Genomic DNA, 56,951 nt, shown 5'->3' with positions numbered 1-56,951 from the left:
CGGTCGTGCTTAGTGTGCTGCGGTGTCAGCTGGGGCAGCGGCGGCTGCTTCAGCCAGCGCCTGACGGCGCTGCTGGTAGAACACTTCGAAATTGATCTCGGCCAGATGCACAGGCGGGAAGCCGGCACGGGTGATCACGTCGGCGATATTGCCGCGCAGGTAAGGGTAAACGATGTTCGGGCAACCGATTCCCAGCAGGGGATCCATCTGGTCCGCAGGGATGTTGCGCGCTTCAAAGATACCGGCTTGCTTGCCTTCGACCAGGAACGCAACCTTGTCCTTGACCTTGGCGGTCACGGTGATGGTGACGGTCGACTCGTAGATGCCATCGGCGATGGCTTCGGCGCCAACGTCGAGCGACACTTCGATCGAGGGTGCTTCTTGTTCGAGGAAGATAGCTGGGGAATTCGGCTGTTCCAGCGACATGTCTTTCAGGTAGACGCGTTGGATTTGGAATACGGGTTGCAGATTTTCGTCAGACATGGAACGCTTTCGTTGAGAAATTAACAGAACGGCGACACGCCGTCCCCTCTGTGCTTGGACTTCAAACGCGACGGCAATTGTAGCAAAATCATACGGCTTGAAATAGTTTTGCGCAATCAATCGACTTGCATTCGGGTCTATATGCCGCTCAAACCCCTTTTAACAAGGGATCGAGGCGTCCTTGTTGATCCAGCGCATACAAATCGTCGAAACCGCCGACATGGGTATCGCCCACGTAAATCTGGGGCACGGTGCGGCGTCCGGTCTTGTTCATCATGACGACTTTCTGGTCCGGGTCGAGGTCGACACGGATCTTTTCGATGTCGGTCACGCCCTTCGCTTCGAGCAAGCGTTCGGCGCGCACGCAGTACGGGCAGGAGGCGGTATGGTAGAGCACTACATGGGCTGTCATGGTGTTTCCTTTCTTACTTAGCGGTCGGCAAGCCAGCGGCTTGCCATGCGGTCAGGCCGCCATCGAGGCTGAACACGTCGGCAAAACCGGCCGCTTCGAGGATCTTGGTAGCCTTGTCGGCACGCGCGCCGGTCTGGCACATGACGACGATGGTCTTGTTTTTTGCTTTGTCGAGTTCGGCAATGCGGGACCCCAAGTCTGCCAGCGGAATGTTTTTCGCGTCGCGCAAATGCCCTTTGGCAAATTCCTCGGCATCGCGCACGTCCACCAGCACGGTCTTGCCGCGGTTCATGAGCTGGGTCACCTGCAAGGTGGAAGCGCGTTTGCCGCGCGGAAGCAGCGCCGGCCAGAGCAGGGCGCCACCCGACAGCACGACGATGCTGACGATAAAAATATTGTCAATAATGAATTTCACGGGGTTCCAATGGTTTAGGACAATCCGCGCATTATAAAATAGAAGCCGGATCTGTTTACACTTACCCTTTACACTGACGCCTTGCATCTTGCATTCACCAATGTCGCTTCAAGTTTTTCTTCTTCCACCTTCTTGAAAATTGCTTATGTACAAAATTGTCTTCATGCGCCACGGCGAATCCACCTGGAACCTTGAGAACCGCTTCACCGGCTGGACCGACGTCGACCTCACCGAAAAAGGCGTGCGCGAAGCGCGCAGCGCCGGCCAGGTACTCAAGCAGGCCGGCTTCACCTTCGACGTGGCCTACACGTCGGTGCTCAAGCGCGCCATCCGCACCTTGTGGCTGGCGCTGGACGACATGGACATGATGTGGCTGCCGGTCAAGAATGACTGGCGCTTGAACGAGCGTCACTACGGCGCCCTGCAAGGCCTGGACAAGGGCGAAACCGCCGCCAGGTACGGCGACGCCCAGGTGCTGGTCTGGCGCCGCAGCTACGACACCCCGCCGCCGGCGCTGGAAGCGTCCGACCAGCGCACTTCCTTCAACGATCCGCGCTACGCCGGCGTGCCGAAGGACAGCATTCCCCTGACCGAATGCCTGAAAGACACCGTGGCGCGCGTGATGCCGGTATGGGATGAAGAAATCGCCCCGGCCATCCGGGCCGGCAAGAACATCCTGATCTCGGCCCACGGCAACAGCTTGCGCGCCCTGATCAAAATGCTCGATGGCATCAGCGATGAAGACATCGTTGGCCTCAACATTCCCAACGGCCAGCCGCTGGTGTACGAGCTCGACGCCGACCTGAAACCGATCCGCCATTACTACCTGGGCGACCAGGACGCCATCGCCGCCGCCGTCGCGGCCGTGGCCAACCAAGGGAAGGCCAAGTAAGTTTTGTATCGTCATGTGAAGCAGTTAGCGGCCGGGGCGCTGTTGTGCGCGCTCCTGGCCGTGTTGACAGGCAGTGCCGCCGCCGCGCCTGCTCCCCGCCAAACCGAACGCAGCAAGCAGAAAGTGCTGGCGGAGAAGACGCGCGCCGGCATCCAGCAAAAGCTGGCCGAACTCAAGCGCGAAGTCAGCAAGACTGAAAGCGAACGCGAGGACGCGGCCGATACCCTGGCCGAGTCCGAGGAAGCCATTTCCAACGCCAACCGCCAGCTGCGCGAGCTGGCCGGCGAACAGAGCGAGACCAATGCCACCGTGGCCGCACTGGCCGCCTCGCAACAGCAACTGGCCGACACCATCGCCAGCCAGAAACAGCAACTGGCGCGCCTCTTGCGCGAGCAATACGTGGCCGGCAATGAAGACCGCATCAAGCTGCTGCTGTCGGGCGACAATCCGAACCGCATCAACCGCGACCTGCAATTGATGGCCTATGTCTCCAAGGCCCAGGCCAAGCTGCTCGGTTCGCTGCATGGCAACCTGGCTGCCGTCGCCAGCAACCGCGACAAGGCTGAAAATGCGCGCGAGGAACTCAATGAAATCGCCCAGGAAGAGCGCGAGCAGAAAGCCGTGCTGGAAAAGGAAAAGGCGCGCCGCGCCGCCTTGCTCGGCACCCTGTCGAACCGCCTGGCCGAACAGCGCAAGGAAATCGGCGGCCTGGAGCGCGACGAACAGCGCATGGCCGGGCTGGTCGACAAGCTTTCCAAACTGATCAAGGAACAGGCCGAAGCGGCAGCCGCCGAGCAGCGCCGCCAGGAAGCGCTGGCCGCCGCGCGCGCCAAGGCCGCCGAACAGGCCCGTCTGCTGGCAGAGGCGAAAAAGGCCGAACGCAAGGCCGAACGCAAGGCCGAGCGCGAACGTGAACGCGAACGCGAGCGCGAACGCCTGGCGCGCGAAGCGGCCAAAAAGCCGCCCAAGCTCGACCCGCGCACCGGCGCCAAGATTGCACCGGTACCGGTTCCGGTGCCGATGGACCCGATCGACGATGACGAGCCGCCCGTGGTCGCACAGACGCCCGAGCCGAAAGCGGAACCGGCCGCGCCGCGTAAGCCCGACATCGCGCTCGCTCCGGCCATGCCGGAAGGCGCTTTTGCCAGCCTGCGCGGCAAGCTGCGCACGCCGGTGTCGGGCAAGCTGGCGGCCCGTTTCGGCGCCAAGCGCGGCAGCGGACCGAGCTGGAAAGGCATGTTCATCAAGGCCGCCGAAGGCAGCGAAGTGCGCGCCGTGGCAGGCGGGCGGGTGGTGTTCGCGCGCTGGATGCGCGGCTTCGGCAACCTGATCCTGGTCGACCATGGCAGCGAATACCTCTCCATCTACGGCAACAACCAGGCCTTGCTGAAACGCGAGGGCGACGCCGTCAAGGGCGGCGACTCCATCGCCAGCGCGGGAAACACCGGCGGCAACGAAGAATCGGGGCTATACTTTGAAATCAGGCACAAGGGCGCGGCGGTCGATCCGGCGGGCTGGGTGAACTTTTAGGTCAACACGTCATGCGGGTCGAACGGCCCGCGTGCGCTTCGCTGTTGCTTCCGACGGTATTCAGAATGGGTGTAAGAATGAAAGTCAAAAGTATCGGCCTGATCGGCTTTGGCATGGTGGCCGGCGTCGCCGCATCCTTCCAGTTTTCCGCCATGGCGCAAAAAACCGGCAGCGCGCCCCTGCCGCTCGACGAGCTGCGCCAGCTCACCGATGTCTTCGGCCTGATCAAGACCGATTACGTCGAGCCGGTCGAAGACCGCAAGCTGCTGTCCGAAGCGATCACCGGCATGGTGGCCTCGCTCGACCCGCACTCGGTCTACCTCGATAAAAAAGCCTTGCGTGAAATGCAGGAAAGCATGCAGGGCCGCTTCGTCGGCCTTGGCATCGAAGTGGCCATGGAAGAAGGCTACGTCAAGATCGTCACCCCGATCGAAGATTCGCCGGCATTTCGCGCCGGTATCAAGGCGGGCGACCTGATCACCCGCATCGACAGCACCCCGATCAAGGGCATGTCGCTGGACGAAGCGATCAAGAAAATGCGCGGCGAGCCGAAAAGCCGTGTGGTGCTGACCATCGCGCGCAAGGGCGACGACATGCCCTGGATCGTGCCGCTGGTGCGCGAGGAAATCCGGGTCCAGAGCGTCAAGGCCAGGATGGTCGAGCCGGGCTACGGCTGGCTGCGCATCAGCCAGTTCCAGGAACAGACCGTGGACGACATGGTGAAAAAGGTCAACGCCCTGTACGCCCAGGATCCCAAGCTCAAGGGCCTGGTGCTGGACTTGCGCAACGATCCGGGCGGATTGCTGCCGGGCGCGATCGGCGTGTCGGCCGCGTTCCTGCCGCATGACAAGCCGATCGTCTCGACCGCCGGCCAGCGCCGCGACTCGAACGAAGTGTTCTACGGCCGGCGCGAGTTCTACGCCGCCCGCAGCGGCGCCGATCCGCTGGCCAAGCTGCCGGCCGCGCTCAAGAACGTGCCGGTGATCGTGCTGGTCAACACCGGTTCGGCCTCGGCCTCGGAAATCGTCGCCGGCGCCCTGCAGGATTACAAGCGCGCCATCATCATGGGCACCCAGACCTTCGGCAAGGGCTCGGTGCAAACCCTGCGCCCGCTCACCAAGGATACCGCCGTCAAGCTCACCACCGCGCGCTACTTCACCCCGAACGGCCGTTCGATCCAGGCCAAGGGCATCGTGCCCGACGTGATGGTCGACGAAACCGCCGAGGGCGATGGCTTGAACCGCCTGCGCGTGCGCGAAGCCGACCTGGAAAAACACTTGTCCGACGGCAGCGGCAAGGATAGCATCGACCCGGCCAAAGCGCGCCGCGACGAACTCGAAGAAGACCAGCATGCCCAGGCGCTCGCGCGCACCCGCAAGCCGCTCGAATTCGGCAGCAAGGATGACTTCCAGCTGGCCCAGGCCCTGAACCATTTCAAGGGCTTGCCGGTCAAACTGTCGAAAGTCGAGCCGGTGCACGGCAAGGAAGCCGAAAAATCGAAGGACAAGGCGGCCGTCAAGCCGGTGCCGGACGTGAAGCCGCCGGAACTGAACAAAGGCGTCAAGAAATAATGCGCCACAGCGGAACCGGCACGCGATGAACGACGACCAGCTGCTGCGCTATTCGCGCCACATCTTGCTCGATGACATAGGCATCGAAGGCCAGCAGCGGGCGCTGGCGGCGAGCGCGCTCGTGATCGGCGCCGGCGGGCTCGGTTCGCCGGCGGCCCTGTACCTGGCCTCGGCCGGGATCGGGCGCATCGTGCTGGTCGACGACGATGTGGTCGACCTGACCAACCTGCAGCGCCAGATTTTGCACACCAGCGAGCGCATCGGCCAGCCCAAGGCCGAGTCCGGGCGTGCATCGCTGCTGGCGCTCAATCCCGAGATCGAGGTGGTGGCGCTGCGCGAGCGGGCCGGCGATGTCCGTTTGGCCGAGCTGGTGGGGCAGGCCTCGGTGGTGCTCGATTGCAGCGACAATTTTGCTACCCGCCACGCCGTCAACCGCGCCTGCGTGGCGCGCCGCGTGCCGCTGGTATCGGGCGCGGTGATCCGTTTTGACGGGCAAATCAGCGTGTTCGACCCGCGCCGCGCCGATTCGCCGTGCTACAGCTGCCTGTTCCCGCAAGACCAGCGCTTCGAGGATGCCGCCTGCAGCAGCATGGGCGTGTTCGCGCCGCTGGTGGGCGTGATCGGCGCGATGCAGGCGGCCGAAGCGCTCAAGCTGGTGATGCAGGTCGGCCAATCGCTGGCCGGGCGCCTGCTGCTGCTCGACGGACGCGGCATGGAATGGACCAGCATCGGCGTGGCGCGCAATCCCGGCTGTCCGGTGTGCGCTTGAGCCGGGCGCGGCTATATATTTTTTCGCGCCAGGTATGCCGTTTTCACGCGCCCGCCCTGCCTCCCTCAAGCCAGACATGGTCATTTGTTCATTTGTCTTTATGACATTGCTCTAGACCGTACGTCGCCGTGCTATTCTTGCGTCCCAACATAATAACTAACGTTCCGTCCAGGGAGATGCATCACATGAAACGTCCGCTCGTCCTCGCTGTCGCCGCCGCCCTGAGCTGGTCGGCGCACGCCGCCACCCAGACCATCCGCTACGAGATGCATGCCGAAAACGGCAAGCGCATCGGGGAACAGGTGGTCGAGCGTGACGACGATGGCCTCACCCGCGTGCGCTTCATCTACAAGGACAATGGCCGCGGCCCCGAGCTGAGCGAACAGTTCCGCCTGGGCCCCGACGGCACCATGAGCGAGTACACGGTCAAGGGCAACTCGACCTACGGCGCGGTGGTGGACGACCGCTTCGAGCGCAAGGGCGACCTGGCCAGCTGGAAATCGACCTCCGAAAAAGGTGAAAAATCGATCGCCGGCCCGGCCATGTACGTGCCCCTGAACGGGTCGGCCGAAATGGCCTCGATCGCCATCGCCGCCCTGGCCGCCAGCCCGACCGGCAGCCTGCCGTTGCTGCCTTCCGGCACCCTGACCCAGCGCAAACTCGACGAAGTCGATGTCACCAGCAATGGCAAGACGCGCAAGGTGCAACTGTTCGCCCAGACCGGCCTGGGCATGTCGCCGCAATTCTACTGGGCCACCACCGACGCCAAGCCGCGCCTGTTCGCCGTGGTCATCCCCGGTTTCATGACCGCCGCCGAAGAAGGCTGGATCGGCGTCGCCAAGGTCCTGGCCGAACGCCAGAAAGTGGCCGAAAGCAAAATGCTGACCGACCTCGCCAGCCAGCTGCAGCACAAGCTGACCGGTTTGACGGTGGTCAAGAACACCCGCATCTTCGACAGCGACAAAGCCACCGTGGGCGCGCCGTCCGACGTCTACGTGCTGCGCGGTCGCATCAGCGCCATCTTGCCGGCCGGCTCGCCCGTGCGCGGCGCCGTCAACGAAATCGACGCCGCCGGACGCATCATGCTGCCCGGCCTGTTCGACATGCACGGCCACGTGGGCCGCTGGGACGGCGGCCTGAACCTGGCCGCGGGCGTGACCACGGTGCGCGACATGGGCAACGATAACGCCCAGATGCAGCAAATCCTCGACGAAGTGGCCGATGGCCGCCTGCTCTCGCCGCAAGTGGTGCCGACCGGCTTCCTGGAAGGCGAAAGCCCGTTTTCCTCGAACGGCGGCTTTGTCGTCAAGGACTTGCCGGCTGCCAAAAACGCCATCGACTGGTACGCCGAGCACGGCTATCCGCAGCTGAAAATCTACAACTCCTTCCCCAAGGCGATCCTCAAGGACACAGTGGCCTACGCCCACCTGCGCGGCCTGCGCGTGTCGGGCCACGTGCCGGTCGGCCTGCGCGCGCACGAAGCGCTGGACGCCGGCTACGATGAAATCCAGCACATCAACCAGGTCATGCTCAACTTCCTGGCCACGCCGGAAACCGAAACGCGCACCCTGGAACGCTTCATCTTGCCGTCCGAAAAAGTGGTGGACCTCGATTTCAACTCGCCCAAGGTCAAGCAATTCATCGCGCGCCTGAAAGCGCAGCAGACCGTGATCGATCCGACCCTGGCCACCTTCGCCTTCCTCAAGCAGCGCGACGGCGACCTGAACGAGCCGTTCGTGGCCGTGGCCGATCACATGCCGCCCGATGTGAAGCGCGGCTTTTACGTCGGTACCATGAAGATCGCCGATGAAGCGACCCAGAAGCGCTACGAAAAATCCTACGCCAAGATGATCGATTTCGTCGGCCGCCTGTACAAGGCTGGCGTGCCGATCGTGGCCGGCACCGATGAAATGGCCGGCTTCACCCTGCAGGCCGAACTCGAACTGCTGGTCAAGGCCGGCCTGACCCCGGCCCAGGCGATCCAGGTCGCCACCCGCAACGGCGCGCGCTATACCCGCACCAGCGCCGAGCGCGGTTCGGTCACCCAGGGCAAGCTGGCCGACCTGGTGCTGGTCGATGGCGACCCGACCAAGCAGATCGGCGACATCCGCAAGGTGGCGGCGGTCATCACGCGCGGCTACGTGGTCTATCCGCATGAAGTCGACCAGGCACTCGGCATCGTGCCTTTCGTCAAGAATGCGCCGATGGTCAAGACCCTGGCCCCGGTATCGAGCAACCTGGCCGAGGGCGGCAACGATGGCGCCCAGCATCGCCTGAGCGGCAGCAGCGCCAGGCACCACCACTGATCGGCAGCCGGCTTGCGCCAGGCGGCGCTGCCGATTCGTCCATCAGTGGAAGGCGGCGCCACCCTGGCTTACAATCAGGTGGCGCACCTCCACCGTCCTTGCCGCCGCTGGCGGACCGCGCGGCGGCCTGGCCGGGGCAACTTGAATAACGCCCCGGCAACTTAGATTCCCGCCTGCGCAAGATGACAGGAAGATGACGCAAAATAGCCCGCACTTCGTTAGCGACGGCGGGCGTTATTGGCCTTATACTCCGACTCATTGTAGAACTTATTTACTGACTGACTATGAAACTTGCTGCACACCGTCCTCTGCGCCAGCGCTTCGCGCGCGGCTTTACCCTTGTCGAAATCATGGTCGTGGTGGTCATCATCGGCATCCTCGGCGCGCTGGTCGTGCCCAAGCTGATGAACCGTACGGTCCAGGCGCGCATCACCGCCGCCAAGGTCGACATCGCCAACCTGATGCAAGCCCTCAAGCTGTACAAGCTGGATAACCAGCGCTACCCGACCACCGAACAAAGCTTGCAGGCGCTGGTCGTCAAGCCAAGCAATGGCCCGACCGCCAACGGCTGGAAAACCGGCGGCTACATCGAGAAACTGCCGAAGGATCCATGGGGCAACCCGTATCAATTCCTGTCGCCTGGCGTGCAGGGTGAAATCGATGTGTTCTCGCTCGGCGCCGACGGCTTGCCTGGTGGTACCGGTGACGACGCCGATATCGGTTCCTGGGAAAACTAGGCCCGGACCGAGGCGTCTTGAAGCTCATGCAAGCAGTGCGCACCAGCCGGGGCTTCACGCTGATCGAGGTGATGGTCGTGATGGTCATCATGGGCATCGTGCTGGGCCTGGTCTCGATCAACGCCATGCCGAGCCCGCGCCAGAATCTCGAAGACGAGGCGCGCCGCCTGGCCCTGCTGCTGCAGCTGGCGCGCGATGAAGCCATCGTGCGCAACCGGCTGGTGGCCTTCGAGGCCGATACCGAACGTTATCGCTTCCTGGTGCGCAATGAAGCGGTCTGGGAGCCGGTCACGCGCGACGACCTGCTGCGCGAGCGTCCCTTCAAGGGCGCCCCGGTGCAGTTGCTGCTCGACCCGCCGGTATCGGTGGGCGGCGGTCCGGTGCGCATTACCTTCGGGCGCGAGCCGGTCGACAAGCCCTTCGTGCTGACCCTGGCCATCGGCGACGACCGGGTCGCCATCCGGGCCGACGGTATCGGCCACTTCGTCGTCGAGTAACCCAGTGACGTATTTTGCAGAACAAGACCATGCGCCATCGCCTTAACCGCCAGTCCGGCTTTACCCTGCTCGAAGTGCTGGTGGCGCTGGTCATCATCGGCACCGCGCTGGGCGCCTCGCTGCGCGCGGTGGGCAGCCTGACCTCCAACAGTGCCGGCCTGCGTGCCGCCATGATGGCCACCTGGTCGGCCGAAAACCGGCTGGTGCAGATCCGCCTGGCCAAGGAATATCCGGCCATCGGCAAGAACAGTTACGAATGCCCGCAGGGCGACCTGAAGCTGATGTGCCAGGAAGAAGTGCTGGCCAGCCCGAATCCGCGCCTGCGCCGGGTCGAGGTCAGCGTGTTCGACAGCCTCAATCCGGAGCGCCGCATCATCAAGCTGGTCCAACTGGTGCTCAACGAATGAGGCATACCGGGCAGCGGCATCATGAGCAACGGCGGCAACAGCGTGGATTCACCCTGATTGAACTGCTGGTGGCGATCAGCATCCTGGCCATCGTGGCGGTGCTCGGCTGGCGCGGCCTGGACAGCATCGTGCGCGCGCGCGAAACGCTCACCGCGCGCCTCGAATCGGCGCGCGGCATGCAGCTCGCCTTTGCCCAGATGCAAAGCGACTGCGAGCACCTGGCCAATCCGGCCATGATGCTGGGCCGTCCCTATCTGCTCTCGGCGCCCGACAAGCTGACCCTGGTGCGCAATGTGTACGCCGAAAATGAACCGGCGCGCCTGCAAGTGGTCGCCTACCGCATCGTCGACCGCATGCTCACGCGGCGCGAATCGAACGGCACGCGCGACCTGGTCCAGCTCGACGTGATGTGGCAGGCCGCCATCAGCAACGCCGACACCAGCCCCGCCGTCACCCTGCAGTCGGGCGTGAGCGCGATGCAGGTCATGAGCTGGGAAAACAATGGCTGGCGCCAGAACAGCCAGCCGGTGGCGCAGTCGCTCAAGCAACAACAGCCGCCGCAGCAACAGCAGTTGCAGCCGGCTCCGCCCGACGCGGCGCCGAGCGGGCTCCAGGTGCAGTTGCAGGTGGATAATGTGGCCGCCGTGATGAGCAAATCCTTCCTGCTGGGAGGCATGTGATGCGCACCCCTTATCCGCGCCGCCAGCAAGGCGTGGCCATCATCACGGCCCTGCTGCTGACCATGCTCTCGGTGACCATCGTCGCCAGCCTGTTCTGGCAGCAGCAAGTCCAGGTGCGCTCGATGGAAAACCAGCGCCTGCACCTGCAAACCAAGTGGATTTTGCGCGGCGCGCTCGACTGGGCGCGGCTGGTGCTGCGCCAGGATGGCATCGACAACCGCAACCTGACCACCCTGAACGCGGTGTGGAACACGCCGCTGGCCGAAACCCGCCTCGACCAGTACATCGAGCGCGAGCGGGTCGAGGGCGAAGTCTTCGACGCCACCCTGTCGGGCCAGATTTCGGACGCCACCGCGCGCTACAACCTGTTGAATCTGTCCAACGGCAGGGTGATCGACAAGATCCAGGTGCAGGTGTACCAGCGCCTGCTGCAAAACCTGCAGCTCGACCCGGCCCTGGCCCAGCGCACCGCGCTGGCGGTGGCCTCGGGCGCCGCCCCGGCCGTGCCGGTGCCGCCCGATCCCAGCCAGCCGGCGCCGCCGCCGCCCGACCCCGATGCCGTGCCGGTTCCCGTATCGGCTGGCAGCGCGCCGATCGGCCTGACCCAGCTCGACGACTTGCTCGCCATTCCCGGCTACACCCTGCAGACCGTGAACCGCCTGCGCGAGTTCGCCATCGTGCTGCCCGAACAGACCAAGGTCAACGCCAACACCGCGCCGGCCGAAGTGCTGGCCGCCATCGTGCCGGGGTATTCGGTGTCGGAAGCGGCGGCCCTGGTGACGCGCCGCAAGCAGGCCTACTTTCTCGACGATGCCCGCTTCAAGGAACAGTTGTACGGCAAGGATCCGCTCAAGAACACGTATAGTTTTAAAAGCGAATATTTCCTGGTGACGAGCCGGATACGCCTGGACCGGGCCGCGCTCGACGCGGAAGCGCTGGTCCAGCGCAGGCTGGACGATCGTGTGACGACCACGACCGTCTGGGTACGGCAAAATTAAGAACGAAAGCGAGATGGTTTGACTACTTTATATATCCGGCATCCGGCCAGGGCGGACAGCGAAGGGGCCCTGGCCCGCTTCGCGCTGGTCGCCGACGGTGGCGCGCTGATCCAGCAGGGCGATGGCGTGCTCAAGAGCATGGGCGAGCTGATCGCCTCCAGCCGGCGCGTGGTACTGCTGCTGGCCGCGGCCGACGTTACCCTGCTGCACGTCAAGGTGCCGCCGCTGTCGGCGGCCCGCCTGCGCGCCGCGCTGCCCAACCTGGTCGAAGAGCAGGTGCTGGGCGACCCCGAGGAATGCGTGCTGGTGGCCGCTCCGGCCCCGGCCGCCGATGGCTTGCGCGCCATCGCCGTGGCCCAGCGCGCCTGGCTCGAAGCGCTGGTGCGCTCGGTGCTGGCCCAGGGCGCGCGCGCGGTGGCCGCCTTTCCCGCCCAGCTGTGCCTGCCGCTGGAGCCGGGCCACGCCGCCGCCGCCATCGATGGCGGCGGCATCACCATCCGCCACGGCCAGTATCACGGCCTGGGGCTGGCACTGGCGGGCGAACCGGCCATGGCCCTGCAAACGGTGCGCGCGCTGGCCGGCGACACCCCGCTGACCCTGTACGTGCCGCAAGAGCATCTGGGCGAGTACCAGGCCCTGGCCGCCGAGGCCGGCCCCGGCATCACGCTCGAAGCCGAACACTGGAGCCACTGGATCGCCGGCTCGAAAAGCACCAGCCTCGACCTGGTTCCCGGCCTGGGCGCGGCCGGTGCCAAGGCGCGCGACTGGCAGCGCTGGAAGTGGCCGGTGCGCCTGGCCCTGCTGGCCGTGGTGGTCAACCTGGCCGGCCTGAATTACGAATGGCTGCGCCTCAAGCGCGAAGCCGACAACACGCGCCAGGGCATGGTGCAGATTTTCCGCGCCGCCTATCCGAAGGAGACGGTCATCAGTAACAACCTCGAACGCCAGATGCAGCAGAAAATCGCCCAGGCCAGGGGCGCCTCGGGCCAGGTCGGCCCCGACGAATTCACCTTCCAGGCCGCGGCCCTGGGCGACGCCGTGCGCACTCTCGGCAAACCGCCCGAGCTCGCTTCGCTCACCTTCCGCGAGCGCAGCACCACCATCAAGCTCAAGCCCGAAGGCGCCGATCCGGCCCTGGCCGCCACCCTCAAGCCAGCCTTGGGCAAGTACAAGCTCGACGTCAGCGACCTGGGTGCCAATACCTTGCTGCTGCGCACTGCGGGAGCCAAGCCATGAGCGCCTTGACCGCCGTGAGCCGGCTCAAGGACCAGGTGGGGCTGTACTGGATGGCGCGTACCGAGCAGGAGCGCAAATTCCTCGGCATCGGCGGCGCCCTGGCGGGGCTGATGCTGGTGTACGGGCTGTTCCTGGCGCCGGCGCTGGAAGGCAGTGCCCTGCTGCGCGCTGAATTGCCGCAGCTCAAGCAACAGAAGGCCCAGCTCGAAGCCCTGGCCAAGACCGCCGCCGCCTTGTCCGGCCAGACGCCGCCGCAAGTAACGCCCATGTCGCGCGAAACGCTCTCGGCCAGCCTGACGGCGCGCGGCATCAAGCCCGAGTCGCTCAGCATGACCGGCGAGTACGCCAAGGTGCAGGTCACCGGCGTGGCCTTTTCCAATCTGTTCGCCTGGCTCGAAGCGCAGCGCCTGGAAAACCGCATCGGCGTGCTGGAAGCGGCCATCACGGCCTCGACCCCGGCCGGCCAGGTCGATGCCAGCTTCACCTTGCGCCAGACCACGGATGCGGGTTCGCGATGATGCGCGCCGTGCTATGGTTGGGCGCCATCGTGCTGGCCGTGGCCCTCACCGTGCTGGCCTTCGCGCCGGCTTCGTGGCTGGGCGACGTGGTCGAACGCCAGACCGGCGGGCGTTTGACTCTGGGGGATGCGCAGGGTACGCTTTGGCGCGGCTCGGCCTTTATCGGCGGCGCACCCGGGCCGGGCGGGGCGGTCACGCCGCTGCTGCCGGGGCGCTTCGCCTGGACCTTGTCGCCGCTGGCGCTGCTGGGCCAGGTCGACATGACCCTGGTCAATCCGCTGGCGCTGACCCAGCCGCTCACATTGACGGGCAGCTGGTCGCAGTGGCAAGTCAGTCCGTCCGCGCTGCTGCTGCCGGCGGCCGGCCTGGCCGGCCTGGGCGCGCCGCTCAACACGCTGGCGCTCTCGGGCGACATGCGCCTGTCCTGGACCACCCTGGGCCTGGCGCGCGCGCCGGCCGGACGCGGGGTGGCGGTGGATGGGGTGACGACTTTGGAATTGAATGACATGGGTTCGCGCATGGCACCGATCAAGGTGCTGGGCAGCTACAAGATGACCATGGATTGGCAGGGCCAGCAGGCAAACGTGAATTTGAAGACGGAACGCGGTGCCTTGTTGTTGGCGGGAAAGGGCAGCCTGAACCAGGGCCGCTTCCAGTTTTCCGGCACGGCACAGGCCGCCGATGGATATGAAGAAACGCTGGGCAATCTCCTGAATTTACTGGGCCAGCGCCGAATGGTTGACGGCAAGAAAACTATCGCCTTAGAGTTTAAATGATGAAAAAACAGTCACTGAGCACTTTCCCTTCCCCGGCGTTGCGCCGCATTGCCGCCGGCGTCCTGCTGTGCTGCTCGGTCGCGGGGGCGCCAAGCCCCGCGCTGGCCGCCGAGGACGTTCCGGCCGCCCTCAATTTCGTCGGCGCCGACATCGAATCGGTCATCAAGGCGGTCGGCCACTACACCGGCATGACCTTCATCATCGATCCGCGCGTCAAGGGCACCCTGACCGTGACGTCGGAAAAGCCGGTCACCAAGGCCCAGGCCTTTGGCCTGTTGACCTCGGCGCTGCGCCTGCAGGGCTACGCGGTCGTCACCGGCGATGGCTTTGCCAAGGTGGTGCCGGAAGCGGAAGCGAAGCTGCAATCGTCGCCGACCCAGGTCGGGGTGGGCGGCTCCGGCGTCAAGGGCGACCAGATCGCCACCCAGATTTTCCATCTGAGCCACGAATCGGCGGCCAACCTGACCGCCGTGCTGCGCCCGCTCATTTCGCCGAACAATTCGATCATGGCCAATCCGGGCAATAACAGCCTGGTCATCACCGATTACGCCGACAACCTGCGCCGCCTGGCCAAGATCGTCGCCGCGCTCGACGCTCCGGTGGCGGCCGACCTCGACGTGATTCCCGTGCGCCACGCGATCGCCTCGGACCTGGCGACCATGGTCAACAAGCTGATGGAACCGAGCGCCGGCGGCGATTCGGGCCGCATCTCGGTGGTGGCCGATCCGCGCACCAACGCGGTGGTGCTGCGCGCGCCGTCGGCGGCGCGCGCCAACCTGGCCAAGTCGCTCATTTCCAAGCTGGACCAGCCGACTGCCGAAGCGGGCAATGTGCACGTGGTGTACCTGAAAAACGCCGACGCCACCAAGCTGGCCCAAACCCTGCGTGCGGTGGTCTCGTCGGACTCTTCGTCCCTGGCCCAGCAGCAGCAGGGCACCAGCGGCGGCAGCGTGGCCAGCGGCGGCGGTGCTTCCAACAGCAGTATGAACAGCAATAACCAGAATAGCGGCGCCGGCAACAGCATGGCCCAGCAAAGCCAGACCAGCGGCGGCAGTGGCGGCAGCGGGGCCGGTTTCATCCAGGCCGATGCATCCACCAATACCCTGATCATCACCGCCCCGGACGCGGTCTACCGCAACCTGCGCGCCGTCATCGACCAGCTCGACGTGCGCCGCGCCCAGGTCTACATCGAGTCCCTGATCGTCGAAGTCAATGCCGACAACGCGGCCGAATTCGGCGTGCAGTGGCTCGGCCTGTCGGGCACGGAGAGCAGCAATTACCGGGTCGGTGCGATCCAGCATTCGACCATAGCCAAGGACAACAACCTGCTGGCGCTGGCCAGCAAGGGCGTTGCCGCCACGCCCGGCGCCGGGCTGACCATCGGCCTGTTCAAACAGGTCGCGGGCGAACTCGGCCTGGGCGCGCTCGCCCATGCGATGCAAAACACGGGCAACGTCAACATCCTGTCGACCCCGAACATGCTCACGCTCGACAATGAACTGTCGACCATCAAGGTCGGCCAGAACGTGCCGATCATCACCGGCAGCTTCACCACCAACACCGGCGGCGCCGCTGGCGGCAACCCGTTCCAGACCATCGAACGCAAGGATGTCGGCCTCACGCTCAAGGTGCGTCCGCAGATTTCCGAAGGCGGCACCATCAAGATGGCGATCTACCACGAGACCTCGAACGTGGCCGATAACTCGGCTGCGGGCGTTATCACCAACGTGCGCATCATCGAAAACAATGTCATCGCTGACGATGGCCAGATCATCGTGCTCGGCGGCCTGATCAAGGACGATACGAGCGAGGGCGAAGATCGCGTGCGCGGCCTGGCCGATATTCCGGTGCTCGGCAACCTGTTCAAGTACCGCAAGCGTTCGCGCAACAAGACCAACCTGATGGTGTTCCTGCGCCCGGTGATCGTGCGCAGCAAGGAGGACAGCAATGCCATCGCCAGCGACCGCTACGATTACATGCGGTCGGCCGGCCAGGCCACGGGCGGACCGAAGGACGGCATCGTGATGCCCGATTACGGCACCCCGGTGCTGCCGTCGCTGAGCAACGGCCAGCCGCCGGCCGGTGGTGCCATGGCGCCAGTGCCGCCGCGCCCGGTCCCGGCCCCCGCCACGCCGTCCCCGGCCCCGGGCAGCACGACCGAGCGTCCCTTGAGCGCACCGGCCACGATCAACCCGGCCGACGTGAATATGTACCGCCCGGCCAAGCCGGTCCCGGCGACCAAGTGATGACTGACCGATGAGCAATCTTTTACCTTACGCTTTCGCGCGCGATTTCGGCGTGCTGGCGCGCTCGCCCGACAATGGCGAGCACCCGATCGAAGTGTGGGTCTCGGGCGCCACCGCGCCGGCGGCGATCGCCGAAGTGTCGCGCCGTTTCGGACGCATCGCGCTGCGTTCGATGGACCGGGCCGACCTGGAAGCGGCGATTGCCAGCGCCTACGCCGGCGCCGGCGGCGACGCCTCGCAGGTGGCCGACGAATTCGATGCCGACCTCGACCTGACCAAGCTGCTGCAAGACGTGCCGGCCATCGAAGACTTGCTCGAATCGTCAGACGACGCGCCGGTGATCCGCATGATCAATGCGCTGCTGACCCAGTCGCTGCGCGAAGGCGCTTCCGACATCCACATCGAGCCGTTCGAGCAGACGTCCGTGGTGCGCTTTCGCATCGACGGCTCCCTGCGCGACGTGGTCCGTCCGCGCAAGGCCATCCACGCTTCGCTGATCTCGCGGATCAAGATCATGGCCCAGCTCGACATCGCCGAAAAGCGCTTGCCGCAGGATGGCCGCATCACCCTGCGCGTGGGCGGCAAACCGGTCGACGTGCGCGTCTCGACCCTGCCGACCGGCCACGGCGAGCGCGCCGTGCTGCGTCTGCTGGACAAGGAAGCCGGCCGCCTCGACCTGTCGTCGCTGGGCATGAACGCCGCCCTGCTGCCGCAGTTCGATGAACTGATCAACCAGCCGCACGGCATCGTGCTGGTCACCGGGCCGACCGGTTCCGGCAAGACCACCACCCTGTACGCGGCCTTGAGCCGCCTGAACGCGTCGACCACCAATATCCTGACCGTGGAAGACCCGATCGAGTACGACCTGATCGGGGTCGGCCAGACCCAGGTCAACGCCCGCATCGACATGAGCTTTTCCAAGGCCCTGCGCGCGATCCTGCGCCAGGATCCGGACGTGATCATGATCGGCGAGATCCGCGACCTGGAAACGGCGCAGATCGCGGTCCAGGCCTCCCTCACGGGCCACCTGGTGCTGGCCACCCTGCACACCAACGATGCCGCCGCCGCTGTTACGCGCCTGCTCGACATGGGGATCGAACCGTTCCTGCTGTCGTCCTCGCTGCTGGGCGTGATGGCGCAGCGCCTGGTGCGCAAACTCTGCGAGCACTGCAAGTTGCGCGACGAAGCCGAAACGCCGCAGGGCCGCACGGTGCAATGGAAAGCGGTCGGCTGCGACAAGTGCGGCCACACCGGCTACCACGGCCGGGTCGGCGTGTACGAGCTCTTGGAGACGAACGACAAGATCAGCGCCCAGATCCACAACCGCGCCTCGGAAGCCGAGATCCGCACGGCGGCCCAGGCCAGCGGCATGAAAACCATGCGCGAAGATGGCCAGCGCTGGCTCGATAACGGTACCACCACGCAGGCTGAATTGCTGCGCGTGACCAAGGACTAGGCCGACCACGATGCCCGCATTCCGTTATGAAGCCGTCGATGGCGACGGCGCCACCCGCAAGGGCGTGGTCAACGCCGACAGCGCCCGTTCGGCCCGTGCCGACCTGCGCCTGCAGGGCCTGACCCCGCTCACGGTCGACGCCATCGCCGCCCAGCTCGACGCCGCCGGGGTCGAGAAAAGCCGCGGCTTCGGCGAGCGCCTGTCGCAGGTCGAACTGGCGCTGTTCACGCGCCAGCTGGCCAGCCTGCTGGAAGCCGGCCTGCCGCTCGAACAAGCGTTTACCGCGCTGCTGGAACAGGCCGAGCGCCCGTACGTGCGCGACCTGGTGGCCTCGATCCGCTCGGAAGTGATGGGCGGCGCCTCGTTTTCCGACGCCCTGTCGCGCCATCCGCGCGACTTTGCCGACATCTACCGGGCGCTGGTCGCCTCGGGCGAGCAGATCGGCCACCTGGCGCGCGTGCTCTCGCGCCTGGCCGACTACATCGAACGGCGCAACGCGCTGGTGCAAAAGGTGCGCCTGGCGTTCACCTACCCGGCCATCGTGACCGTGGTGGCGTTCGCGATCGTGATCTTTTTGCTGACCTACGTGGTGCCGCAGATCGTCTCGGTGTTCGCCAACACCAAGCAAAAGCTGCCGCTGCTGACCGTCATGATGCTGGCCGTGTCGAATTTCGTGCGGGCCTGGGGCATCGTCGCCGGGATCCTGCTGGTGGCCGCATTCTGGCTGTGGCGGCGCGCGCTGCGCAATCCCGTGCTCAAGCGCCAGTGGCACACCTGGCTGCTGACGGCCCCGGTGTACGGCAAGTTCGAGCGCAGCCTGAACACGGCGCGCTTCGCCAGTACCCTGGCCATCACCACCGGCTCCGGCGTGCCGATTTTGCGCGCGCTCGACACCAGCCGCGACACCTTGTCGAACGTGGCGATGAAGGAACTGGTCGAGCAGGCCAGCGCCAGCGTGCGCGAAGGCGTCAGCCTGGCGCGCGCGCTGTCGGCCCAGAAGCACTTTCCGCCGATGCTGATCCACATGATCCGCGCCGGCGAAATCACCGGCGAACTGCCCGCCATGCTGGAACGGGCGGCCAATTCGCAGCAGCAGGACCTGGAGCGGCGCACGCTCACCATCGCCGGCCTGCTCGAACCGGTGCTGATCCTGGCCATGGGTGTGGTGGTGCTGCTGATCGTGCTCGCGGTGCTGATGCCTATTATTGAAATCAATCAGCTGGTGCGGTAAAAAGGAATGTAATGAAGCGTTTGCCAATAGTTGTTAGCCTGATTGCCGTGGTCTTCCTGTCGGCCTCGATCGCCTACTGGGCCATGCAGTTCATCCGTGGCGATCAGCGCCCGATCGTGGCCGTGGCCAGCGTGCCCGATCCGGTGCCCGCGCCGGACGCCGCCGCCACCCTGTTCGGCGGCCAGGCCGCCACCGTGGTGGTCAGCAATTACCAGCTGACCGGCGTGGTCTCGGCCGGGCGCGACAGCGTCGCCATCCTGGTGTCGGACGGCCAGCCGCCGCGCGCGCTCAAGGTGGGCAAGGAAATCGCTCCGGGCGTGACCGTCACCGCGGTCTACCCGCGCTATATCACCCTGTCCGAGGGCGGCGTCGAGAAACGCATCGAACTGGCCACCGACGCCAAGGCCGGTCCCGACATGGCAGCGCCGATAGCTATGCCACCGAGCAACAACGGCGCCCAGAACCAGCAGCCGGCGCCGCCGCCATCCGAACCGATGCCGGCCCCCGGCCTGTCGCCGGAACCGCCATCGGCGCCGCCATCGCCGCAGATGCCGGCGCCGAACCGCACCGTGGTCGGCCCCGGCAATCAGCTGCCGACCCAATAAGCCGCGCATGAAGCGTTTGCGCATCCTGGCCGCTGCCTGCGCCCTGGCTTGGCCGGCCGGCGCGGCGCTGGCCCAGGAACCTGCTGCGCTTGCGGCGGCGCCCGGCGCGGCCCGTCCGCGCGTGGCGCTGGTGCTCTCGGGCGGCGGCGCGCGCGGCTTTGCCCACATCGGCGTGCTGCGCGTGCTGCGCGAACTGCGCGTGCCGGTCGATATCGTGGTCGGCACCAGCATGGGCAGCGTGATCGGCGGCGCCTACGCGGCCGGCTCCTCGGTGTCCGATCTGGAACAGATGGCGCGCCTGACCGACTGGGACCGGGTGGTGGCCGACCGCCCGGCGCGCGAAGACCTGGAATTCCGGCGCCGCGAAGAAGACGTGCTGCTGCCGTCGCGCATCGAATTCGGCCTGCACCGCGACGGCTTGTCGCTGCCGCCTGCGGCCGCCGGCAATGCCGCGCTCGAACTTGCCCTGGCGCGCCTGCTGCCGGCCGGCACGCGCGACCGTCCGGTCAATCAGCTCAGCCTGCCGTTCCGCTCGGTCGCCTCCGACCTGGTCACCGGCGACCTGGTCGACCTGGTCGACACCCCGCTGTTCCTGACCATGCGCGCCTCGCTCGCGGTGCCGGGCGTGTTCGCGCCGGTGCGGGTGAACCAGCGCCTGGTGGTCGACGGCGGCCTGGTGCGCAACCTGCCGATCGACCTGGCGCGCAAGATGGGCGCCGACGTCGTCATCGCCGTCAACGTCGGCACCCCGCTCGCGCCCGAGAAAAACCTCGGTAGCGCGCTCGGCGTGGCGCAGCAGATGATCAATATCCTGACCGAACAGAACGTGCAGCGCTCGATCAGGGAACTCGGCCCCGGCGACGTGCTCATTTCGCCGGAACTGAGCGGCATCAGCTTTCTGGATTTCCGCCATATCGACAGCGCCATCAAGGGCGGCGAGCAGGCCACGCGCGAACTGTCGCAGCGCCTGGCGGCGCTGGCGCTGCCGGCCAGCGAGTACGCGCTGTTCGAAAACAACCGGCTGGCCACGCCGCCGCTGTCGGACACGGCGCTGCCGCTGGCCGAGGTCAAGGTCGAGAGCAGCGGGCGCATCAACCCGAAAATCCTGCAGGTGCAGTCCGGCCTGGCGCAGGGACAGACGCGCACGCGCGAGCAGGTGCGGCGCGCCGCCAACAGCCTGTACGGACGCGGCGACCTGGAACGGGTCGAAACCGATATCGAGGACGAGGGCGGCCAGCGCGCGGTCGCGATCCGCGCCACGGAAGCATCCTGGACCAACAGCCGCCTGCGCGTGGGCCTGGAACTGGGCAGCGACTTCGACGACGCCAACCGCTTCGCCCTGAAAGTGATGCACGTCCGCTCGTCGATGAACCCCTGGGGCGGCGAATTGCGCACCCGCGCCCAGATCGGCGAGGAGCGCGGCATCGGGGTGCAATTCCACCAGCCGCTCGGCGCCGGTTCGCCCTGGTACGTGGCGCCCCAGGCCGAGTACGGTTCGAGTTCGGTCGACCTGTTCAAGGCGGGACGGCGCGACAGCCGCTACGCCTTCTCGCAGCGTTCGGTGCGCTTCGTGGTGGGGCGCGAACTGGGCACCTGGGGCGATGTGCAAGGCGGCGTGGTGCGCCAGAGCCTGGGCGCGCGCGTCGTGATCCCCGAGGAGGCGAGCGGCAAGCACGTGGCCAACACTTATCATTTCATGCGCTACCGGGTCGACACGCTCGACTCGCTCGGCTTTCCCAGCCGCGGCTACCTGCTCGATGCCGAGCTGGCGGGCATGGGCAGCGGGGCCGACGGCACCGGCGCGATGGCGCAGTTTTCCCTGCAGGGCATGAGCGCCTTCCGCACGCGCGACTGGGCCGGCCACGTGTACGGCGAATACGCGCTCGCCAGCAGCGGCGTCGCGCCGCTCAACCTGGGCGGTTTTTTACGCCTGTCCGGCTCGATGGCGGAATCGGTGGAAGGCAGCCGCATCGCCTTCGCCCGGCTGGTGATGGCGCGCCGTATCGGCGCCTTGCCCGTGACCCTGGGCGGCACCGTGCGCGCCGGGTTTTCGCTGGAAGCCGGCGGCGCCTTCGACCGCCAGCAAGAACACGCGGCGCAGAGCGGCTCGCCCTTCAAGCAAGCCGTGAGCGGCTTCCTGTCGGTCGATACGCGCTTCGGGCCGGCGTATATGGGGGCCGGCAAGACCCTGCACGGCAGCGGCACCCTGTACCTGTTCCTCGGGCCGATCTGGTAGATCCAGGCCGGCCCGGCGCCCGCGGCAGCTAGCTGCGGCGCAGGGCGGTAAAGGCGCTCGACTCCCACGATTGAAAGCCGAGCAGCAGGGTGACGCCGTTGCGTTCCTCGCTGGCCAGGCGGCGGTCGGCCTGGTGCAGGCGCGCCAGTTCGGCCGCCAGCTGCTGGATTTTCACCAGCAATTCACGCGAACTGCCGAGCGACAGGCGCGCCGGCAGGCACATCAAGGTTTCGCCGGCGCCATCGAAGCGGCCGCGGAAGTAATCCTCCACCACATGCTCGCGGAAATACTGCTGCACCGGCCCGTCCGGCAGCCAGCGGAAGGTGGTCGACACGCGCATGCTGTAGCGGTTCAGGGGTTTGAGTTCGATCAGGCCCAGGCGGTCGAGTTCGACCATCAGGCCGATGCATTCCGGCTCGCTGACGTTGTAGGTTTCGACGATCTGGTCGAGCGTCCAGTTGCCCAGGCAGCAGATGGCCACCAGCAGCAGGCGCGGATTGGCCATCAGCGACTTTTCCTGGGTCGGGGTCAGGGTATCGGCCTGGGGACGGGCATCGGCGGCGCGGCGCAGCACGTCTTCGAGCGGCACCCCGGCCGCCTTGCAGATTTGCGCCAGGCGCGACAAGGCCATATCCTTCTGGCCGAACATGCGCTTGACGCTCGACTCGCTCATGTCGATGCGCCCGGCCAGCGCCTTGTAGGTGATGCCCGCCGCGCGCAACTCCGCGCGCAGCACTTGTATGACCAGCTCAGGTGAGCTCATGCGACTCCTTTAAGGCGAAATGTACAGTTATCCGATACTCAATGTACCGAATTTCAGTGCTTCGCACAAGCAGATAGGACTTTTTGAGAAAAAGCAGGACACTAGCTCCATACCAGAAACGCCTTTGACCGAAAGCGAACCGATGCCGACAACCGCGCTGCTTGCCGCCCTCCTGCTGACCGCGCTCAGCGGTGCCGCCAGCGGCGCCAGTTACGGCGACACCAGTCCGATTTACGCGGGCGGCGCCATCGGACCGATGCAGTTCAATGCCGATTGCGGCGGCGGACAGCAGTGCAAGGGACGGGACAATGGCAGCGGCAAGCTGTTGGCGGGATTTAACTTTGCCCCGTTCAGCGTGTGGCAGGGTTCAGAGCTGACCAGTTCGGTTGAACTGGTGGCTTACCGGGGCGGCAAGGCGGACCTCGGCCGGCAGCGCGGCGCGGCCTCGTTCGGTGGCGCGGGCCTGTCGTACAGGATCAGTTCGCGCGAGACCGATGCGCTGTCGGTGCATGCGCGGGCAGGGATGGCGCGGCTGTCGGGCAAGCTCGATGGCGCTTCAAGCGCATCGACTGGCGTGACGGCCGGACTGGGGATCGCGTATGCGCTCGACAAGCATCTGTCGCTGACCGGCGATGTCGATGTGCTCAGGGCCGGTTTCGGCGCACTGGCTCGCACGCATGTGTATTTATGGACGTTAGGAGCCGCCTACAAGTTCTAGGCGGCGCGCCAAGGCGGCGCACCAAGGTGGCGCACCAAGGTGGCGCACCAAGGTGGCGCACACAAGGATGGCCTGATCGCGGGCGCCCGCCAGGGCGCCCGCTGGCGGCCCTTGGCAGGTAAGTTTCTCCACTACACCCATCATCTTTATTCAACCCACACCCCCCGTCGTTTCTGCCATTGGCAGAAACGACTTCCTGCCATTGGCAGAAACGACTTCCCGCCGAGTGCCGCCTTGGCGCGGGAACGACGGCGGGGGAACGCTCAATCCGGCTCCGGTTCCAGCTTGGCCTTCTTGAGCGCGCGCTTGGCCGCCTGGCGCTCTTGCGCCGGACCCTTGGCATGCGGGCCGGCGGCGCGCAGCTTGGCTGCCACGGCCACCGGATTGCGCACCTTGGCAACCTGCTGCGTCGGCTTGACGGTGATGCGCATCTTTTGCCGCGTCGCCAGTGCCTTGTTTGCCATCGCGCGCCTCCTTACAGCACGTAGCGCGACAAGTCTTCGTTGTCGGCCAGTTTGTCCAGGCGCTCGTTGACGTAGGCGGCATCGATCGCCACCACGCTGCCGCCGGTCTCGCTGGCGCTGAACGAGACTTCCTCCAGCAGCTTTTCCATCACCGTGTACAAGCGGCGCGCGCCGATGTTCTCGGTGCGCTCGTTGACCGAAAACGCAATCTCGGCCAGCCGCGTGATGCCGCCCGGCGCGAATTCGACCTTGACGTCCTCGGTGGCCAGCAGCGCTTCGTACTGCTTGGTCAGGCAGGCATCGGTACTGGTCAGGATGCATTCAAAATCGGCAATCGACAGCGATTCGAGCTCGACCCGGATCGGGAAACGCCCTTGCAGCTCGGGAATCAGGTCCGAGGGCTTGGCCAGGTGGAACGCGCCCGAGGCGATGAACAAGATATGATCGGTGCGGATCATGCCGTACTTGGTGTTGACCGTGGTGCCCTCGACCAGCGGCAGCAGGTCGCGCTGCACGCCGGCGCGCGACACATCGGCCCCGCCCATGTCGGAGCGCGAGGCGATCTTGTCGATCTCATCCAGAAACACGATGCCGTTCTGCTCGACGTTGGTGATCGCTTTTTGCTTGAGCTCGTCATCGTTGACCAGCTTGGCCGCCTCTTCATCGATCAACAGCTTCATCGCTTCGCGGATCTTGATCTTGCGCGGCTTCTTGCGCCCCGCGCCGATGCCGGAAAACATGGACTTGATCTGCTCGGTCATTTCTTCCATGCCGGGCGGGGCCATGATTTCCATCTGCGGACCGGCCTCGGCCAGTTCCAGTTCGATTTCGCGGTCGTCCAGTTCGCCTTCGCGCAAACGCTTGCGGAAGGTCTGGCGCGTGCCTTCGCCTTCCTTGTTCTCGGCAGCCGGCGGCGTGACGTTGAAACCGAAATCGCGCGCCGGCGGCACCAGGATGTCGATGATGCGGTCTTCGGCCGCGTCCTCGGCGCGCTGGCGCACCTTTTTCATTTCGCTCGCGCGGGTCTGCTTGATGCCGATGTCGATCAGGTCGCGGATGATGGTGTCGACATCGCGTCCCACATAGCCGACCTCGGTGAACTTGGTCGCTTCGATCTTGATGAAGGGCGCGTCGGCCAGCCGGGCCAGGCGCCGCGCAATCTCGGTCTTGCCCACGCCCGTGGGGCCGATCATCAGGATGTTCTTGGGCGTGATCTCGTGGCGCAGCGGCTCGGCCACCTGCTGGCGGCGCCAGCGGTTGCGCAGGGCGATGGCAACCGCGCGCTTGGCCTTGCCCTGGCCGACCACGTGCTTGTCGAGTTCCGAAACGATCTCACGGGGCGTCATATTCATGGTGCTTGGCATGGTGCTTCCCCTTAATCCAGTGTTTCGATGATGTGCGACATATTGGTGTAGATGCACAGCTGGGCGGCGATGGTCAGCGATTTTTTGACGATCTCGGCCGGCGACAAATCGGTATTCTCTTGCAGGGCCTTGGCGGCCGACTGGGCATAGGTGCCGCCGGAACCGATGGCGCCCACCCCGTCCTCGGGTTCGAGCACGTCGCCGTTGCCGGTGATGACCAGGGTCGATTCGTGGTCGGCCACCAGCAGCATCGCTTCCAGGCGGCGCAGCACGCGGTCGGTGCGCCAATCCTTGGCCAGTTCCACCGAGGCGCGCAGCAGGTTGCCCTGGTGCTTTTCGAGCTTGCCTTCGAAGCGGTCGAGCAGCGTGAAGGCGTCGGCCGTGCCGCCGGCGAAGCCGCACAGCACCTTGCCCTGGTACAGCTTGCGTACCTTGCGGGCGGTGCCCTTCATGACGATGTTGCCGAGTGTGACCTGGCCATCGCCGCCGAGGGCGACTTGCTTGCCGCGCCGTACGCACAGGATGGTGGTGCCGTGAAATTGTTCCATTATCGTTGCCTCTCAGTGAATGAGCCGCCGCCGGGCCGGGAGTGAGCTCCCGGCCCGAGCGGCTGCTTGCACCCCAGAAATGGGGATGCTCAAGGAAATTGCAAGATAGCCGCCGGCATCCGCGCCGATGCTGGCGCGGGCCGGCAAGCGGCTTAATACTTGTGCGGGAACAGCTTGGCCACTTCCGTGAAGCCCAGTAGTTTGAACAGCGCGGCGACCAAATGGTTCAATTCGCGCAGCTCGATTTTTTTGCCGGCCGCGATCGGGCGCAAGCGGTTGAGGAGGGCGGCGGCGGCCGAATAGTCGACCCGGGCCAGGCGCGAGCAGTCGAACAGCACGGTCTCGTCGCAGGCCGCGGCGTAGGCATCGATGGCCTGGAACAGGGCCGCGCCGCTGCCTTCAATGACGGACGGCAGCATGAAGCGTTCGGTGGCCGGCGGCGCATGCAGGATGCTGACCGCGGTGGCCACCTTCGATGGCGGCTCGAACGAGGGCGGCGATACCTCGTAGGTGACGCAGTAATCCATGGCCGTTTCCTCGAAATCCTTTTCGCGGTCGAGCAGCTGGAACAGGGCCAGCAGCAGTAGCCAGGGCGCTTCGCTGGCGTCGCGCTTGCCGATTTCGATGGTCGAGTGAACCAGCTCGGCCAGTTCGGCGGCGCCGGCCACGATCAGTTCGCGTTCGCTGGCGCGCAGGCGCTTGATGGTTTCGAGCAGCAGGGCGCAGCCGTCCGGGGTCACGGTCTGGATGCGCGCAAATTCGAGGCGCAGCACCGGATTTTCGCCGGCGCGCTGGAGCAGCCGTTCCAGGCGCGGGGCGACTTCGCCGTCCAGCACGCCGGAAAACACTTCGGTCGGGGTGACGCCGGCAAAGGTGCGCTCTTCCATGCCGGGCGGCATCAGCGGCGGCGACCAGGACGGCGGCGAGGTTTCGAACTGGCTGGCGTAATCGATGGCGATATTGTCGAAGTCGTCCTGGCGTCCGCCCACCTGGTACAGGTCGAACAGCATCCACCAGATGGTGCGGTCATCCTTGCCCAGTTCGGCCAGGCTGTCGAGCAGCATGTGCTCGGTCACGGCCATCTGGTCGTTGGCGAACATGATGGCGATTTCTTCGATCACGGGCGCGGTCTGGGGCGACACCGGCGCGTCCGGCAAGTCTTCGTCGGCCAGCAACTCGGTGGTGGCCAGTTCCAGCAGCGGCAGGGTGTCGCTCGCGGCGCCGTCGGCGACGGGCGGCTTGGCCTTGCGCGGACCGCTGCCCCAGGCCGGTTCCGGCGTGTTGAAAATGTCGTTCGACATGGCCGACTCGATCGCATCGATCTTGGCGGCCGTGGCGCGCGCGATTTCGCGCTGGCGCGCGCGGTCGGCGTCGGTGTCTTGCGCCAGGCGCGACGGTTCGCCGACGCGCAGGCGCGAGTCCGGCGCCGCCTTGGCGCCCGGCTGATCAGTTTTCTTCTTGTTGAAGATGGAGAAGATACCCACGTCGTTCCCTGTCTCGTTCTAAACTGCGCACCGCGCCGGCCGCCCGAGCGCGGCAAGCGCCATGATTGAACACACTGCGGCATTGAGCCGCACTACACCGCACGGTAGCATGCCGACCCGGACGGCGTCACGCATCGCCACCCTCGCGCCGCGCCTGGCGGCCTGGACATCCAAGCATAGTGTATCCGATAGGCAAGCTTGGAGCCGGTTTGGCGGGAGCGGCAAAACAAAAAAGCATGCGGGGGCGAACCCGCATGCTTCTTCGGAGGTGGCGTGCAGCGATGATCAATCGCCGTACAGTTTTTGTTTCAGCTCGCGCCGCTGCTGCGCTTCGAGCGACAGGGTAGCGGTCGGGCGCGCGATCAGGCGTGGAATGCCGATCGGCTCGCCCGTTTCTTCGCACCAGCCGTAGTCGCCACCGTCGATGGCGGCGATCGATTGCTGCACCTTCTTGAGCAGCTTGCGCTCGCGGTCGCGCGTGCGCAGTTCGAGCGCATGTTCTTCTTCGATCGTGGCACGGTCGGCCGGGTCGGGCACGAGCACGGTTTCGCGCAGGTGCTCGGTGGTCTCGCCCGCATTCTTGAGCAAGTCCTTTTCGAGTTGCTGCAGGCGGGCCTTGAAAAACGCCAGCTGCGCCGGATTCATATAGTCCTTCTCGCCCATGGCCCGAATTTCGTCTTCGGAGATGAGATGGCCTTCTGTATTGACGGCGGGGGTCGATTTAGTTGTTTTAGTCATGACTACTTACCTTCGATACGACAGTGGTTTTCATTTTATCAGCTAACTCGGCCGAGGCACCGGTAAAGCGGCGATGCCTGCGCCCGAAGCGCCTACCTTGACGGCTTGCTGAACTGCCGCCTTGTTCGTGTCTTCCCGCACCTGGATGACTTTTACTGCCGGTGCGATAAAGCGGGCATCTTAAAACCCGGATAGTTTATACCAAACATTGTTCCAAACCGCTGACAAAGACATCTTTTGGTAAATTTTTGCCAATAAAAACCATTTTGCTGCCACGTTCTTCGTTTTCACCCCATTTTGCGCCCAGATCGCTGCCCATCATCTGGTGCACCCCCTGGAAAACCACCTTGCGCTCGGCGCCCTGCATCAGCAGCACGCCCTTGTAGCGCAGCATGCGCGGACCGAAGACGTTGACCAGGCTGGCCAGGAATTCGTCCAGCTTGGCCGGATCGAAGGCACGCGTGCTCTTGAACACGAAGGCGGCGATGTCGTCGCTGTGGTGGCCGTGGTGGTGATTATGATCGTGATCGTGGCCGTGCTCATGGCGGCAGGCGTCGGTGTGCACGTGCTCGTGGTCATGCTCATGCGCTTGCTCGGCCTTGAGGAAGTCGGGGTCGATTTCCAGCTTGTCGTTCAGGTTGAAGCCGCGGATGTCGAGCACCTCGGCCAGCGGCGCGCGCCCAAAGTCGACCTGGCTGATCGGCGCGCGCGGGTTGATGCGCATCAGGCGCGCCTTGAGCGCGTCCAGCTGGGCCGGCTCGACCAGGTCGGTCTTGGAGATCAGCAGCTTGTCGGCAAAGCCGACCTGGCGCTGGGCTTCCTCGTACTCGTCGAGCTGGGTCATGGCATGGCGCGCATCGACCACGGTCAGCACCGCATCCAACATATAGTGCACGCCGACTTCCTCGTCCATGAAAAAGGTTTGCGCCACCGGACCGGGATTGGCGAGGCCAGTGGTCTCGATGATGATGCGGTCGAAATGCAGCTCGCCGGCTTCGCGCTTCCTGGCCAGCGCGGACAGCGCCACGATCAGGTCGCCGCGCACGGTGCAGCAGATGCAGCCATTGTTCATTTCGACGATCTGCTCGCTGCTATCCTGCACCAGGATCTCGTTGTCGATGTTTTCCTGGCCGAATTCATTCTCGATGACGGCAATCTTCAGCCCGTGGTCTTCCTGCAGGATGCGGTTCAGGAGCGTGGTTTTGCCGGCGCCTAAGAAGCCGGTCAGGATCGTGCTGGGTATCAGGGCCATGTTGTCATCAGTCAGTGTGGCGCCCGGAACCGGGCGAATAATCGAGCGATTATGCCGGAATTCCCAATTTGCTTCCAACTACCGCCACATCGCTTGATGCGGATCATGCCGCAGGCGGCACGGAAACGGGGTTGGGTGTGCTTATTTGGCCTTGGCGCGCGGGTGCGCCTGGTCGTACACGGCCGCCAGGTGCTGGAAGTCGAGCGCCGTGTAGACCTGGGTCGAGGTGATGCTGGCGTGGCCCAGCATGTCTTGCACGGCGCGCAGGTCGCCCGACGATTGCAGCACGTGCGAGGCGAACGAGTGGCGCAGCATGTGCGGATGCACGTGCACCGGGGTGCCGGCCGTGATCGCGTGCTGTTTCAGGCGCAGCTGCACCACGCGCGGCGAGACGCGGGTGCCGCGTTCGGACAGGAACAGGGCGCCGCTGCCGTCGGCTGGCGGCGGGCGCACCGCCAGCCAGGCCGCCAGCGCGCTGCGCGCATGGCTGCCCACCGGCACCGTGCGCATCTTGTTGCCCTTGCCGGTGACCAGCACGTCGCCCGAGGCCAGGTCGATCCAGCCGAGCGAGGCCGCTTCGCCATCGCGGCCCTTGCTGTAGGCCACATCGAGCCCGGCCAGTTCCGACACCCGCAAGCCGCTCGAATAGAGCAGCTCGAACATGGCGCGGTTGCACAGTTCGGCGCAGGTCAGGGTGGCGCGCCCGGGCGGTGCGCTCGATACCAGTTGCACCGCGTCGTCCACCGCCAGCGCCTTCGGCAGCGGCTGCGGACGCTTGGGTGCGCGCACGCCGTCGGTGGGGTTGGCCGCCAGGGTCACCTGGTGCGAGAGCCAGCCGAAAAAGCCGCGCCAGCTCGACAGCTTGCGGGCAATCGAGCGCGGTCCGAGTTGCTGCCCGTGCAGGATCGAGGTCAGGCGGCGGATGTCGGCCTGGCGCACCTGCTGCCAGGGCATGCCCTTGGCAAGCAGGTGCAACTGTTGCAGGTCGCGGCGGTAAGCGCTGATGGTGTGCGGCGAGAGCTGGCGCTGGGTTGCGAGCTGGGCCAGGTAGCGTTCGACCCAGTCCGGCTCAATGGCGCCGCTGTCCATCTCAGGCACGCAGGGCTGCCAGGGCCGCGCTGGCGGTGTCGCCGATGTGGACCAGGAAATCGGTGCCCATGCTGGCGGTGAAGCGTTCCGGATCGGGGGAGCCGAGGATCAGGAGGCCGAAGGCGCTGCCGTTGCTGCGCAGCGGCAAGATCACGGTCGATTGGACGGCGCCGGCGTCGGCCAGCCAGCGCACCGCTTCGAAGTCGTGGTTGCTGCCGCAGTAGGGCGCCAGCAAGCTGTTGGCGAACAGGCGCGCATCTTCCGACACGCCGTTGACATACCAGCTGCCCGCATGCGCCGGCGCCAGCTGCCACAGGCGCAGGGTGGCCTGGGGCACGCCGAAATGGGTGGCCAGGCCCTCGACCAGGGCGCGCGGCATGTCGCTGTCGTGGCGCGTCTTGAGCAGGGTCTGGGTCCAGCCGTGGAACTTGTTGGCGATGGCGGCGTTCGCTTCGGCCAGGCGCACCAGGTCCGACATGCGCAGTTCGAGCGCCTTGTATTTATCGCGCATCACTTCCATCTGGCGTTCCTGCAGCGAGACGGCCTTGCCGGTCAGGGGGCTGGACAGCTTGACCTCGCCCAGCAGCTTGACGTGTTCCTGGAAAAAATGCGGATGGTCGGCCAGGTAGTCGGCGACGGCGGTGGAGTCCAGTGTGGCGGTCATTGAAGTCTTTGCTTGAAGTCTTGGTGCGGGTGAAAAAGGTCCCGCAATTCTAACCGACCGCTTGCGCGCGCCCATGAAAAAAGACGCCCGCAGGCGTCTTTTTTGCGCAGCTGCGTAGCGCGGCGTTTAGAAGCGGTGACGCACGCCGATCTGGATCGCGTGGCTGTCTTCGCCAGCGACTTTGGTGAAGCCGCCCGGCGAACCGGCCGCGCCCGGCGTGTACTGGCCGTCGTTCTGGTTCTTGATGTGCGACAGCACGCTGTAGATATCGGTACGGGCCGACAGGTTGTAGTCGTAACCGACCGCCATCAGCGTCGCATCGCTGTTCGATACGGTACGGTCGTTCTGGCGCGCTGCCGAGGCCATCAGGCGGCCCTGGCCCAGGCGGTAGTGCATGCCCAGCTGGTAGCTGCTGGCATCGACCTGGCTGTTGCGGGTGATGTTGTCGGCATAGATCTTGTTCAGGGCGGCGATGTTGGCAGCCGGAACGCCAGCGGCGCGCAAGCCCGGCGCGACCGAGCCGGTGAACACGTTCAGGTAGTCGGCCAGCAGGGCCGAATTGCGGTTGACCTGGTCGTGGTAGCCGGCGAACAACTTGAAGTCGCCGACTTTGACCGAACCGCCCACGGTGGTGGTGGTCAGGCTCTTGCGGCCTTGCAGGTCTTCACCCTGGTTGTGGCCGACGCCGATGTCGAAGATGCTGGTCTTGTAGGTGACCGCGCCGCCCATGAACTTGTTGTAGCGGCCCAGGTAACCGGAATTCTTGGCGCCGTACATCAGCGAGCCGCCGAAACCGGACGGGGTGGCGATACGGTACTGGATCGATTTCTGCGAGCGGATGTCCGCGCCCAGCGCGGTAAAGCCGGCGGTGCCGCCGGTGATGCCGCCCCAGGTGCCGCCGGTGCCGGTCTCGAAGGCGTCAGCCGCGGCGAACACTTCATAGCCCGGGGTGTACATGCGGCCGATCATGATGGCGCCCACTGGCGTGATCAGGCCGACCATCGCGGTGCGGTCGAACAGGGCTTTTTCGGAATTGACGGCAACCGCCGGCTGCAAGCCGCTGCGCAGGCTGGCCAGGGTCGAGGCCAGGGCCGGGCTCTTGAACGCATCCATGCCCTTGGTCAGGTAATAGCCTTGATTCGGGGTCACCAGGCCAGGACTCTGGGTACCGGTGTCGAGTTCGACGCGCGCTTCCAGATTGAAGATGGCCTTGTAACCACCGCCAATGTCTTCGGTACCTTTGAAACCGATGCGCGAACCGTCCGAGATGCCACTGACGAGTTTGGCCGATTCACCTTTGGTTTTCATGAAACCGGCGTCGGCGATACCGTAAATGGTCACGCTGGACTGGGCCAGGACCGGGGCTGCGAAACAGGTAGCGATTACACCAGCGATTAATTTTGTTTTCATTGTGTCTCCAGGAGATTATTTTATTTAAAAACGAACGTGCGTACTAATTCGTTTTAACCAATATGCCATCGTTTTTTAGCCTTGTACAGAAAGCCGGGAGCGCCCGCAAGTACTGGTTGCGAAAAAGACACAGACGAGGCAAAAACGTCAATATCGTCTTATCTGAAACACCACAGCTTATCGCGGATGCAACAAGGGCGCCGCTGGTTACCCAGCGCCGCCCCTTGTTTTATTCGACAGACCGATGTCCGGCGCGCTTCATGCCGCAGCCTGCATCAGAAAGCGTGATTCACGCCCAGTGCATAGATATTCATGCTCGACGGAATGGTCGGGCCTTTCTTGTTGGACGCATCGGCGTACAGATAGGTGCGTGGCGACAGGCTGTATTCGTAGCCGATCGACATTTGCTTGGTCTTCTGCATGCCCTGGTTCAGTGCGCCCTGGTTCTTCTGGCCGTAACCGGCGAGAATCTTGCTCGAACCCATCTTGTAATTGGCGCCGACCACCCACGAACGCGATTCTTCGCTGTTAAAGAAGGTGTGGCCGCGGTCTTGCTGGACGCGGGTCGCCATCAGTTTCAGTTGCGGCGTGGCCATCACGTAGCCGGCGATCGACAGCAGGCGCGATTCGACCGCATTGCGTTCGGCGGCCAGCATCAGCGAGCCGGCGGCGCCGGTGTAGGTGGCCGAGACCGAATACGGATTGGCCGACGCGTCCGAGCCAATGCGGTACTGCGGATTGGCGACGGTGCCGCGGCCGACGATGGCTGCCGAACCCGAGCTCGCTTCTTTGGTGCCGACCGTGGCATTGATCTGGAAGCCATTGATCAGGTTCGAGTTATAGAACACGGCGTTCGAGAAACGGTTGGTCGAATTGCCCACCAGGCCCAGCGGGTCCGAGGTGTAGCCGGCGACCATCAGGTCGGTCTGGAAACCGGCAGGACTCGGCACGCCGTGGAACGGTTCGAACTGGGTGCTGCTTTCCTGGAACGCGGTCAGGCCGCGTCCGATGCGCACCATACCGAAGCCGCCTTGCAGGCCGACCCGGCTCTGCCCCTGGAACAGCGGACGCTGGACGCCGCCGGCGCCCTGCTCGATGGTGCCCGAGTCCGGTTCATAGCGAATTTCCATCTGGAACACGGCTTTCAAGCCGCTGCCGAGATCCTCGACCCCTTTGAAACCGAGCGTGTTATTAGCGCGCTTGCCGATGGCCAGCGATTGGTCGGTACGTTTGATCATGCCGGCATCAACCGTGCCGTAGATGACCACAGACGATTGGGCTTGTGCAAAGCCGGCGCTTGCGCCGAGAAGTGCCAGAGCGGCCAGTGATTTTTTCATGTACACGTCCTTAAAAAATGAATCCGTCGAATCCGACAGTGCGTCGAGTTTTCAATTCCTGAACACTCGGATTAAGAAACCTTAATTGCTTGGCCATGCCTTGCCGACCATCGTGGTTGATTATGAGGGGTAGAATTGGTTGAAAGCCAATCATTCCAACGGTGTTGTTGTTTTTATGAAACGTTACAGCGTATTGATGCAGGCAAGCGGGCCTGCATTTAAATGAAATGCTTTCATGCGGTATTCCACATATTCTTACTGACAAGCTTTGTGCGAAATCAAGGAAGTGCCCATCAGCCGCCTCCGGCCCGCCTACCTGACGTAGACTTCAAAACGTCGGCTGCCCCCGCATCAGCCAGTCAAATGTTGTATATTGGCAACCCCAATCGGTGCCATGCGGGCTGCAGCAGGCTCAGCGGATTGATCTCCTCCACTCAACGTGATGGCATGAACCATGGCAAACCGTGAAGAACTAGCGCTCATCCGTGGCGCGCGCGCCGGCCGCGCCCAGGCCCAGCTCGAACTGGGCACGCTCTATCTGTTCGGCAGCGCGGGCTTGCCCAAAAGCTTGCCGACGGCTCTGCACTGGCTCGACCGCGCCGCCCAGCAGGGCTGCGCCACCGCCTGCCAGCTGATCGGCACCCATATTCCGTTCGACGTCGCGCTGCAGAGCCAGCGTCCGGTGGCGTGCTGGTTCGGGCAAGCCTTCGACGAAGGCAACCTGCGCGCCGGCCTGGTGCTGGCCCAGCTGATCCTGGGCGGGCATGGCGGCGCGGTGCCGGGTCCCGGACGGCGCGAGCAAGCGTTCGCCGCGCTGGAGGCGGGTGCGGCGGCCGGCCTGGCCGAGGCCCAGTGGCTGCTGTCGCAGCACCGGCGCCTGGCCGACACGCTGGCCGCGCCCGCAGCGGCGCCGCTGCCGCCGGCAGTGCGCGCGGCCGATCCGCGCTGGCTGCAGCGCGCCGCCGACAGCGGCATGCCGCAGGCCCAGCTCTCGCAGCTCGACCACGACTGGGACGATGGCTTGACCGATGCCTATGCCGCGCGTGCGCTGCCGCTGGCCAGGGCGCTGGTGCGCCAACTGGGCACCATTCCACGCTCGGCCGGCCAGCTCGGCCAGGCCGACGTCACCCTGCTGTCGCGCTGCGCGCGGGCGCTGGCCGCCGGCGCGGCGGCGGGCGAGGACGGGGGCGCTGCCGACGAAGCGGAAATCCGCCATTTCTTCGAACTGGCCGCCGCCGAGCACGATGCCCACGCCCAGATGGCGGTCGGACTGTGGTGCGCGCGCATGCAGGTCGACGGCAAGCGCATCGCCGTTGGCGAAGGCTCGGCCAACTTCAAGAAGGCGATCCGCTGGCTGACCCTGGCCGGCAACCAGGGGTTGGCCGAAGCCTGGTATGCGCTGTCGCGTATCTATATCAAGCCTGAATTTTCCCAGCGCAATGTGCTCGACGCCCAGCGCTATCTGGAGCGCGCCGCCGAAATGGGTTACCGCGACGCCCAGCTCGAATGCAGCAACAGCGCCTGGCGTGCGCGCCGCGAAAATGAAAACAACGATGTGCGGGCCGTGTACTGGCTGCAAAAGGCGGCGCTGCAAGGCTGTCTGCAGGCGGCCACGGCGCTGCACAAGATCGCCCCGCGCTGCGAGGGCGCCGCCTATACCGAAACCGGGGCCCTGAGCGCGTACGGGCTGGGCAGCGCGCATCCGCTGCTGGCCGCGCGCCTGGAACTGGCGGCCCTGTTCGGGCTCACGCGCGCCGAGGCCTTGCTGATCGACGTCAAGGCGGCCGACCAGGGGCATTGCCTGGTGGTCGATATTCGCGGCAGTTACGGGCGCAGCAAACGGCGCCTGGTGGTGCTCGATTCGATGCACGAGCGCCACGCGCTGGACCGCATCGTGCGCCTGTTCGATGGCGTCGATTGCGGTCCGGGCGGTCCGGAGGGCAATTACCGGCAGCGCCTGTACCGCCTCAAGACGCTGGTGCCGGAGTCCGAGCACGCGCATGCGGAGCAGGGCGAGGTGGAAGCCTACGAAATGGCCGCCTGAGCCAAAAAGGGGGGGCTGCCCGCCTGAGCCGGACGGCAAGCCGAATGGCGAGCCCGGTAGCGCTGCCTGAGCGGCGGTGCGGCCCAAGGGCGGGTTCGCCTGCCGCGGCAGGCGCTGACGCGGACGGCTACACCGTGATTTCGCCGTCGAACACCGTCACGGCCGGTCCGCTGAGCATCACCGGCTGGCCATCGCCTTCCCAGGCGATCGACAATTGGCCGCCGCGCGCGCTGACGCGCACGGGCGAATCGAGCAGGCCGCGCCGGATCCCGGCCACCACGGCCGCGCACGCACCAGTGCCGCAGGCCAGCGTTTCGCCGGCGCCACGTTCAAACACGCGCAACCGCACATGATGGCGCTCCACCACCTGCATGAAGCCCGCATTGACCTTGTTCGGAAAGCGCACATGCGCTTCGATCAGCGGCCCGGTTTCTTGCACGGGCGCCAGGTCGACATCGTCCACCACCTGCACCGCGTGCGGATTGCCCATCGACACGACCGACACAAACACCGTCTTGCCGCCCTGATACTTGATCGGCAAGGGCCACAAGGTGTCGCGCCCCTCGGCCCAGCCGCCCAGGCCGGCCGCGTCGAACGGCACCTGGGCCGTTTCCAGCACCGGCGCACCCATGTCGACCGTGATCGTGCCATCGGCTTCCAGGCGCGGGGTGATGACCCCCTTCATGGTTTCCACGCGGATACTTGTCTGGCGCGTCATGCCCTTGTCGGTCACGAACTTGACGAAGGCGCGCGCGCCATTGCCGCACTGCTCGACTTCGCCGCCATCGTTGTTAAAGATCCGATAACGGAAATCGCATTCCGCGTTCCGTGGTTTTTCCACCACAAGAATTTGGTCGGCACCGATGCCGAAACGCCGGTCCGCCAGGCGTTGCCACTGGGCGGGGCTGAAATCGACTTGCTGGCTGATCGCATCGATCACGATGAAATCGTTGCCCGCGCCATGCATCTTGGTAAATTTGAGTTTCATATTGTCAGTCTGGTCTTGGCGCGATGATTATTTCACATACGGTGAAGGCGCGCCCGGCGGACGGGTCTTGAAGCGCTTGTGCGTCCAGAAATACTCGGCCGGCGCCTCGCGCACCCGTTCCTCGATGAAGGCATTCATGCGGCGCGCCGATTCCGCCATGTCGCCGCCCGGATAATTTTCCCAGGCCGGGTAAAACGTCACCTTCCAGCCCGTGTAATCAGGCAAGAAAGTCGCCACCACCGGAATCACCTGGGCCCCGGTGGCCGCCGCAATGCGGCCGGGCGCGGTCAGGGTGGCGGCGGGGATGCCGAAAAACGGCACGAATGCGGCATCCTTGTCGCCGAAATCCATATCCGGCAGCATGAAGTAGGGCAGATGCTCGCGCATCGCGCGCAGGATCGGCTTGACCCCCTCCTTACGTGAGAACAATTGCACCGGACGAAACCGGGTGCGGCCCTTGCGCAAGACCTCGTCGAAGACGACATTTTTCTGCGGCACATACATCGAGCACAAATTCATTTCCAGCATGACCGCCACGCCGGCCACGTCCAGGCAGACGAAGTGCGGGCACAGCAAGATGGTCGGGCGGGATGCGATCTGTTCCAGCGGCACACCCGGCTCGACCCGGATCAGGCGGCGCAGGCGCGCTTTCGGCGCCCACCACAGAATGGCGCGCTCCCACACGCTGCGCGAATACGACTGGAAATGCTGGCGTGCCAGCACCACCCGCTGCGCCTCGGAGAGTTCCGGCATGCACATGCGCAGATTGGTCAGCGCGATATGGCGGCGCTTCCTGAGCACCATGAACAGCAGGCTGCCCACGCCCGTGCCGATGCGCCCCAGCAGGGGCAGGGGCAACCAGTGCATCAGCCACATCAGGCCCAGCAGGATCTTCATGGGTTCTCCTGGGCGTCGGGCGCGGCCACGCCGCCGGGCTGCTTGTAGCGGTTATAACTCCAGAAATACTGGGCCGGGCAGCGCGCGATCAACTGCTCCATGGCGCGGTTGATGGTGCTCGCCTGCGCGGCGGCGCTGCCGTCGAGTTTCTCGCCGAACGGCACGAAACGCACGATGAAACCCTGGCCGCGCGGGCGCCGCTCGGCGTACACCAGGATGATCTCGGCATTGCCCATCTGGGCCAGCTTGGCCGGCAAGGTCATGCTATAGGCCGGGCGTCCGAAAAACGGTGCCCAGACGCCTTCGCCCTCCTGCGGTACCTGGTCCGGCAGCACCCCGATCGGCTCGCCGCGCTTGAGGCACTTGGCCAGGATCCGCACGCCCGACAGATTGGCCGGCGCCAGATGCAGATTGTGGCGCGCGCGCGCGCCCTCGATCAAGGGTTTCAAGGCGGCCTGCTTGGGCGGGCGGTACATCACGGTCAGCTTGGTGCGCAGCGCGATCTGCTGGGCGGTGATCTCGAAGCAGCCCAGGTGTGGCGTGAGGAACACGATGCCGCGGCCGGCGTCGAGGACTGACTGCACATAGTCCCAGTTCTCGTCGGTCGCCAGGCGCGCCACTTTGTCGGGCGGCGCGCACCACACGAAGGCCAGTTCGATGATCGACTTGCCGGACTCGGCGATGGCGGCCGACAAGTGCTGGCCGAAGCCGGCCGCGCGCAGATTGGTACGCATCAGCCTGCGGTAGGAAGGGGAAGCGAGATACACGAACCAGCCCAGCGCGGCGCCCATGACATGCAGGACCGGCAGCGGCAGCTTCGATAAGGTACGGAAGAGGGGAACTAACATGGTTTTTGACGGTCGTTCAACAAACGGCTAGTTGCCTAGCCAAAATTTCTCAAGGGAGCGTAAAATACCACGTATGCAGGATCCGCCGAGTTAATAGACAACTTGCGAAGCGGAATATAAATGTCGCTAAAGCGTCGCAGGCAACCTGGTTACTGCGACTTCAATCCACCAGTAACAGGAGCATTGCATGTCAAACGATTACCTCTTCACATCCGAATCCGTCTCGGAAGGCCATCCCGACAAGGTAGCCGACCAAATTTCCGACGCCATCCTCGACGCCATCCTTGAGCAAGACCCGAAAGCGCGCGTTGCTGCCGAGACTTTATGCAATACGGGTCTGGTGGTGCTGGCCGGTGAAATCACCACCCACGCCAACGTCGATTATATTCAGGTCGCGCGCGAAACCATCAAGCGCATCGGCTACGACAACACCGACTACGGCATCGACTACCGCGGCTGCGCCGTGATGGTTTGCTACGACAAGCAATCGCCCGACATCGCCCAGGGCGTGGACGAAGGCGCCGGGCTCGACCTGGACCAGGGCGCTGGCGACCAGGGCTTGATGTTCGGCTACGCCTGCGACGAGACGGCCGAGCTGATGCCGGCCGCGATTCACTACGCGCACCGCCTGGTCGAGCGCCAGTCGCAGCTGCGCAAGGATGGCCGCCTGCCGTGGCTGCGTCCGGATGCCAAGTCGCAAGTGACGTTGCGCTACGTCGACGGCCGTCCGGTTGGGGTCGACACCGTGGTGCTGTCGACCCAGCACGCGCCGGAAGTGACGCACAGGCAGATCGAAGAAGCGGTGATTGAAGAGATCATCAAGAAAGTGCTGCCGGCCGAATGGCTGCATGGCACGCGCTACCTGGTCAACCCGACCGGGCGCTTCGTGATTGGCGGTCCGCAGGGCGATTGCGGCCTGACCGGGCGCAAGATCATTGTCGACACCTACGGCGGCGCCGCTCCCCACGGCGGCGGTGCGTTTTCGGGCAAGGATCCATCCAAAGTCGACCGTTCCGCGGCCTATGCGGCGCGCTACGTGGCCAAGAACGTGGTTGCGGCCGGACTGGCGCGCCAGTGCCAGGTGCAGGTCAGCTACGCGATCGGCGTGGCCAAGCCGATCAACATCACTGTCTACACGGAAGGCACTGGCGTGATTTCCGACGAAAAGATCGCCGCATTGGTGATGGAACACTTCGACCTGCGTCCGAAAGGCATCGTCCAGATGCTTGACCTGCTGCGTCCGATCTACCAGAAGAGTGCGGCGTACGGCCATTTCGGCCGTGAAGAGCCGGAATTCACCTGGGAGCGCACCGACAAAGTCGCGCTGCTGCGCGCCGAAGCCGGCCTGTCCTGATCCACATCGTGCAAACCCGCCATCCGGCGCGGTTTGCACCCTCCAACCGGGGTCTGACCTCTGATTCGAAACATTGCGAATCAGAGGTCAGACCCCGGTTTTCGTTTGTTGCCGATTTTCGCGGCGACAACGAAAACACTGGCGATTCCTGCTAAATTCGCACGAATCTCGCCAGAGATCGTCCACAGTTCCATTTCCCCCGCGTTTCGCTCTCGCATGACGCAGCATCTATACACTTCGGGGCAAGATTTATCGACCGGGGTCTGACCTCCTATCGGCCGGGGTCTGACCTCCGATTTGAAATGTTTCGAATCAGAGGTCAGACCCCGGTTAAGACATGTTGCGCTGCAGCGTTTTTGCCGCGCGGGCGAAATTTGGCTGGCGCAACTTGGCGTTAGCGGCTAAACTTCTCCGTTCCGAGGAGCGTTGCGACGAAATTCCCATTTCGCCAGGCTCGGAAATCCACCGCAACCGCGCTCACGTTACTTTTTTCTAACTGAAAGGAGGGCGTGATGAACGCCGTACTCAAATCTTCGCAAGACTTCCACATCGCCGATATTTCCCTCGCTGCCTGGGGCAACAAGGAAATCAAGATCGCTGAAACCGAAATGCCGGGCCTGATGGCTATCCGCGAGGAATTCGCCGCGGCCCAGCCTCTCAAGGGCGCGCGCATCACCGGTTCGCTGCACATGACCATCCAGACCGCCGTGCTGATCCAGACCCTGGAAGCCCTCGGCGCCAAGGTCCGTTGGGCATCGTGCAATATCTACTCGACCCAGGACCATGCCGCCGCCGCCATCGCCGCCGCCGGCACCCCTGTGTTCGCCGTCAAGGGCGAAACCCTGGATGAATACTGGGATTACACCCACCGTATCTTCGATTGGCCAAGCGAAGCCGGCCAGCCGGTGTACTCGAACATGATCCTCGACGATGGCGGCGATGCCACCCTGCTGCTGCACCTGGGCACGCGCGCCGAAACCGATCCCTCGGTGCTGGCCAAGCCGGGTTCGGAAGAGGAAATCTGCCTGTTCAACTCGATCAAGGCGCATCTGGCCAAGGATGCCACCTGGTACTCCAAGCGCCTGCCGCAAATCCTCGGCGTGACCGAGGAAACCACCACCGGCGTGCACCGCCTGTACCAGATGCACAAGGAGGGCAAGCTGGCCTTCCCGGCCATTAACGTCAACGATTCGGTCACCAAGTCGAAGTTCGACAATCTGTACGGTTGCCGCGAATCGCTGGTCGATGGCATCAAGCGCGCCACCGATGTGATGATCGCCGGCAAAGTGGCCGTCATCGCCGGCTATGGCGACGTGGGCAAGGGCTCGGCCCAGGCCATGCGCGCGCTGTCGGCGCAAGTGTGGGTCACCGAAATCGATCCGATCTGCGCACTGCAGGCGGCGATGGAAGGCTACCGCGTCGTGACCATGGATTACGCCGCCGAACACGGCGACATCTTCGTCACTTGCACCGGCAACTACCATATCCTGACCGAACAGCACATGCTGGCCATGAAAGACCAGGCCATCGTCTGCAATATCGGCCACTTCGATAACGAAATCGATGTCGCATCGATCAAGAAATACGAGTGGGATAACATCAAGCCGCAGGTCGATCACGTCATCTTCCCAAGCGGCAAGCGCATCATCTTGCTGGCGGAAGGCCGCCTGGTCAACCTCGGTTGCGGTACCGGCCACCCATCGTACGTGATGAGCTCGTCGTTCGCGAACCAGACCATCGCCCAGATCGAGCTGTTCGCCAACACCGACAAGTATCCGGTCGGCGTGTACGTGCTGCCGAAGCACCTGGACGAGAAAGTGGCGCGCCTGCAACTCAAAAAGCTCAATGCACAACTGACCGTGCTGACCGACGAGCAAGCGGCCTACATCACCGTCAGCAAGGAAGGCCCTTACAAGCCTGACCACTACCGCTATTAATCAGTAGCACCGGCGCGCCGCCCGCATGGCGGAGCGCGCGCCGGCTCATGTCGTGCCCTTATCAACCGGACTTTCGCTTCCCCTTATGCGCTTACTTTTGACGTGGTTGATTAACGCAGTGGCGCTATGCGCGCTGCCATTCCTGATGAGCTCGGTTCAAGTCACGAATCTCGGCGCGGCCCTGGTCGCCGCGCTCGTGCTCGGGCTGGTCAATACCCTGATCCGTCCGGTGCTGGTTCTGCTGACTCTGCCCGTAACCCTGCTATCCATGGGGTTGTTCATCCTCGTGATCAATGCGCTGCTGTTCTGGGCAGTCGCGAACCTGATCGATGGATTCCAAGTGTCAGGTTTCTGGTCGGCTTTCATTGCCGCCATCCTGTACAGCATCATTTCGTGGGCGCTGTCTACCTTACTCCTCAAAAAAGATGGCAAATCCTGACTTCAGCATCGAATTCTATCCGCCCAAGACCCCTGACGGGGCGGACAAGCTGCGCGTGGCGCGCGCCAAACTGGCGCTGCTGCAACCTAAATATTTCTCGGTCACCTTCGGCGCCGGCGGCAGCACCCAGCAGGGCACGCTCGACACGGTGGTCGAGATCCTCGGCGAGGGCCACCAGGCCGCACCCCACCTGTCTTGCGTGGGCGCATCGCGCGAGTCGATCCGCACGATCCTGAAACAGTTCCAGTCGCACGGCATCCGGCGCCTGGTAGCCTTGCGCGGCGATTTGCCGAGTGGCTACGGCGGCGCGGGCGAGCTGCGCTATGCCAGCGAGCTGGTCGAGTTCATCCGGGCGGAGACGGGCGACTGGTTCCACATCGAAGTGGCGGCCTATCCCGAGGTGCATCCGCAAGCCAGGTCGCCGCAGGATGATTTGCAGAACTTCGCGCGCAAGGTGCATTGCGGCGCGAATGCCGCGATCACCCAGTATTTTTACAACGCCGACGCGTATTTTGCGTTCATGGACCAGACCCGCAAGCTGGGGATCGACATTCCCGTGGTCGCTGGCATCATGCCGATTACCAATTACACGCAGTTGATGCGGTTTTCGGACATGTGCGGGGCGGAAATTCCGCGCTGGGTGCGCTTGAAGCTGGCCAGTTTCGGCGATGACAGCGCCTCGATCAAGGCCTTCGGGCTCGATGTGGTGACCCAGCTGTGCGAGCGCTTGCTGGCCGGCGGCGCGCCGGGCTTGCATTTCTACAGCATGAACCAGGCGGTGGCGACGACGGCCTTGTGGGAGCGCTTGAAGGCTGCTTAAGGGCTGCTTGAGGGCTGTATGGTGATGCATGCCAGCGGCTCACTTGTTCCTGCATTGACCTGAAAACCGTCGTCCTCGCGCCAAGACGGCACTCGGCGGGGACCCAAGTTCGAAGCGCCCTCTGTGGCTTGAGAGCGCACTTGTTCCTGCCGAGTGCCGCCTTGGCGCAGGGGCGACGCAGCGCGTGCTGGTGGTGAAAGATAGCAATCACCCTTCCGTTATCAGCAGATCGAGCGCCACATCATGCTGCGCGCCGGCAAACGCCACCTGATCGCCCGCATACGCAATCCCCACCGTGTACGGCCGCGGCAGCGCCTCCAGCGTGCGGTCGTAATAGCCCCCGCCATACCCCAGCCGATAGCGCTCGGCGGTAAACCCCAGGCACGGCACCAGCAGCACGGGCGGGCGCTCCAGCACCCGCCGCACGGCCGGCACCGCCACCCCCATCCGGTCGCTCAGCATGTCCTCGCCCGGCACCCACTCCACGAACGCCAGCGCTGTATCGGGCGCTACCACCAGCGGCAGTGCCAGCCGCACCCCGGACCGCGCCAGTTCGGCGTAGAGCGGATGCAAATCGGGCTCGCCCCGCAGCGGCCAGTACACCCCCAGCAGCGCGGCCTCGCCAGCCGCGCGGCCCCGCCACCACGCCAGCACGCGCGCGCCGATCGCGGCATCGCGCTGCGCCTTTTGCACGGGATCGAGCGCGCGCCGGGCCGCCTTCAGCATCGTGCGCAACGCGGCCTTGTCGGTCCCATGTGCGAATGCAGCATGCGAGTTCGCCGATGCTGGCAGGGCAGCACTTGCGCATGGTATTCTAGGTTCGCCGGTCATGTGTTAAATGAAGTATCCATGGAGAGTTGCATACTGATGTTTTTGCCAAAATTGTTTGCCGTCGCGACTGTCGCCGGAGCCTGCCTGATTCCCGCCTACGCCCAGGCGCCAGTGCCCCCGTACGACCCGCGTGCCGACGACGACACCTTCCTGCTGCTGCGCGAGGCCTCGCGCCAGGATGACGCGGCCAAGGCCAACGCGTATGCCTCGCGCCTGCAGAACTATCCGATTCCGTCGTATGTCGATTATTATCGGCTCAAAACCCGCATGCGGGTCGCCTCGGGCGATGAATTCCGCGATTTCCTCACCCGCTACAAAGGCCTGGCCATCGCCGATCGCCTGCGCAACGATTGGCTGCTGGAACTGGGCCGCGCGCGCGACTGGGCCAATTTTGACCAGCAACTGCCCCTGTTCGTGCTTAACGACGACACCCAGGTCAAGTGCTACGCCCTGATGTCGCGCGTGGCGCGCGGCGACAAGGTGGCCGACGACGCCCGTGCGCTGCTGGCCAATCCGCCCGGCTACGGCGACGCTTGCGGCGCCCTCATTTCCACCCTTGCCCAGTCCGGCCAGTTCGACGCCAATGACTTGCTGGCCCAGCTGCGCCTGGCCGGCGAAACCCGCGCCACCGGCCCGGCGCGCCGCATCGCCGCGCTGCTCGGCGTATCCGAACTGCACGCCTCGCAAGCGGTCGACCTGCCGGCGCTGGCCATGGCGCGCGGGATCGGCGACACCCGCGCCGACCACGAAGTCTATCTGATGGCGGTGGCCCGCATGGCGCGCACCAGCCAGAAGCTGGCCGTGGTCGCCCTGGAAAAGAACGCGCCGCGCCTGTCGCCGCAGGAACAAGCCATCGGCTGGGCCGGCATTGCGCACGCCGCTTCCCTGACGCTCGCCCCCGAAGCCTACGATTACTGGCGCAAGAGCGCCGGCGCGCCGCTCACGGCCGAACAGGTCCAGTGGAAAACCCGGATCGCCCTGCGCCGCGCCGACTGGAAAACCGTCAAGGCCAGCATCGAATCGATGCCGGCCCCGCTGCGCGCCCAACCCGGCTGGACTTACTGGCTGGGCCGCGCGCAGCAGGCCGAACACGGCGCCCACGAGGCGGCCGTGGCCCTGTACCAGCGTATCGCCGACCAGAACAGTTTTTATGGCCAGCTGGCGCTGGAAGAACTGGGCCAGCTCATTTCGATTCCGCCGCCCGGTCCCGCCCTCACGCCCGAGGAAATGGCGCCCATGGCCAGCAACCCTGGCCTGCGCCGGGCGCTCAAGTTCTTCAGCCTGCGCCTGCGCCCCGAGGGCACGCGCGAGTGGAACTGGGAACTGCGCAAATTCAGCGAACGCGAACTGCTGGCCGCAGCCGAATTCGCGCGCATGAACCAGATCCTCGACCGCATGGTCAATACCTCGGACCGCACCCGCACCCAGTTCGACTACACCCAGCGCTTCCCGACGCCGCACAACGACATCCTGCACCCGACCGCGCAGCAGCTCGGCCTGGACCGGGCCTGGGTATATGGCCTGATCCGCCAGGAATCGCGCTTCATCATGGACGCGCGGTCGACCGTGGGCGCCTCCGGCCTGATGCAGGTCATGCCCTCCACCGGCACCTATGTGGCGCGCAAGATCGGCCTGGGCGACTATGTCAAGAACAAGCTGACCGACGTGCGCACCAATATCCTGCTCGGGGCTAACTACATGAGCATGGTGCTGGCCAACGCCGACGGTTCCCAGACCCTGGCCACGGCCGCCTACAACGCCGGACCGGGACGCATGCGCAACTGGCGCTCCAAGCTCGACGAGCCGATGGAAGGGGCCATCTTCGCCGAGTCGATCCCGTACATGGAAACCCGGATCTACGTCAAGAATGTGATGTCCAACGCGACCAACTACGCGGCCATGTTCGAGAACAAGCCGCAGTCGCTCAAGGCGCGTCTTGGCAAAGTGTTGCCACGAGTCCAGGGCAACGAGCTGCCCTGATGCGCTAGCGCGGCGCCATCATTGAGGAGCGAGCACGATGAAAGACATGACGGTAGTGGTGTTCGGCGGCTCCGGCTTCATCGGCAGCCATCTGGTGGCGCGCCTGTCACAAGAGGGCGCGCGCGTGATCGTGCCGACCCGCCGCGCCGAACGCGCCAGGCACCTGATCTTCCTGCCGCGCGTGGAGGTGGTGGGGGCCGACATCGGCGACGACGCCACCCTGCGCCGCCTGCTGGCCGGGGCCGATGCCGCCATCAACCTGGTGGGGGTGCTGCATTCGCGCCGCGGCCAGCCGTACGGGCCTGACTTCAAGCGCGCCCACGTCGAACTGCCGCGCCGTATCGTCGCCGCCTGCGCCGCCACCGGCGTTGCGCGCTACCTGCATATGAGCGCCCTGGGCGCGGCCGCCGACGGCCCGTCGATGTACCAGCGCTCCAAGGCCGACGGCGAAGTGGCCGCGCGCGCCGAACCCTCGGTGGCGGCCACGATCTTCCGTCCGTCGGTGGTGTTCGGCCCGGGCGACAGTTTTCTCACCACCTTCGCGCGCATGCAGAAGTGGCTGCCGTGTATTCCGCTGGCCGGCGCCGCCACCGACTTCCAGCCGATCTGCGTGGCCGACGTGGCCGACGCCTTCACCCACGCGCTGGGCGACCTGAAAACGCGCCATCAGGTGTATGGTCTGGGTGGCCCGCAGATCTATTCGCTGGCCGAACTGGTGCGCCTGGCCGGACGCTACGCGGGCCACCGGCGGCCGGTGTTCGGCATTCCCGACCCCTTGGCGCGCCTCCAGGCCATGCTGTTCGAGCTGCTGCCGGGCGCCCCCATCATCAGCCGCGACAACCTCGATTCGATGAAGGTCGATAACGTGGTCGATCCGGCCATCCAGGCCACCACCGCCGCCGCCCTCGGCCTGCACCTGCGCGCGCTGGAAGCGGTGGCGCCGCGCTACCTGGCGCCACACGAACGCTTCGACGATTACCGCGCGCGCGCGGGACGCTGACCATTCACTTTTTTTCGGAACTGTCACAATGCAAACCACAGAACTTGACCCGACCCTCTCGCAGACCCTGGACGATGCCCGCAAGGCCGGCCTGACCCTCATTATCGGCAACAAGAATTATTCGACCTGGTCGATGCGGCCGTGGGTGGCGGCCACCGCCTTCGGCATTCCGTTCAACGAAGTGCGGGTGCTGCTCGACCAGCCCGATACGTCCGCGCGCATCGCCGAGTATTCCGGCGCGGGCAGGGTGCCGGTACTGATCGCCGGCGAAATGACGATCTGGGACAGCCTGTCGATCTGCGAATACCTGGCCGAGCAATTCCCGGAAAAGCACATGTGGCCGCAGGACGTGGCGGCGCGCGCGATGGCGCGTTCGGTGACGGCCGAAATGCATAGTGGCTTTGCCGACCTGCGCAGCGCCATGGCGATGAATATCCGCATGAGCCTTCCGGGACGCGGGCGCACCCCGGGCGCCCAGGGCGACATCGGCCGCATCAGCGAGATCTGGGAAGAGTGCCTGTCGCGCTTCGGCCACCACCAGTTCCTGTTCGGCGATTTTTCGATCGCGGACGCGTTTTTCGCGCCGGTGGTGATGCGCTTCCGGATTTACGGCGTGGCGCTGGCGCCGGCCCTGCAAGCCTACTGCGAGCGGGTCCAGGCCCACCCGGCCGTGGCGCGCTGGGTGCGCGAAGCGCTGGCCGAAACCGACATCGCCGCCCAGCATGACGAAGAAATCCGCGGCAAGCCATAATAGCGGTTCAGTCAACACTATCTTCAGCATGAAAACATACATCGTAGGCGGCGCCGTGCGCGACGGCCTTCTGGGCCTGCCGGTGCAGGACCGCGACTGGATCGTGGTCGGCGCCACGCCCGAAGACATGCTGGCCGAAGGCTTTCGCCCGGTCGGCAAGGACTTCCCGGTCTTCCTGCATCCCAGGACGCAGGAAGAGTACGCGCTCGCCCGCACCGAGCGCAAGACCGCGCCCGGCTACCGCGGCTTCGTGTTCCACACCTCGCCCGACGTCACGCTCGAAGAAGACCTGGTGCGGCGCGACCTGACCATCAACGCCATCGCGCGCGACGCCGACGGGACCATCACCGATCCGTTCGGCGGCCAGCGCGACCTGGAAGCGAAAATCTTCCGCCACGTCTCCGATGCCTTTGCCGAGGACCCGGTGCGCATCCTGCGCCTGGCGCGCTTCGCGGCGCGCTTTCCCGGCTTTACGGTGGCGCCCGAAACGATGGAACTGATGCGGCGCATGGTGCTGGCGGGCGAAGTCGACGCCCTGGTGGCCGAGCGGGTCTGGCAGGAAGTGGCGCGCGCCCTGATGGAGCAAACCCCGTCGCGCATGCTGGCCGTGCTGCGCGAGTGCGGGGCGCTTGGGCGCATCATGCCGGAGCTGGATGCCTTGTGGGGCGTGCCGCAGCCGCCGCTGCACCACCCCGAAATCGATACCGGCGTGCACATGATGCTGGTGATCGACTACGCGGCCGAACGCGGTGTCGATTTGCCGGTGCGCTTCGCCGCCCTGATGCACGACCTGGGCAAGGGCGCCACGCCCGCCGAACACTGGCCGCGCCACCACGGCCACGAGCAGCTTGGCCTGGCCCTGATCGAGGCCGTCTGCGCGCGCCTCAAGGTGCCAAGCGAGTGCCGCGACCTGGCCATCATGACGGCGCGCGAGCACGGCAACGTCAGCCGCGCCCAGCAATTGCGCGCGAATACCCTGGTGACCCTGTTCGAGCGTTGCGACGCCTTCCGCAAGCCGCTCCGTTTTGAACAGATGCTGCTGGCGGCCGAATGCGACTCCCGCGGACGTGGCGGCGCGGGCGACGATTTCCGCACCCGGCCGTATCCGCAAGGGCCCTACCTGCTCGGCGCCCTGGCGGCGGCGCGCTCGGTCAACGCCGGCGAGGTGGCGTTGCGCTGCGGCGACAACAAGCAGCAAATTCCCCACGCCGTGCATACGGCGCGCGTCTCGGCCGTCAAGGCGGCCTTGCGCCTCGGCGACGAGCCCGGTCAGGCGGACGACAGGACCGGTGCGAATCCTGCTATTCTTTGATCCGATATTGGCATTGACACGGAGAAACGGGATGCTGTCCACCTTGCGCCGGTCCCTGAGTCGGGCCCTTGTGGCGCTCGCCTGCTGCTGGGCAGGCGCCGCTGCGGCCCAGGCGCTTGTCAATGAGCCAATCCGTCCGCTGCCGCTCAAGGCGGTGGCCGACCCGGCGCGCATCGCGCTCGGCGCGCGCCTGTTCCAGGACCCGCGTTTTTCGCGCGACAGCACGCACAGCTGCGCCACCTGCCACCAGTTGCGCCGTGGCGGCACCGACGGCAAGGCCCTTTCCATGGGGCCGGACGGCAAGCCGGCGCGTTTCAACACCCCGACGGTCTACAACAGCAGTTTCAATTACCGCCAGACCTGGACCGGGCGCCACAGCGGTGTCGAGCAGTTGCTCGACCACGTGATCATCAAGCCCAAGGGCTTTGCCGACAACTGGGAGCTGATGGCCGCGCGCCTGGCCCGGGACGAGGCGCTGTCGGCCCAGTTCGTGGAGGTGTACGGCGACGTCATGCGTCCGGCCTATGTGCGCGACGCGCTCGACCAGTATCTGCGTTCGCTGGCGACGCCGTCGCGCTTCGACCGCTACCTGCGCGGCGAGGCCGGCGCCATCACGGCCGAGGAAGAACGCGGCTACCTGCGCTTCAAGAGCTACGGCTGCGCGGCCTGCCACCAGGGCATCAACGTGGGCGGTAACCTGTTCCAGAAACTGGGCGCGATGCGCGAGATGCCGGGGCTGGAAACCAGCGGCGCCGACCTGGGCCGCTACCAGGTCACCGGCCGCAACCTCGACCGCAACGTGTTCCGCGTGCCCGGCCTGCGCAATGTCGCGCTGACCGCGCCGTACTTCCATGACGGCTCGGTCGGCACGCTCGACCAGGCGGTCGAGCTGATGTTCAAATACCAGCTCGGACGCACCGCCTCGCAGCAGGACAAGGAATTGATCGTGCGCTTCCTGCACACCCTGAGCGGCGAGAAGCTGGTGCCGGGCGTGCCGCCGGCAGCGCCCCCGGGAGTTCCGCCATGAGGGGCGCCTTCGGCACCTGGCGCCGCGTCGCCGGGCTGCTGCTGCTGGCCGCGCTGATGGTGGTGCTGGGCGTGCTGTTCAACCGCACCCAGGCCGTCGACATCGAAGCGCAGAACCGCATCATGCTCAACCTGCGCGAGCTGGAAAAGCTCGATTCGGAGTGGAACGTCAACATCCTGCGCTCGCACATCGGCTTGAACACCAATTACGACCCGCTCTCGGCACCGCTGGCGCGCATGCGCGAACTGCAGCTGCGCCTGGCCGCCGCGCTGCCCATCACCGGCAATGCCAAGGCCGGGGAAGCGCTGGAGCAGGTCACGCGCGCGCTGGTGAAGAAGGAAGAACTGGTCGAGCAGTTCAAGACCCAGAACGCGATTTTGCGCAATTCGCTGATCTTTTTCCCGCCCGCGATCACCGATCTGAAGACCGAGTTGAATGGCATCGAAGGCGCGATCGTGCAGGCGCGCACGGTGCTGGCGCTCGACAGCGCCCTGAATAGCCTGCTGAGCGACATCCTGCGCTACAACCTGGCGCCGTCGCCGGCGCTGGCGGCGCAGATCGAACGCACGATCGCCTCGATGCAGCCGCTGCGCGGCGATTTTTCGGACAGCGTGAGCGACACCATCGATGAACTGGGGCGCCACGCGCACGCCATCCTGCGCTACCGCCAGATGGAAAACGAACTCGAAATGCATATCGCGAACAGCCGCACCGCCGAGGCGATGGACAAGCTGGGCAGCCTGTTCGATACCTCGTTCGACCAGGTGCTGATCGAAAAGCAGCATTACCGGACTTACCTGTTTGCGTATTCGGGTTTGCTGCTGCTGCTGTTGATGTACGTGGCGCGGCGCCTGCTGCGCAGCTACAGCATCATCGGCGAGGTCAATCGCAGTTTGCAGGCGGCCAACGAGACGCTGGAGCATCGCGTGGCGGAGCGCACGGCGGAGCTGGAAGCGCAGTCGGCGCGCCTGAAGCAGCTGGCCCAGCATGACAGCCTGACCGGCTTGGTCAATTACGGCGAACTCACGCGCCTGCTGGCGCATGCGCTGGTGCGGGCCGGCCGGCGCGGCGACGTGGTGGTGGCCATGTTCATCGACCTCGATGGCTTCAAGGCGGTCAACGACACCTACGGGCACGCGACCGGGGACCTGGTGCTGTGCGAAGTGGCCAAACGGGTGCAGGAAAAGCTGCGCAAGGAAGATGCGCTGGCGCGCCTGGGCGGGGATGAATTCGTGATCCTGCTGGAAGAGGTCAGTGGCCGCGAGGGCGCCTTGCGGGTGGCGCAGCAGACGCTCGACGCGATCCGCTCGATCACCGAGGCGGGCGGCTTCCCGGTGCGCATCTCGGCCAGTATCGGCGTGGCCAGCGCCAAGGGCAAGGAAGGCTTCATGCGTGGCGCGCCGGCCTTGCTGGCCGATGCCGACCAGGCCATGTACCAGGCCAAGCAGGGCGGCAAGAACGGGATTTCATTCAGTCCGCAGGCGCAGTGGAATGAGACAGCGGTAGTGGCGATGGCGGTGGACGTCGTCATGGAGGGCACTGTCCACTTCAAAGCCGTGGTTCCCGCGCAGGGCTCGGCGCCCGCGCAGGAAACCCAGGTCCGGTCCGACGCCTCCGGCTGAGCGGACAACGCGGCGCGGACGCATGCGTTGCGCCGGGCCGAATGCGCTACAATGGGTAAATGGTGCGCTGCACAATAAATGTCACGGAAAATGGCCCAATCATGTTCACAAACCCCTTCAGCAACTGGCTCAGCGCCCGCAGCGGCAGCAAGAGCCGCCGCAAGGTGCTGGTCAAGCAGCTCCACGAACGCGACCGCCACCGCGTGCTCAAGCATTTCCTCGCGCTTGACAACAGTGACCGCTTGCTCCGCTTCGGCACCAACCTGCCCGATGAACTGGTGGCGGCCTATGTCGCGAAGATCGACTTTTCCCACGATACCGTGTACGGCGTGTATAACCTGGTCTTCAAGCTGGTCGCGGTCGGCCACCTGGCCTTCGCGCCCAGGCCAGCCTCGTCGCACGCCCTGAGCAGCACCACCAAGGATATCGTGGCCGAATTCGGCGTGTCGGTGTCGGCCTCGGCGCGCGGGCTGGGAATCGGCTCCAAATTGTTCGCGCGCGCCGCCATCCGCTGCCGCAACCTCGATGTCGACACCTTGTATATGCACTGCCTCTCGTCCAACCAGACCATGATGCACATCGCGAAAAAGGCCGGCATGGAAATCCAGCGCGACTATGGCGAAGCCGATGCCTACCTGCGCCTGCTGCCACCCGACCCGGCCAGCATGCTCAGGGAAGCCATCGACGAGCAGTTCGCCACCATCGACTACACCCTCAAGGCCAACACCCGCGCCGCCGTCAAGTTCTTCGTGCCGAAGAAGTAAGCCTCAGACCAGCGGCAGCGCGGTCGTATCCTTGATCCGCTGCAGCGCGAAGCTCGACTTCACGTCCGCCACCGCCGGGTGGCTCAGGAGCGTCTGCATCATGAAGCGCGAGAAGTGGTCCATGTCTTCCACGTGCACGCGCAGCAGGTAATCCATTTCCCCCGTCATCGCATAGCAGGCCACCACTTCCGGCCAGTGCTCGACCGACAGCGCGAAATCGGTATGCGGCGAACTGGTGGCGCGGCGCGCGCCGGCCGCGTTGCTGGAGCCCTCGCTGTGCTTTTCCAGCCGCACGTTCACATACGCCAGCAAACCGAGCCCGATCTGGGCCGGGTCGAGCAGCGCCACGTACTGGCGGATCACGCCCGCTTCTTCCAGCCGCTTGATGCGGCGCAGGCAGGGCGAGGGCGACAGGCTGACCCGGTCGGCCACGTCCTGGTTCGACAGGCGCCCGTCCGCCTGCAGAATCGCCAGAATCTTCCGATCTGTTTTATCCAGCACAATTTTTGGCATATTTCCTCCGAAAGCGGCATTTCAACGCAATATTATTGCTCAAATCGCCGTGCGTGGGGCAGTGTTTGAAATTTAATGCCGATGCCGCAGGACTATACTGTGCCCTATTAAAATAGGAGACTGTCATGCAATTTACGCCTTGGGAAAACCCGATGGGGACCGATGGATTCGAGTTCGTCGAGTATGCGGCGCCGGATCCGAAAGCGCTCGGCGCCCTGTTCGAGCAGATGGGCTTCACCGCCATCGCGCGCCACCGCCACAAGGACGTGACCTTGTACCGCCAGGGCGAGATCAACTTCATCATCAACGCCGAAAAAGACTCGTTCGCGCAGCGTTTCGCGCGCACCCACGGCCCGTCGGTGTGCGCCATCGCGATCCGCGTCGACGACGCGGCCATGGCTTACCGCCGCGCGCTCGAACTGGGCGCCTGGGGCTTCGACAACAAGACCGGCCCGATGGAGCTGAACATCCCCGCCATCAAGGGCGTGGGCGATTCGCTGCTGTACTTCGTCGACCGCTGGCGCGGCAAGGGCGCCAACGCCGGTTCGGCGCCGGGCACCATCGGCGACATCAGCATCTATGACGTCGACTTCGTCGCCATCCCGGGCGCCATCGCCAACCCGATCGGCAACGGCCTGACCTACATCGACCACCTGACCCACAATGTGCACCGTGGCCGCATGAAGGAATGGGCCGAGTTCTACGAGAACCTGTTCAACTTCCGCGAAGTGCGCTACTTCGACATCGAAGGCAAGCTGACCGGCCTCAAATCGAAGGCCATGACTTCCCCGTGCGGCAAGATCCGGATTCCGATCAATGAATCGTCGGACGACAAATCGCAGATCGCCGAATACCTCGACGCCTACCACGGCGAAGGCATCCAGCACATCGCGCTCGGCACCGACCATATCTATACCTCGGTCCAGGGCCTGCGCAATAGCGGCATCGTGTTCCAGGACACGATCGAAACCTACTATGAGCTGATCAACCGCCGCCTGCCGGGCCATGGCGAGAACCTCGAAGAACTGCGCCGCCTGCGCATCCTGATCGATGGCCACAGCAACGAAACCGAACGCGAACTGCTGCTGCAGATTTTCACCCAGACGGTGATCGGCCCGATCTTCTTCGAGATCATCCAGCGCAAGGGCGACCAGGGCTTCGGCGAAGGCAATTTCCGCGCGCTGTTCGAGTCGATTGAACTCGACCAGATCAAGCGCGGCGTGCTGCAGGACACGACTGCGGCTTGAAGCGCGGCGTACAAGAATATACGGAGACAAAGACAATGAACGCACCGCTAGACCGGGCTCAGCTCGACGCTGAGCCGTCGCACGAGATTTCGCTCGACGACAAATGGACGCTGGAGCGCGGCCGCGCCTTCATGACCGGCACCCAGGCGCTGATCCGCCTGCCGATGATGCAGCGCGAACGCGACCTCAAGGCCGGCCTGAACACCGCCGGTTACATCACCGGCTACCGTGGCTCGCCCGTGACCTCGGTCGACATGACCGCGGTCAAGGCCAAGAAGCACCTCGACGCCCACCACGTCAAGTTCCATCCCGGGATGAACGAAGACCTGGCCGCCACCGCAGTCTGGGGCACCCAGCAAACCAACCTGTTCAAGGACGCCAAGTACGACGGCGTGTTCTCGATGTGGTACGGCAAAGGCCCCGGCGTGGACCGCTGCGGCGACGTCTTCAAGCACGCCAACAATGCCGGCAGCGCCAAGCATGGCGGCGTGCTGGTACTGGCCGGCGACGATCACGCGGCCAAGTCGTCGTCCACCGCGCACCAGTCGGACCATATCCTGAACGCCTGCGGCATTCCGGTGCTGTACCCGGCCTCGGTGCAGGAATACATCGACTACGGCTTGCACGCCTGGGCCATGAGCCGCTACACCGGCTTGTGGGTATCGATGAAGTGCGTCACCGACATCATCGAGTCCGGCGCCGTGGTCGACTTCGACCCGGACCGGGTCAAGATCGAACTGCCGACCGACTTCGTGCTGCCCGAGGGCGGCCTGAATATCCGCTGGCCCGACACCGTGCTCGATATGGAAGTGCGGATGAACAGCTTCAAGTGGTACGCGGCACTGGCTTACGCGCGCGCCAACAAGCTCAATAAGATCATCTGGGACAGCCCGAAGCCGAAGATCGGCATCATCACCGCCGGCAAATCGTACCTGGACACGCGCCAGGCGCTGGCCGACCTGGGCATCGACGAGCAGGCAGCGGCCGACATCGGCATCCGCCTGTATAAAATCGGCATGACCTGGCCGCTGGAAGCGGAAGGCGTGCACGAATTCGCCAAGGGCCTCGACGAAATCCTGGTGGTCGAAGAGAAGCGCCAGATTCTGGAATACGCGCTCAAGGAAGAACTGTACAACCTGCCGGATGGCCAGCGTCCGCGCGTGGTCGGCAAATTCGACGACACCGGCGAATGGTCGAACAAGGGCGGCACCGGCCACGGCGACTGGCTGCTGCCGGCCACCTATGAGCTCAACCCGGCCCAGATCGCGCGCGCGATCGCCAGCCGCATTTCGCACTACTGCGCCGGCCATCCGGTCGAGCAGCGCGTCAAGGAACGCATCGCGTACCTGGAAGCGAAAGAGCTGGTACTGAAAAACGTCAGCACCAAGCCCAATCCGGACACCGACCGCACCCCGTATTTCTGCTCTGGCTGCCCGCACAACTCCTCGACCAAGGTGCCGGAAGGCTCGCGCGCGCTGGCCGGCATCGGCTGCCACTACATGGTGCTGTGGATGGACCGCGAAACCTCGACCTTCACCCATATGGGAGCCGAAGGCGTGACCTGGGTTGGCCAGGCGCCGTTCACCAACGAGAAGCACGTCTTCACCAACCTGGGCGACGGCACCTACTTCCACTCGGGGATCCTGGCGATCCGCGCGGCGGTGGCGGCCAAGGTCAACATCACCTACAAGATCCTGTTCAACGACGCGGTGGCGATGACCGGCGGCCAGGAATTCGACGGTCCGCTCGACCCGGGCATGATCAGCCGCCAGATCGCGGCCGAAGGCGTGGGCCCGATCATCGTCGTCACCGACGAACCGGAAAAATACCCGTCCGACTACAAGTGGGCCGAAGGCGTGACCGTGCGCCACCGCAGCGAATTGATGGATGTGCAGCGCGAACTGCGCGACAAGCCGGGCGTGTCTGCCATGATCTACGACCAGACCTGTGCGTCCGAAAAGCGGCGTCGCCGGAAACGCAACGAGTACCCGGATCCAGCCAAGCGCGCCGTCATCAACGAGGCTGTGTGCGAAGGCTGCGGCGACTGCTCGGTGCAGTCGAACTGCCTGTCGGTCGAACCGCTGGAAACGGAACTGGGCCGCAAGCGCCAGATCAACCAGTCGTCCTGCAACAAGGACTTCTCGTGCGTGACGGGTTTCTGCCCGAGTTTTGTCACGGTCGAAGGCGGTTCGCTCAAGAAGCCGAAGAAAGCCGCCGCCGGCGAAGCGGCCCCGCCGCAGCTGCCGACGCCTGTGCTGAAGGGCACGGCAGCGCCGTACGGCATCCTGATCACCGGGATCGGCGGCACCGGCGTGGTCACCGTCGGCCAGATCCTGGCGATGGCGGCCCACGTCGAAGGCAAGGGCGCCATTGTGCTCGACATGAGCGGACTGGCCCAGAAGGGCGGCCCGGTGATGTCGCACGTGCGCCTGGCCGACAAGCAGGCCGATTTGCATTCGACCCGCGTGGGCACCGGCAGCGCCGACCTGGTGATCGGCTGCGACCTGATCGTCACGGCCAGCCGCGACGCCCTGTCGCGCATGGGCGAAGGCCGCACTTACGCGGCGATCAATTCGACCGGTTCCTCGACGGCGGCATTCGTCAAGAACCCGGACTGGCAATTCCCGGGCGCGTCCTCGCAAGCGGAGATCGTCAAGGCCTGCGGCACCGAGCGCGTGGACTTTGTCGACGCCGGCCAGATCGCCACCGCGCTGATGGGCGACTCGATCGCCACCAATATGTTCA

The 56,951-nt window shown here is 65.0% G+C and carries 52 protein-coding genes and 1 riboswitch (1 of these 53 cut by a window edge); of the genes, 33 read left to right on the top strand and 19 right to left on the bottom strand.

What is annotated here, in order from left to right:
• Positions 1–9 precede the first annotated feature (9 nt).
• The 3 genes from secB to PO883_RS01890 all read right to left on the bottom strand — a co-directional run bounded on the left by secB (position 10) and on the right by PO883_RS01890 (position 1,310).
• Positions 10–483: a protein-export chaperone SecB gene (gene secB / locus PO883_RS01900; protein WP_099873667.1), complete on the bottom strand. Its 474-nt coding sequence runs from the start codon at positions 481–483 to the stop codon at positions 10–12.
• 148 nt (positions 484–631) lie between these two features.
• Positions 632–895: a glutaredoxin 3 gene (grxC, locus tag PO883_RS01895; RefSeq protein WP_167084225.1), complete on the bottom strand. Its 264-nt coding sequence runs from the start codon at positions 893–895 to the stop codon at positions 632–634.
• A gap of 13 nt (positions 896–908) precedes the next feature.
• Positions 909–1,310 (bottom strand): rhodanese-like domain-containing protein, encoded by a 402-nt coding sequence (locus PO883_RS01890; RefSeq protein WP_289308250.1) that lies wholly within the window; start codon positions 1,308–1,310, stop codon positions 909–911.
• 145 nt (positions 1,311–1,455) lie between these two features.
• Here PO883_RS01890 and gpmA point away from each other — a divergent pair, with 145 nt between their 5' ends.
• The 18 genes from gpmA to PO883_RS01800 all read left to right on the top strand — a co-directional run bounded on the left by gpmA (position 1,456) and on the right by PO883_RS01800 (position 22,001).
• A complete protein-coding gene (gene gpmA / locus PO883_RS01885; RefSeq protein ID WP_289308249.1) occupies positions 1,456–2,202 on the top strand; it encodes a 2,3-diphosphoglycerate-dependent phosphoglycerate mutase in 747 nt (248 codons plus the stop codon).
• Positions 2,203–2,217: 15 nt separating this feature from the next.
• Entirely contained in the window at positions 2,218–3,732 is a 1,515-nt protein-coding gene (locus tag PO883_RS01880; protein WP_289308248.1) for a peptidoglycan DD-metalloendopeptidase family protein, read from the top strand.
• Positions 3,733–3,809: 77 nt separating this feature from the next.
• On the top strand, positions 3,810–5,303 hold the full coding sequence (locus PO883_RS01875; protein ID WP_373890023.1) for a S41 family peptidase: 1,494 nt from the start codon (positions 3,810–3,812) through the stop codon (positions 5,301–5,303).
• 25 nt (positions 5,304–5,328) lie between these two features.
• Positions 5,329–6,072, top strand: coding sequence for a molybdopterin-synthase adenylyltransferase MoeB (locus PO883_RS01870; protein WP_289308246.1), 744 nt, complete (start codon positions 5,329–5,331; stop codon positions 6,070–6,072).
• 185 nt (positions 6,073–6,257) lie between these two features.
• The gene (locus PO883_RS01865) at positions 6,258–8,378 is read left to right on the top strand and encodes an amidohydrolase family protein (protein WP_289308245.1); all 2,121 of its coding nucleotides are present in this window, start codon (positions 6,258–6,260) and stop codon (positions 8,376–8,378) included.
• 284 nt (positions 8,379–8,662) lie between these two features.
• Positions 8,663–9,115, top strand: a complete 453-nt coding sequence (gspG, locus tag PO883_RS01860) for a type II secretion system major pseudopilin GspG (RefSeq protein ID WP_054265680.1) — start codon at positions 8,663–8,665, stop codon at positions 9,113–9,115.
• Positions 9,116–9,141: 26 nt separating this feature from the next.
• On the top strand, positions 9,142–9,612 hold the full coding sequence (locus PO883_RS01855; protein WP_289308390.1) for a GspH/FimT family pseudopilin: 471 nt from the start codon (positions 9,142–9,144) through the stop codon (positions 9,610–9,612).
• A 29-nt stretch (positions 9,613–9,641) separates the two neighbouring features.
• Positions 9,642–10,019 carry a type II secretion system minor pseudopilin GspI gene (gene gspI, locus PO883_RS01850; protein WP_289308244.1) on the top strand — a complete coding sequence of 126 codons (378 nt, stop codon included), beginning with the start codon at positions 9,642–9,644 and terminating at the stop codon, positions 10,017–10,019.
• A complete protein-coding gene (locus PO883_RS01845; protein ID WP_289308243.1) occupies positions 10,016–10,699 on the top strand; it encodes a type II secretion system protein J in 684 nt (227 codons plus the stop codon). Before gspI ends, PO883_RS01845 begins: the two co-directional genes overlap by 4 nt.
• Positions 10,699–11,697, top strand: a complete 999-nt coding sequence (gene gspK / locus PO883_RS01840; RefSeq protein ID WP_289308242.1) for a type II secretion system minor pseudopilin GspK — start codon at positions 10,699–10,701, stop codon at positions 11,695–11,697. The genes PO883_RS01845 and gspK overlap by 1 nt, the downstream gene beginning before the upstream one ends.
• Before the next feature lie 18 nt (positions 11,698–11,715).
• On the top strand, positions 11,716–12,933 hold the full coding sequence (gene gspL, locus PO883_RS01835; RefSeq protein WP_289308241.1) for a type II secretion system protein GspL: 1,218 nt from the start codon (positions 11,716–11,718) through the stop codon (positions 12,931–12,933).
• Entirely contained in the window at positions 12,930–13,451 is a 522-nt protein-coding gene (gene gspM, locus PO883_RS01830; protein ID WP_289308240.1) for a type II secretion system protein GspM, read from the top strand. Before gspL ends, gspM begins: the two co-directional genes overlap by 4 nt.
• Positions 13,448–14,227: a type II secretion system protein N gene (gene gspN, locus PO883_RS01825; protein WP_289308239.1), complete on the top strand. Its 780-nt coding sequence runs from the start codon at positions 13,448–13,450 to the stop codon at positions 14,225–14,227. The genes gspM and gspN overlap by 4 nt, the downstream gene beginning before the upstream one ends.
• The gene (gspD, locus tag PO883_RS01820; protein WP_289308389.1) at positions 14,227–16,473 is read left to right on the top strand and encodes a type II secretion system secretin GspD; all 2,247 of its coding nucleotides are present in this window, start codon (positions 14,227–14,229) and stop codon (positions 16,471–16,473) included. Before gspN ends, gspD begins: the two co-directional genes overlap by 1 nt.
• A 10-nt stretch (positions 16,474–16,483) precedes the next feature.
• Complete coding sequence (gene gspE, locus PO883_RS01815; protein WP_289308238.1) at positions 16,484–17,929, top strand: type II secretion system ATPase GspE; 1,446 nt, start codon at positions 16,484–16,486, stop codon at positions 17,927–17,929.
• Between the two features lie 10 nt (positions 17,930–17,939).
• Entirely contained in the window at positions 17,940–19,160 is a 1,221-nt protein-coding gene (gspF, locus tag PO883_RS01810; RefSeq protein ID WP_289308237.1) for a type II secretion system inner membrane protein GspF, read from the top strand.
• Between the two features lie 11 nt (positions 19,161–19,171).
• Complete coding sequence (locus tag PO883_RS01805; RefSeq protein WP_289308236.1) at positions 19,172–19,765, top strand: type II secretion system protein N; 594 nt, start codon at positions 19,172–19,174, stop codon at positions 19,763–19,765.
• A gap of 7 nt (positions 19,766–19,772) precedes the next feature.
• Positions 19,773–22,001, top strand: coding sequence for a patatin-like phospholipase family protein (locus PO883_RS01800; protein WP_289308235.1), 2,229 nt, complete (start codon positions 19,773–19,775; stop codon positions 21,999–22,001).
• A 28-nt stretch (positions 22,002–22,029) separates the two neighbouring features.
• On the opposite strand, the gene PO883_RS01795 is transcribed toward PO883_RS01800, so the two are convergent.
• Positions 22,030–22,764: a helix-turn-helix domain-containing protein gene (locus PO883_RS01795; RefSeq protein WP_289308234.1), complete on the bottom strand. Its 735-nt coding sequence runs from the start codon at positions 22,762–22,764 to the stop codon at positions 22,030–22,032.
• 142 nt (positions 22,765–22,906) lie between these two features.
• Between PO883_RS01795 and PO883_RS01790 the strand changes: the two genes are divergently transcribed.
• Entirely contained in the window at positions 22,907–23,482 is a 576-nt protein-coding gene (locus PO883_RS01790) for an outer membrane protein (protein WP_289308233.1), read from the top strand.
• 263 nt (positions 23,483–23,745) lie between these two features.
• On the opposite strand, the gene PO883_RS01785 is transcribed toward PO883_RS01790, so the two are convergent.
• From PO883_RS01785 to PO883_RS01740, 10 genes are all read right to left on the bottom strand, one after another.
• Entirely contained in the window at positions 23,746–23,946 is a 201-nt protein-coding gene (locus PO883_RS01785) for a hypothetical protein (RefSeq protein WP_054265693.1), read from the bottom strand.
• Positions 23,947–23,957: 11 nt separating this feature from the next.
• Entirely contained in the window at positions 23,958–25,298 is a 1,341-nt protein-coding gene (hslU, locus tag PO883_RS01780; RefSeq protein ID WP_289308232.1) for an ATP-dependent protease ATPase subunit HslU, read from the bottom strand.
• 23 nt (positions 25,299–25,321) lie between these two features.
• The gene (hslV, locus tag PO883_RS01775; protein WP_206091284.1) at positions 25,322–25,858 is read right to left on the bottom strand and encodes an ATP-dependent protease subunit HslV; all 537 of its coding nucleotides are present in this window, start codon (positions 25,856–25,858) and stop codon (positions 25,322–25,324) included.
• A gap of 152 nt (positions 25,859–26,010) precedes the next feature.
• A complete protein-coding gene (locus tag PO883_RS35030) occupies positions 26,011–27,342 on the bottom strand; it encodes an STAS domain-containing protein (RefSeq protein WP_289308231.1) in 1,332 nt (443 codons plus the stop codon).
• A 285-nt stretch (positions 27,343–27,627) separates the two neighbouring features.
• Positions 27,628–28,080, bottom strand: coding sequence for an RNA polymerase-binding protein DksA (gene dksA / locus PO883_RS01765; RefSeq protein ID WP_054265697.1), 453 nt, complete (start codon positions 28,078–28,080; stop codon positions 27,628–27,630).
• 196 nt (positions 28,081–28,276) lie between these two features.
• Positions 28,277–29,332, bottom strand: coding sequence for a GTP-binding protein (locus tag PO883_RS01760; protein ID WP_289308230.1), 1,056 nt, complete (start codon positions 29,330–29,332; stop codon positions 28,277–28,279).
• Between the two features lie 141 nt (positions 29,333–29,473).
• Positions 29,474–30,421, bottom strand: coding sequence for a tyrosine recombinase XerC (locus PO883_RS01755; RefSeq protein WP_289308388.1), 948 nt, complete (start codon positions 30,419–30,421; stop codon positions 29,474–29,476).
• A gap of 1 nt (position 30,422) precedes the next feature.
• Positions 30,423–31,085 (bottom strand): DUF484 family protein, encoded by a 663-nt coding sequence (locus PO883_RS01750; protein ID WP_167084181.1) that lies wholly within the window; start codon positions 31,083–31,085, stop codon positions 30,423–30,425.
• Between the two features lie 126 nt (positions 31,086–31,211).
• The gene (locus PO883_RS01745) at positions 31,212–32,495 is read right to left on the bottom strand and encodes a porin (protein ID WP_289308229.1); all 1,284 of its coding nucleotides are present in this window, start codon (positions 32,493–32,495) and stop codon (positions 31,212–31,214) included.
• A 275-nt stretch (positions 32,496–32,770) separates the two neighbouring features.
• The gene (locus PO883_RS01740; protein WP_289308228.1) at positions 32,771–33,832 is read right to left on the bottom strand and encodes a porin; all 1,062 of its coding nucleotides are present in this window, start codon (positions 33,830–33,832) and stop codon (positions 32,771–32,773) included.
• 454 nt (positions 33,833–34,286) lie between these two features.
• Here PO883_RS01740 and PO883_RS01735 point away from each other — a divergent pair, with 454 nt between their 5' ends.
• On the top strand, positions 34,287–35,876 hold the full coding sequence (locus PO883_RS01735; protein ID WP_289308227.1) for an SEL1-like repeat protein: 1,590 nt from the start codon (positions 34,287–34,289) through the stop codon (positions 35,874–35,876).
• 127 nt (positions 35,877–36,003) lie between these two features.
• On the opposite strand, the gene dapF is transcribed toward PO883_RS01735, so the two are convergent.
• Genes dapF through PO883_RS01720 form a run of 3 tightly spaced genes read right to left on the bottom strand, consistent with a single transcriptional unit; the run spans position 36,004 to position 38,609 of the window.
• Entirely contained in the window at positions 36,004–36,864 is an 861-nt protein-coding gene (gene dapF / locus PO883_RS01730; protein ID WP_289308226.1) for a diaminopimelate epimerase, read from the bottom strand.
• 27 nt (positions 36,865–36,891) lie between these two features.
• A complete protein-coding gene (locus PO883_RS01725; RefSeq protein WP_289308225.1) occupies positions 36,892–37,761 on the bottom strand; it encodes a lipid A biosynthesis acyltransferase in 870 nt (289 codons plus the stop codon).
• Positions 37,758–38,609: a lysophospholipid acyltransferase family protein gene (locus PO883_RS01720; RefSeq protein ID WP_289308224.1), complete on the bottom strand. Its 852-nt coding sequence runs from the start codon at positions 38,607–38,609 to the stop codon at positions 37,758–37,760. Before PO883_RS01720 ends, PO883_RS01725 begins: the two co-directional genes overlap by 4 nt.
• Before the next feature lie 187 nt (positions 38,610–38,796).
• On the opposite strand from PO883_RS01720, the gene metK reads away from it, so the two are divergent.
• The 4 genes from metK (at position 38,797) to metF (ending at position 43,159) form a co-directional block, all read left to right on the top strand.
• Positions 38,797–39,963 carry a methionine adenosyltransferase gene (metK, locus tag PO883_RS01715; RefSeq protein WP_289308223.1) on the top strand — a complete coding sequence of 389 codons (1,167 nt, stop codon included), beginning with the start codon at positions 38,797–38,799 and terminating at the stop codon, positions 39,961–39,963.
• Positions 39,964–40,375: 412 nt separating this feature from the next.
• Positions 40,376–40,449, top strand: a riboswitch (S-adenosyl-L-homocysteine riboswitch).
• Between the two features lie 26 nt (positions 40,450–40,475).
• Complete coding sequence (ahcY, locus tag PO883_RS01710; protein WP_167084166.1) at positions 40,476–41,900, top strand: adenosylhomocysteinase; 1,425 nt, start codon at positions 40,476–40,478, stop codon at positions 41,898–41,900.
• 85 nt (positions 41,901–41,985) lie between these two features.
• Positions 41,986–42,339 (top strand): phage holin family protein, encoded by a 354-nt coding sequence (locus PO883_RS01705; protein WP_167084637.1) that lies wholly within the window; start codon positions 41,986–41,988, stop codon positions 42,337–42,339.
• Positions 42,326–43,159: a methylenetetrahydrofolate reductase [NAD(P)H] gene (gene metF / locus PO883_RS01700; protein WP_289308222.1), complete on the top strand. Its 834-nt coding sequence runs from the start codon at positions 42,326–42,328 to the stop codon at positions 43,157–43,159. Before PO883_RS01705 ends, metF begins: the two co-directional genes overlap by 14 nt.
• A 207-nt stretch (positions 43,160–43,366) precedes the next feature.
• Here the strand turns inward: metF and PO883_RS01695 are convergent, their stop codons facing one another.
• Positions 43,367–43,990 (bottom strand): 5-formyltetrahydrofolate cyclo-ligase, encoded by a 624-nt coding sequence (locus tag PO883_RS01695; protein ID WP_289308221.1) that lies wholly within the window; start codon positions 43,988–43,990, stop codon positions 43,367–43,369.
• Positions 43,991–44,026: 36 nt separating this feature from the next.
• Here PO883_RS01695 and PO883_RS01690 point away from each other — a divergent pair, with 36 nt between their 5' ends.
• The 7 genes from PO883_RS01690 (at position 44,027) to PO883_RS01660 (ending at position 52,446) form a co-directional block, all read left to right on the top strand.
• Positions 44,027–45,970 carry a lytic transglycosylase domain-containing protein gene (locus PO883_RS01690; RefSeq protein WP_289308220.1) on the top strand — a complete coding sequence of 648 codons (1,944 nt, stop codon included), beginning with the start codon at positions 44,027–44,029 and terminating at the stop codon, positions 45,968–45,970.
• Positions 45,971–46,007: 37 nt separating this feature from the next.
• Positions 46,008–46,970 (top strand): complex I NDUFA9 subunit family protein, encoded by a 963-nt coding sequence (locus tag PO883_RS01685; RefSeq protein WP_289308219.1) that lies wholly within the window; start codon positions 46,008–46,010, stop codon positions 46,968–46,970.
• A 28-nt stretch (positions 46,971–46,998) separates the two neighbouring features.
• Positions 46,999–47,721 carry a glutathione S-transferase family protein gene (locus PO883_RS01680; RefSeq protein WP_289308218.1) on the top strand — a complete coding sequence of 241 codons (723 nt, stop codon included), beginning with the start codon at positions 46,999–47,001 and terminating at the stop codon, positions 47,719–47,721.
• Positions 47,722–47,749: 28 nt separating this feature from the next.
• A complete protein-coding gene (locus tag PO883_RS01675) occupies positions 47,750–49,033 on the top strand; it encodes a multifunctional CCA addition/repair protein (RefSeq protein ID WP_289308217.1) in 1,284 nt (427 codons plus the stop codon).
• Positions 49,034–49,064: 31 nt separating this feature from the next.
• On the top strand, positions 49,065–50,060 hold the full coding sequence (locus PO883_RS01670; RefSeq protein WP_289308216.1) for a cytochrome-c peroxidase: 996 nt from the start codon (positions 49,065–49,067) through the stop codon (positions 50,058–50,060).
• A complete protein-coding gene (locus PO883_RS01665) occupies positions 50,057–51,682 on the top strand; it encodes a DAHL domain-containing protein (RefSeq protein WP_289308215.1) in 1,626 nt (541 codons plus the stop codon). The genes PO883_RS01670 and PO883_RS01665 overlap by 4 nt, the downstream gene beginning before the upstream one ends.
• A gap of 101 nt (positions 51,683–51,783) precedes the next feature.
• Positions 51,784–52,446, top strand: a complete 663-nt coding sequence (locus PO883_RS01660; protein ID WP_289308214.1) for a GNAT family N-acetyltransferase — start codon at positions 51,784–51,786, stop codon at positions 52,444–52,446.
• Between the two features lie 3 nt (positions 52,447–52,449).
• Here the strand turns inward: PO883_RS01660 and PO883_RS01655 are convergent, their stop codons facing one another.
• Complete coding sequence (locus PO883_RS01655; protein WP_167084137.1) at positions 52,450–52,959, bottom strand: Lrp/AsnC family transcriptional regulator; 510 nt, start codon at positions 52,957–52,959, stop codon at positions 52,450–52,452.
• A gap of 125 nt (positions 52,960–53,084) precedes the next feature.
• Here PO883_RS01655 and hppD point away from each other — a divergent pair, with 125 nt between their 5' ends.
• The gene (gene hppD / locus PO883_RS01650; RefSeq protein ID WP_289308213.1) at positions 53,085–54,206 is read left to right on the top strand and encodes a 4-hydroxyphenylpyruvate dioxygenase; all 1,122 of its coding nucleotides are present in this window, start codon (positions 53,085–53,087) and stop codon (positions 54,204–54,206) included.
• A gap of 35 nt (positions 54,207–54,241) precedes the next feature.
• A protein-coding gene (locus PO883_RS01645; protein ID WP_289308212.1) for an indolepyruvate ferredoxin oxidoreductase family protein crosses the window boundary here: on the top strand, positions 54,242–56,951 show its 5' portion. Its footprint extends 863 nt past the window's final position; the window shows 2,710 of its 3,573 coding nt (coding positions 1–2,710); its start codon is at positions 54,242–54,244; its stop codon lies off the right edge, out of view.

It is taken from the genome of Massilia sp. DJPM01, from assembly GCF_030348125.1.
GTDB lineage: Bacteria > Pseudomonadota > Gammaproteobacteria > Burkholderiales > Burkholderiaceae_D > Telluria_A > Telluria_A frigida.
The sequence above is the reverse complement of the archived record's forward strand: the minus strand, read 5'-3'. Positions and strand labels throughout refer to the sequence as shown.

Bases quoted from the DNA above. Each gene is read 5' to 3' on its own strand.
- secB (WP_099873667.1), bottom strand. From the start codon at position 483: ATGTCTGACGAAAATCTGCAACCCGTATTCCAAATCCAACGCGTCTAC.
- grxC (WP_167084225.1), bottom strand. From the start codon at position 895: ATGACAGCCCATGTAGTGCTCTACCATACCGCCTCCTGCCCGTACTGC.
- gpmA (WP_289308249.1), top strand. From the start codon at position 1,456: ATGTACAAAATTGTCTTCATGCGCCACGGCGAATCCACCTGGAACCTT.
- PO883_RS01875 (WP_373890023.1), top strand. From the start codon at position 3,810: ATGAAAGTCAAAAGTATCGGCCTGATCGGCTTTGGCATGGTGGCCGGC.
- PO883_RS01870 (WP_289308246.1), top strand. From the start codon at position 5,329: ATGAACGACGACCAGCTGCTGCGCTATTCGCGCCACATCTTGCTCGAT.
- PO883_RS01865 (WP_289308245.1), top strand. From the start codon at position 6,258: ATGAAACGTCCGCTCGTCCTCGCTGTCGCCGCCGCCCTGAGCTGGTCG.
- gspG (WP_054265680.1), top strand. From the start codon at position 8,663: ATGAAACTTGCTGCACACCGTCCTCTGCGCCAGCGCTTCGCGCGCGGC.
- PO883_RS01855 (WP_289308390.1), top strand. From the start codon at position 9,142: ATGCAAGCAGTGCGCACCAGCCGGGGCTTCACGCTGATCGAGGTGATG.
- gspI (WP_289308244.1), top strand. From the start codon at position 9,642: ATGCGCCATCGCCTTAACCGCCAGTCCGGCTTTACCCTGCTCGAAGTG.
- PO883_RS01845 (WP_289308243.1), top strand. From the start codon at position 10,016: ATGAGGCATACCGGGCAGCGGCATCATGAGCAACGGCGGCAACAGCGT.
- gspK (WP_289308242.1), top strand. From the start codon at position 10,699: ATGCGCACCCCTTATCCGCGCCGCCAGCAAGGCGTGGCCATCATCACG.
- gspM (WP_289308240.1), top strand. From the start codon at position 12,930: ATGAGCGCCTTGACCGCCGTGAGCCGGCTCAAGGACCAGGTGGGGCTG.
- gspN (WP_289308239.1), top strand. From the start codon at position 13,448: ATGATGCGCGCCGTGCTATGGTTGGGCGCCATCGTGCTGGCCGTGGCC.
- gspD (WP_289308389.1), top strand. From the start codon at position 14,227: ATGAAAAAACAGTCACTGAGCACTTTCCCTTCCCCGGCGTTGCGCCGC.
- gspE (WP_289308238.1), top strand. From the start codon at position 16,484: ATGAGCAATCTTTTACCTTACGCTTTCGCGCGCGATTTCGGCGTGCTG.
- gspF (WP_289308237.1), top strand. From the start codon at position 17,940: ATGCCCGCATTCCGTTATGAAGCCGTCGATGGCGACGGCGCCACCCGC.
- PO883_RS01805 (WP_289308236.1), top strand. From the start codon at position 19,172: ATGAAGCGTTTGCCAATAGTTGTTAGCCTGATTGCCGTGGTCTTCCTG.
- PO883_RS01800 (WP_289308235.1), top strand. From the start codon at position 19,773: ATGAAGCGTTTGCGCATCCTGGCCGCTGCCTGCGCCCTGGCTTGGCCG.
- PO883_RS01795 (WP_289308234.1), bottom strand. From the start codon at position 22,764: ATGAGCTCACCTGAGCTGGTCATACAAGTGCTGCGCGCGGAGTTGCGC.
- PO883_RS01790 (WP_289308233.1), top strand. From the start codon at position 22,907: ATGCCGACAACCGCGCTGCTTGCCGCCCTCCTGCTGACCGCGCTCAGC.
- PO883_RS01785 (WP_054265693.1), bottom strand. From the start codon at position 23,946: ATGGCAAACAAGGCACTGGCGACGCGGCAAAAGATGCGCATCACCGTC.
- hslU (WP_289308232.1), bottom strand. From the start codon at position 25,298: ATGAATATGACGCCCCGTGAGATCGTTTCGGAACTCGACAAGCACGTG.
- hslV (WP_206091284.1), bottom strand. From the start codon at position 25,858: ATGGAACAATTTCACGGCACCACCATCCTGTGCGTACGGCGCGGCAAG.
- dksA (WP_054265697.1), bottom strand. From the start codon at position 28,080: ATGACTAAAACAACTAAATCGACCCCCGCCGTCAATACAGAAGGCCAT.
- PO883_RS01760 (WP_289308230.1), bottom strand. From the start codon at position 29,332: ATGGCCCTGATACCCAGCACGATCCTGACCGGCTTCTTAGGCGCCGGC.
- PO883_RS01755 (WP_289308388.1), bottom strand. From the start codon at position 30,421: ATGGACAGCGGCGCCATTGAGCCGGACTGGGTCGAACGCTACCTGGCC.
- PO883_RS01750 (WP_167084181.1), bottom strand. From the start codon at position 31,085: ATGACCGCCACACTGGACTCCACCGCCGTCGCCGACTACCTGGCCGAC.
- PO883_RS01745 (WP_289308229.1), bottom strand. From the start codon at position 32,495: ATGAAAACAAAATTAATCGCTGGTGTAATCGCTACCTGTTTCGCAGCC.
- PO883_RS01740 (WP_289308228.1), bottom strand. From the start codon at position 33,832: ATGAAAAAATCACTGGCCGCTCTGGCACTTCTCGGCGCAAGCGCCGGC.
- PO883_RS01735 (WP_289308227.1), top strand. From the start codon at position 34,287: ATGGCAAACCGTGAAGAACTAGCGCTCATCCGTGGCGCGCGCGCCGGC.
- dapF (WP_289308226.1), bottom strand. From the start codon at position 36,864: ATGAAACTCAAATTTACCAAGATGCATGGCGCGGGCAACGATTTCATC.
- PO883_RS01725 (WP_289308225.1), bottom strand. From the start codon at position 37,761: ATGAAGATCCTGCTGGGCCTGATGTGGCTGATGCACTGGTTGCCCCTG.
- PO883_RS01720 (WP_289308224.1), bottom strand. From the start codon at position 38,609: ATGTTAGTTCCCCTCTTCCGTACCTTATCGAAGCTGCCGCTGCCGGTC.
- metK (WP_289308223.1), top strand. From the start codon at position 38,797: ATGTCAAACGATTACCTCTTCACATCCGAATCCGTCTCGGAAGGCCAT.
- ahcY (WP_167084166.1), top strand. From the start codon at position 40,476: ATGAACGCCGTACTCAAATCTTCGCAAGACTTCCACATCGCCGATATT.
- PO883_RS01705 (WP_167084637.1), top strand. From the start codon at position 41,986: ATGCGCTTACTTTTGACGTGGTTGATTAACGCAGTGGCGCTATGCGCG.
- metF (WP_289308222.1), top strand. From the start codon at position 42,326: ATGGCAAATCCTGACTTCAGCATCGAATTCTATCCGCCCAAGACCCCT.
- PO883_RS01695 (WP_289308221.1), bottom strand. From the start codon at position 43,990: ATGACCGGCGAACCTAGAATACCATGCGCAAGTGCTGCCCTGCCAGCA.
- PO883_RS01690 (WP_289308220.1), top strand. From the start codon at position 44,027: ATGTTTTTGCCAAAATTGTTTGCCGTCGCGACTGTCGCCGGAGCCTGC.
- PO883_RS01685 (WP_289308219.1), top strand. From the start codon at position 46,008: ATGAAAGACATGACGGTAGTGGTGTTCGGCGGCTCCGGCTTCATCGGC.
- PO883_RS01680 (WP_289308218.1), top strand. From the start codon at position 46,999: ATGCAAACCACAGAACTTGACCCGACCCTCTCGCAGACCCTGGACGAT.
- PO883_RS01675 (WP_289308217.1), top strand. From the start codon at position 47,750: ATGAAAACATACATCGTAGGCGGCGCCGTGCGCGACGGCCTTCTGGGC.
- PO883_RS01670 (WP_289308216.1), top strand. From the start codon at position 49,065: ATGCTGTCCACCTTGCGCCGGTCCCTGAGTCGGGCCCTTGTGGCGCTC.
- PO883_RS01665 (WP_289308215.1), top strand. From the start codon at position 50,057: ATGAGGGGCGCCTTCGGCACCTGGCGCCGCGTCGCCGGGCTGCTGCTG.
- PO883_RS01660 (WP_289308214.1), top strand. From the start codon at position 51,784: ATGTTCACAAACCCCTTCAGCAACTGGCTCAGCGCCCGCAGCGGCAGC.
- PO883_RS01655 (WP_167084137.1), bottom strand. From the start codon at position 52,959: ATGCCAAAAATTGTGCTGGATAAAACAGATCGGAAGATTCTGGCGATT.
- hppD (WP_289308213.1), top strand. From the start codon at position 53,085: ATGCAATTTACGCCTTGGGAAAACCCGATGGGGACCGATGGATTCGAG.